Below are 55,384 nucleotides of genomic sequence, written 5' to 3'. Positions count from 1 at the left end.
CCCCCGTCGGCGACACCTGCGCGACCCGGAACCGACACGCCCGACTGCCATAATCCCGACGGCCCGCCGCAGAGCGCGGGCTTTTTTGCGACCTCCGCGCCACCCGACCGAGACACCACACCATGGCCGACGAACAAGCCGCAACGGGCGAAGCGCCCGTCTTCCAGATCCAGCGCGTCTACCTCAAGGATCTGTCGCTCGAACAGCCCAACTCGCCGCAGATCCTGGTCGAGCAGGGCCAGCCCAACGTCGACATCAACCTGCAGGTCGAGGTCGCCCCGATCGCCGAAGGCATGTTCGAGGTGGCCGTGACCGCCACCGTGACCACCACGCTGGGCGAGCGCACGCTGTTCCTGTGCGAGGCCAAGGAAGCCGGCATCTTCGAGATCCGCAACATCGATCCCGAGCAGATGCAGCCCATCCTGGGCATCGCCTGCCCCGGCATCGTCTATCCCTATCTGCGTGCCGTCGTCGCCGACGTCATCAGCCGCGCCGGCTTCCCGCCGGTGCACCTGGCCGAAGTCAACTTCCAGGCCATGTACGAGGCCCAGCAGGGCCAGGTCGCCGGCAACGCCTGATGCCGCGCGGGAGGCGGTGGCAGGCCCTGTGCGCCTGACCCGCCTCCTTCCGACTCCCCCTTACGCATCCCCGCACCATGCAGATCACCGTGCTCGGTGCCGGCGCCTGGGGCACGGCGCTGGCCGCCCAGGCCGCCCGTCACCATCCGACGCTGCTGTGGGGCCGTGACGCGGACCAGATCGCCGCGATGGCCCGGGAGCGCCGCAACCAGCGCTACCTGCCCGACGTCGCGCTGCCCGAGTCGCTCGCCTACGTCGCCGACCTCGATGCCGCCCTGGCCCATGCCGGCGCCCACGGGCTGGTGATCCTGGCCACGCCGATGGCCGGCCTCCGCGGCATGCTCGCGCGCATCCCCGCCGACCACCCGACGCTGTGGCTCAGCAAGGGCTTCGAGGCCGGCACCGGCCGGCTCGGCCACGAGATCGCCCGCGAGGTCGCGCCCAGCCTGCGCTGCGGCGTGCTGTCAGGCCCGAGCTTCGCGCTCGAGGTCGCCCGCCAGCAGCCGACCGCGCTGGTCGCGGCGACCTCGGACACCGCGCTGCGCGAGGCTGCCGTGGCGGCACTGCACGGCGGCAGCCTGCGCGTCTACGGCTCCGACGACCCGGTCGGCGTCGAGGTCGGCGGCGCGGTCAAGAACGTGCTGGCGATCGCCACCGGCATCGCCGACGGCATGGCGCTGGGCCTGAACGCCCGCGCCGCGCTGATCACGCGCGGCCTGGCCGAGATGACGCGGCTGGGTCTGGCGCTGGGCGCGCGGGCCGAGACCTTCATGGGCCTGTCCGGTCTGGGCGACCTGGTGTTGACCGCGACCGGCGACCTGTCGCGCAACCGCCGGGTCGGCCTGCTGCTGGCGCAGGACCAGACGCTGGACCAGATCCTGGCCGAACTGGGCCACGTCGCCGAAGGCGTCTACAGCGCCCACACGGTGCTCGAACGCGCGCGGCAATGTGGCGTCGAGATGCCGATCACCGCAGCGGTCGTCGCGGTGCTGCAGGGCCGCATGGCACCGCGCGCGGCGGTCGGCCTGCTGATGCAGCGCGAAGCCCGCAACGAGTGATGCCTGGCACCGCCGCGGCTCAGGCCGCGCCGGCGTAGCCGTGCTGCCGCCAGGCCTCGAACACCGTCACCGCGACGGCGTTGCTGAGGTTCAGGCTGCGCTGGCCGGGTCGCATCGGCAGGCGCACGCGCTGCGACGGCTCGAATCGCTCGCGGATGTCCTCGGGCAGGCCGGCGGTCTCGCTGCCGAACACGAACCACCCGCCGGCCGGCCAGGCGATCTCGCCGAAGGGCCGGCTGCCGCGCGTGGTGAAGGCATACATGGCCGCCGGGTCGGGTGACGCGGCCTTCAGGAACGCGTCCCAGTCGGCATGGCGGCGCACCGGTGCGTGCTCGTGATAGTCCAGCCCGGCGCGCTTGAGCAGCTTGTCGTCCATCGAGAAACCGAGCGGTTCGACCAGGTGCAGCGAGCAGCCGGTGTTGGCCGCCAGCCGGATCACGTTGCCGGTGTTTGGCGGGATCTCGGGATGGACCAGGACGATGTGGAACATGGGCGGCAGACCGGAGCGGGGCAGGAAACGGCGCGCAGTATGCCGAGGCCACAGAACCAGTTGCGCCTGACTCGGCTTGCGCGTCAATCGGCCGGCGTGCGCGCCAGCGCCCAGACCGTCACGCGCCGCGCGCCGGCCCGCTTGAGCACGCGGGCGCACTCGGCCAGCGTTGCGCCGGTGGTCATCACGTCGTCGACCAGCACGACCTGCGCACCCGCCAGGGTCGCCCGGGCCGACCCCGGGACCGTGTAGGCGCCGCGCACCTGGTGTCGTCGCGCTTCACCCGTGAGGGAGACCTGGTGCGCACCGCCGACGAGGCGCTCGATCAGGTCGTCCCGCACCGTCAGCCCAAGCGCGGGCCCCAGCCGGCGGGCCAGCTCCCAGGCCTGGTTGTAACCACGCTCGCGCCAGCGTTCTGAGGTCAGCGGCACCGGCAGCAGGAGCGTCGACGGGTCGGTGTGCGCGGGGTCGGCATCAGGCCGTCGATCCAGCATCAGCCGGGCCAGGGGCCGCGCCAGCTCGGGCGCTCCGTGGAACTTGAAGGCCGCCACCAGCCGGTCCCAAGGCGGGCCATAGTCGAGCGCGGCCCAGGCGGCGTCGAAGGCAGGCGGGTCGCGGCGGCAGTCGGCACAGATCGCCTCGGGCATGTGCTGGCCTGTTTCGAGCGCGGCCAGGCTGCGATTTTCGAGATGGACCGCCAGCAGCGCCGGCAGGCCGATCGCGCAACGGCTGCAGCGCCAGCGCGGCGCGGCATGGCGGGTCAGGCAGTCGGCGCAGAAGACCTCGGCGGACCATGCGTCACAGATCCGGCATTGGCTGCGCGCGACGGACGCGAGGGCCGTGCGGCAGGCGACCCAGCCGCGCCGCAGCGGCGCCAGCGTACCGGCAGCGACGACCGGATCGGCCGGGATGCTCGACGGGATCGGTCCTGTCGGGATGCGCGAGGGGGGCATGTGCGGCTCACTATACTGCCGCGCCACCATGGACCAGCCCCCCAAGACGGCTCACGCCACCCCGTCCGGAACCGGCCTTCCCGAGGGCCGCACGCTGCTCGATCCGGCCGCCATCCGGCGTCTGCGCGAACGGCGTCGGGCCGCGGCGCCACAGCCCTGGCTGCACGGCGAGATCGCGCGCCGCATGGCCGAGCGGCTGAGCCTGGTCCGCCAGCAGCCGGCACAGGTGCTGGACTGGTGGCCCGAGCGGGCCGAGGACACCGATGCGCTCGCCGACGCCTGTCCGCAGGCCCGCCTGTGGCAGGTCGAGGCGGCCGATCCGGCCGGGACAATCCGCCCGGCACCGGCGGCCGGCAAGCCCTGGTGGCGCAGCCTGATCGGCAAGGTCACCGCACCGGAGACGCCGGCCGCCCCGCAGGTCGACCTGCTCTGGTCGAACATGATGCTGCACTGGGCCGATCCGCTGCCCGCGCTGCTGGCGCAGTGGCACCGGGCGATCCGGGTCGACGGCTTCCTGATGTTCTCCTGCCTCGGCCCCGACACGCTGCGCGAGTTGCGCCCGATCTACCGCGACGCCGGCTGGGGCGAACCGGCCAGCCCCTTCATCGACATGCACGACCTGGGCGACGCGCTGGTGCAGGCCGGCTTCGCCGATCCGGTGATGGACATGGAGACCCTGACGCTGAGCTGGGCCGATGCGCCGTCGCTGCTGGCCGAGCTGCGCAGCCTCGGCCGCAACACCCATCCCCGGCGCCATGCAGGCCTGCGCACGCCCCGCTGGTTGCACAGCCTGCACAAGCAGTTGCACGAGAAACTGGCCGGCGCTGACGGTCGCCTGACGCTGACGTTCGAAATTGTCTACGGCCACGCATTCCGCCCCGTTCCCCGGGCGAAGGTGGGCGGCGAGACCACGATTGCGCTGGAATCGATGCGGGAAATGACGCGTCGACGCAACCCGCTGACCGGTGCATGACGCCGCTCAGCCCTTCGAGTTGTGAACATTCTTTGCGAGCCGATGTGCCCCTCGTAGAATTCACGGGTTGAGCTGCAAGGCGACGCAATGATCCCGGTCAAGTGCCCGATGCACTTGACTTGATCCTCACCAAGGCCCGCGCACCGTCGCGGGCCGCTTCGTGTCAGAGGTGGCACGGCGCACGGTGATGCGTGCCCCAGGCGCACCAAGGGTCCTGCCATGTCATCCGGAGCAATCTGGATGACGTGCTTGCCAGGCCCGGGGCACAGTGACCCCGCACCGCACCGGCCGTCGGGGCGGCGTGGATGGTCAGGCAACTCTCAAGCGCAGTGTGCCGAGCCCGGCGACGTCCGGGCGGGCACCGGGTGATGAACGGAAAGTGAAGACGATGAAGACCATGAATGCTCTGCGACGGCACCTGGCCCCTGTCGGCCTGGCTGCGTTTGCCGCGCTGGCCGCGCCGGCTGCCTGGGCGGTGAACGACCTGCCCGGAGGCCCCTCCGTCCGTCAGATGGACCTGCCGGTCGGCGCGAGCAAGATGTCCGAGAACCTGCACCAGCTGCACTGGATCATGATGATCATCTGCACGGTGATCTTCCTCGGCGTCTTCGGCGTGATGTTCTATTCGATCATCAAGCACCGGAAGTCCAAGGGCCACAAGCCGGCCAACTTCCACGAGAGCATCACCGTCGAGATCGCCTGGACGATCGTGCCCTTCATCATCGTGATCGCGATGGGCGCCATGGCCACCAAGACGGTGGTCGCGCAGAAGGACACCACCAATGCCGACCTGACCGTCAAGGTCACCGGCTACCAGTGGAAATGGGGCTACGACTACCTGAAGGGCGAAGGCGAAGGCATCGGCTTCCTGTCCACGCTCGACACCAGCCACCGCGTCATGTCGGACTCGGGCAAGCCCGCCGACATCGATGACTACCTGCTCAAGGTCGACAACCCGCTGGTCGTGCCGGTTGGCAAGAAGGTCCGCCTCATCACCACGGCGGACGACGTGATCCACTCGTTCACCGTGCCGCAGTTCGGCATCAAGCAGGACGCCATCCCCGGCTTCGTGCGTGACACCTGGTTCCGCGCCGAAGTCGTTGGCGACTTCCACGGCCAGTGCGTGGAGCTGTGCGGCAAGGAACACGCCTACATGCCCATCCACGTGAAGGTGCTCTCGCAAGAGGACTACAGCGCGTGGGTCGCCGGCGAGAAGAAGAAGCTGGCTGCCAAGGCCGACGATCCGGCCAAGGTCTGGTCCCTGCCTGACCTGGTCGCCCGCGGCGAGAAGGTCTACGCCGCCAACTGCCAGGCCTGCCACCAGGCCAACGGCAAGGGTGCCGGTCCGATCAAGGCCGTCGACGGTGCGCCGGTCGTGCTGGACGCCGACAAGACCAAGCAGATCGCCGTCCTCCTGAATGGCCAGAACAACGGTGCCATGCCGTCGTGGAAGGCCCTGTCCGACACCGAGATCGCCGCCGTGATCACCTACACGAAGAACAACTGGTCGAACAAGACCGGTCAGATCGTGCAGCCGGCCGACGTCCTCGCGGCTCGCAAGTAATCCAGGCTCAACCGAGAGGTATTCGACCCATGAGCGCAGTTCTCCACCCCGGTGGCCACGCCCACGACGACGGTCACGGACACGACGATCACCACGCGCCACATGGCTGGCGTCGCTGGGTCTTCGCGACCAACCACAAGGACATCGGTACGCTGTACCTGCTGTTCGCCTTCGCCATGCTGATGATCGGCGGCGTCCTTGCCCTGCTGATCCGCCTTGAGCTGTTCCAGCCCGGCCTGCAGTACGTGAACCCCGAGCTGTTCAACTCGTTCACGACCATGCACGGCCTGATCATGGTGTTCGGCGCGATCATGCCGGCCTTCGTCGGCTTCGCGAACTGGATGCTGCCGCTCCAGATCGGCGCGTCCGACATGGCCTTCGCCCGGATGAACAACTTCAGCTTCTGGCTGATGATCCCGGCGGCCATCATGCTCGTGGCGAGCTTCTTCATGCCCGGTGGTGCACCCGCCGCCGGCTGGACGCTCTACGCGCCGCTGACGCTGCAGATGGGTCCCTCGATGGACGCCGGCATCTTCGCGATGCACATCCTCGGCGCCTCGTCGATCATGGGCTCGATCAACATCATCGTGACCATCCTCAACATGCGCGCCCCCGGCATGACGCTGATGAAGATGCCGATGTTCGCGTGGACCTGGCTGATCACGGCCTACCTGCTGATCGCGGTGATGCCCGTGCTCGCCGGCGCGATCACGATGACGCTGACCGACCGACACTTCGGCACGACCTTCTTCAACCCCGCCGGCGGCGGTGATCCGATCCTGTACCAGCACGTGTTCTGGTTCTTCGGTCACCCCGAGGTCTACATCATGATCCTGCCGGCCTTCGGCATCATCAGCCAGATCGTCCCGGCCTTCGCACGCAAGAAGCTGTTCGGCTACGCCTCGATGGTCTACGCGACCGCATCGATCGCGATCCTGTCGTTCATCGTGTGGGCCCACCACATGTACACGACCGGCATGCCGCTGACCGGCCAGCTGTTCTTCATGTACGCGACGATGCTGATCTCGGTGCCGACCGGCGTGAAGGTCTTCAACTGGGTCGCCACGATGTGGAAGGGCTCGATGACCTTCGAGACCCCGATGCTGTGGGCCGTCGGCTTCATCTTCGTGTTCTCGATGGGCGGCTTCACCGGCCTGATCCTGTCGATGGCCCCGATCGACATCCAGTTGCAGGACACCTACTACGTCGTGGCCCACTTCCACTACGTGCTGGTGGCCGGTTCGCTGTTCGCGATGTTCGCCGGCGTGTACTACTGGGGTCCGAAGTGGACCGGCGTCATGTACTCCGAGACGCGCGGCAAGATCCACTTCTGGGCGTCGATGGTGTTCTTCAACGTCACCTTCTTCCCGATGCACTTCCTCGGCCTGGCCGGCATGCCGCGCCGCTACGCCGACTACCCGCTGCAGTTCGCCGACTTCAATGCACTGGCGTCGATCGGCGGCCTGGGCTTCGGTCTGTGCCAGGTCTACTTCTTCGTGTTCGTCGTGATCCCGATGATGCGTGGCCAGGGCCCGAAGGCATCCCAGAAGCCCTGGGAAGCGGCTGAAGGCCTGGAGTGGGAAGTGCCTTCGCCGGCGCCCTTCCACACCTTCGAGAACCCGCCCAAGCTGGACGCCACCGCCACCAAGGTGATCGGCTGATCCTTGCGCCATGTGCGCCCATCGGAACCTGAAGCAGTCCCCACATGTCCAAGCCCCCTGACGAGAAGCGCCGCCAGAACCTCAAGCTCGGCTTGATCCTGGCGAGCGTTGCGGTCGTCTTCTTCCTTGGCTTCTTTGCCAAGGTGACGATGCTGGGCAAGTGATCCGATGACGCGCGACACCCGCACCCTCGCAGCCGCCGGCACGCCCACCGGCGTGCGCCGCGACAACATCCGCATGATGGGCAAGCTCGCGGTGATCGCCGGCCTGATGTTCGGCTTCGGCTATGCGCTGGTGCCCATGTACCGCGCGATCTGCGAGGCCATGGGCATCAACGTGCTGACGCTCAACGAAGCCCGCGTGACAGGCCGCGCGACCCAGGCCGAGGCGTTGCGCAACACCCAGGTCGACCGCACCCGCACGATCACCGTCGAGTTCGACGCGAACGCACGGGGCCCGTGGGACTTCAAGCCGGCGCAGCGCTCGGTGCAGGTCCATCCGGGCGAGGTCACGACCGTCATGTACGAGTTCCGCAACGTGCAGAACCGGACCATGGCGGCCCAGGCCATCCCGAGCTACGCGCCAATGAACGCGACGCCGCACTTCAACAAGCTGGAGTGCTTCTGCTTCAACGAGTACACGCTGAAGCCGGGCGAAGCCAAGAGCTGGCCGGTGGTCTTCGTGATCGATCCGAAGCTGCCGAAGGACGTCACCACCATCACCCTGTCCTACACCTTCTTCGAGGTGGGATCCAAGGTGAAGGGCGCCAACGGCAGCAGTGCCGCAGCCAACCCGCAAGTTGTCCCGACACCGGGCTCATGATGGCCAACGAACCTCAAGACGCCGCTGCACCGGGAGCCGACCTGAAGGCGGCCGCGCAGCGCAAGCTGTCGTTTCGCCAGACGGCCACGGCCGTCGCCTGGTCCTTCCTCGGCATCCGCCGCGGCCGCGACTACCAGAACGACGTGAACCGGCTCAACCCGGTGCACGTGATCATCACCGGCGTGATCGCTGCCCTGCTCTTCGTGCTGGGCCTGGTCATGCTGGTGAAGTGGATCGTCGCCAGCGGCGCGGCCACCTGATACCCGAGATCCGAACGAACCCGCGGGTTCGCCTCACCAGACAACCACAGACATCAGCCAGATTCAGGAGCTAGACATGTCGGCAGCGAGCAAGGGCGCCACGCCCTACTACTACGTCCCGGCGCCCTCGCGGCACCCGGTCATGATGGCCATCGGCCTGTTCTTCGTGATCCTCGGCGCCGGCCAGTGGATCAACGGCCATGGCTGGGGCGCCTATTCCCTGCTGGCGGGCCTGGCCTGGGTCGCGGTGGTGCTGCGCCAGTGGTTCGGTGAAGCCGCTGGCGAGAGCGAAGGCGGCCTCTACAGCGACCGCATCGACATCTCCTATCGCTGGAGCATGGCCTGGTTCATCTTCTCGGAAGTGATGTTCTTCGGCGCCTTCTTCGGCGCGCTCTACTGGCTGCGCGTGCAGTCGGTGCCGAGCCTGGGCAGCCTCGAGAACTCGCTGCTGTGGCCCGACTTCAAGGCCCTCTGGCCCAGCGTCGCCGCTGGCGTGACCGCATCCCCGGCCGGTACCGTCGATGCCTTCCTGACCATGGGTCCGTGGCCGATCCCGACCATCAACACCGCGCTGCTGCTGACCTCGGGCGTGACGCTGACGATCGCCCACCATGCGCTGATCGCCGACCAGCGTGCCAAGTGCATCCGCTGGATGTGGGTCACCGTGCTGCTGGGCATCGTCTTCCTGGGCTTCCAGGGCTACGAGTATTCGCATGCCTACAGCGACCTGAACCTGAAGCTGTCGTCGGGCGTCTTCGGCTCGACCTTCTTCCTGCTGACCGGCTTCCACGGCTTCCACGTGTTCGTGGGCATGCTGATGCTGCTGTTCATCACGCTGCGCCTGCAGAAGGGCCACTTCAGCGCCAAGCGCCATTTCGGCTTCGAAGGCGCGGCCTGGTACTGGCATTTCGTCGACGTCGTCTGGCTTGGCCTGTACATCGTCGTCTACTGGCTGTGAGGCCTGCGGCGGTGCCCGTCACCGCCATCTCGCTGCACACGTGAAAAGAGCGCCTCGCGGGCGCTCTTTTCATTGGTGAAGGTCGAGGTGGGCAAGGCCGGATCAGATCGGCTTGAGCGGCACACCGGTGGGATGGATCCAGCCCATGAGCCAGCTCAGCAGCACGAACAGGAAGACGGCCACCGACGCGGCGATGCGCAAGGTCAGCGCCCGGGCCATGCGGCCCCGCTCGTCCTGACCCGCGTCCTCGCGGGGCCGCTTGAGCATGAAGACACCGGCCGAGGCCAGCGCTCCGAGAATGACGACGAAGGCCAGTCCGATGATGAGTTTCATGGCGACCGATTATTCCACCCGACTTCCCGAGCCACCGTCTCCGCGTCGACGCCTGCAGGGCGGGATCGTGCTTGTCGCGGCCCTGGTGGTCTGCGCACTGACGGCAAGGCTGGGCATCTGGCAACTCGACCGGGCCGACCAGAAGATCCGCCTGCAGCAACAGATCGAGTCTCGTCATGCGCAGCCGGCACTGGACGGCGCGGGCTGGCCACGGGCCCAGGCGGGCGATCCGTCCTTGCATGACCGCCGGGTCACGCTGCACGGCCATTGGCGCCACGACGGCACGGTCTTCCTCGAGAACCGCCAGATGCAGGGCCGGCCGGGCTTCTACGTCGCCACGCCGCTGCAACTCGGCCCGAACGACGCGGTGATGGTGCTGCGCGGCTGGATCCCGCGTGACGCCCAGGACCGCACCCGCCTGGCGCCGCTGCCCCGGCCCGAGGGCGAGGTGACGCTGCAAGGCCGCATCGCCCCGCCGCCGTCCAAGCTCTACGACTTCGGCGACGCCGGCCGCGGCCTCATCCGCCAGAATCTCGACCTCGCCGCCCACGCCTCGGCGCTGGGCCTGCCGCTGCGGCCGGCCTCGATCCTGCAGACCGACCCGGTTGCAGCCGACGAGGCGCCGCTGCTGCGCGACTGGCCGCTGCCGGCCGTCGACGTCCAGAAGCATCTCGGCTACGCCGCCCAATGGTTCGCCCTCAGCGCTCTTTGCGCAGGACTCTATGTCTGGTTCCAACTCATCCGTCCCCGCCTCCAGCAGCGTCGCCGCGCCCCGGCCTGACGAGGACGAGCCGCTCGGCCTGACGGTCCACAGCCTGCCGGTCCAGCCGCTCGATCCCGATCAGCGCACCCGGACCGGCCGGCTGCGCATGATGCTGATCCTGCTGATGTGCGCCTCGCCGGTGATCGCGTCCTACTTCACGTTCTACGTGATCCGCCCGCAGTCGCACACCAACTACAGCACGCTCATCGTCCCGACCCGCGCACTGCCGGCGCCGGCGCAGCTAAGCCTTCAGACCTTGGAAGGTCAGCCTGTCGACGCCCGTGCGCTGCGCGGCCAGTGGCTGCTCGTGGCGGTCTCCGACGGCCTCTGCGACGCCACCTGCGAGAAGCTGCTGTACGCCCAGCGCCAACTGCGCGAGGGCCTGGGCCGGGACCGCGACCGCGTCGACCGCGTCTGGCTGGTGACCGGCACGACGCCGCCGCGCGAGGCACTGATGCCCGCGATGGCCAACGCGACCGTGCTGCGCGCCATCGAAGGTCAGCTCGCGAGCTGGCTGGCGCCGGACCCCGGCCACCGGCTCGGCGACCACCTCTACCTCGTCGACCCGCATGGCCAATGGATGATGCGGGTACCGGCCGAGTTCGATCCGGCCAAGGTGCGCCGTGACCTTGACCGCCTGCTGCGTGCCGCCGCCTCGTGGGACCGGCCGGGCCGCGAGGCCCTCTGATCCCCTCCGAGCCGACGACCTCCTCGCCTGCCCCGACACGATGGACATGAACGCCGAACTGATCGATCTCAGCCCCGTGCTGTTGCTGGCCGCGATCGGCCTGGCGCTGGCCGCCGGCCCGATCCTGTGGCTGCTGCGCCGCCAACGTCACGCCAGCACGCCGCAGCGCCTGCGGGCGCTGACGCTGCTGGCCCTGTTCCTGACCTTCGACCTGATCGTCTTTGGCGCCTACACACGACTGTCGGACTCAGGCCTCGGTTGTCCGGACTGGCCCGGCTGCTACGGCAGCGTCAGCCCGATCGGCGCGAGCCCCGAAATTCACGCCGCGCAGACCGCCATGCCGACCGGACCGGTGACCCACGGCAAGGCCTGGGTCGAGATGATCCACCGCTACCTGGCCACCGGCGTGGGCATGCTGCTGGTCGTGCTGTGCGCCTGGAGCTGGCGCGCGGCTCGCCGGGCCACCGGTTCGGCGCTCGCCAGCGTGCCGGTCTCGCCGGGCTGGTCAACGCTGAGCCTGATCTGGGTCTGCCTGCAGGGTGCCTTCGGTGCGCTGACCGTGACGATGAAGCTGAACCCCGGCATCGTCACGCTGCACCTGCTGGGCGGCATCGGCCTGCTGGCGCTGCTGGCGGTGCAGGCGCAGCGCTACACCGCCGCGCTGGCCACACCGGCATCGGCGGCCAACATGCCGGGTGACGGCCTCTGGCCCAGCCCGGTCCGCCTGACCGCTGGCCTGCGCCGAGCCGTGCTCGCGGTGCTGCTGCTGGTGATCGTGCAGGTCACGCTGGGTGGCTGGGTCAGCACCAACTACGCCGTGCTGGCCTGCACCGACTTCCCGACCTGCCAGGGCAGCTGGTGGCCCGAGATGGACTTCACCCATGCCTACACCTGGCGACCTGCGCTGGGCCTGACCGCTGACGGCCACAACCTGACGCTGGCCACGCTGACGGCCATCCACGTGACACATCGGCTCGCCGCGTTCGCGGTGCTGGCCGCGATGCTGGCACTGGCCTTCGCGCTGCGTCGCCATGCCGATGCGCCGGCACGGCCCTATGGCGCCTGGCTGATCGGCCTGTCGGCCTGGCAGCTGGCCAGCGGCCTGTCCAACGTCGTGCTCGGCTGGCCGCTGCTGGCCGCCCTCGCCCACACCGCCGGCGCTGCCGCGCTGGTCGCCGTGCTGGCCGCCCTGCTGGCGGCCTCGGTCGCACCCGCTGCGGCACGTCGTTCCACCTTCGATGCCGACGGCACCACGCCGTCCCGGCCGGCCGCGCGTCACGACGCCCGGCCAGCCGCCACACCCGAGTCCGCATGAACGCCACCTCGAGCGCCGCCGCACCGTCCCTCTCGCCCTGGCGCCAGTACCTCGCGCTGACCAAGCCGCGGGTCGTCCAGCTGATCGTCTTCTGCGCCGCCATCGGCATGTTGCTGGCCGTTCCCGGCCTGCCGGACCTCGAACAGGCACGCCTGGCGCTGTGGGGCACCGTCGGCATCTGGCTGGTCGCCAGCGCGGCGGCGGCCTTCAACTGCCTGATCGAGCAACACATCGACGCGCGCATGAAGCGCACGGCCTGGCGTCCGACCGCGCGCGGCGAACTCAGCCGCAAGCAGGCGCTGGTTTTCTCGGCCGTGCTGGGCGGCGCGGGCATGCTGGTGCTGCACGAATGGGTCAACCCGCTGACGGCCTGGCTGACCTTCGGCACCTTTGTCGGCTACGCGGTCATCTACACCGTCGTGCTCAAGCCGCTGACGCCACAGAACATCGTCATCGGCGGCGCCTCCGGCGCGATGCCGCCGGTGCTGGGCTGGGCCGCCTTGACCGGCGAGGTCGGACCTGAGTCGGCCATCCTCTGCCTGATCATCTTCCTGTGGACGCCACCGCACTTCTGGGCCCTGGCGCTCTACCGCGTGGAGGACTACGCCCGCGCCGGCCTGCCGATGCTGCCCGTCACGCACGGCAACGAGTTCACGCGGCTGCAGATCCTGCTCTACACCTTCGTGCTGCTGGCCGCGACGCTGCTGCCCTTCGTCCAGGGCATGAGCAGCTGGCTCTACCTGGCGAGCGCGCTGGTGCTGGGCGCGCGCTTCATCCAGTACGCCTTCCGGCTGTGGCGCGCCTACAGCGAGGCGCTGGCGCGCGAGACCTTCCGCTTCTCGATCTGGCACCTGTCGCTGCTGTTCGCGGCGCTGCTGGTCGACCACTACCTGCTGCCCTGGCAGCGCTGACATGACGACGCCCGCGCGACCGGTGCTGCGCCGGCCCGACCGGCGCCGGCTGCTGGCGTCCGCGGCCAGCGCCGCCTTGCCGCTGTGGCTGGCCGGGTGCGACGCGCCGCCGCGGCCACCCTTCAAGTCGGTCGACATCACCGGCGCGGACTACGCCAACCGCCTCGAACTGCCCGACCTGGACGGCCGCATCCGCACGCTGGCCGACTTCAAGGGCCGCCTGCCGGTGGTCTTCTTCGGCTACACGCAGTGCCCGGATGTCTGCCCGACCACGCTGGCGATGCTGGCCGAGGCCCGCACGCTGCTGGGCCGCGACGGCGACAAGCTGGTCGGCATCCTGGTGACCATCGACCCCGAGCGCGACACGCCCGAGCTGCTGCGGCCCTATGTCGCCAGCTTTGCCAGCGACTGGATCGCGCTGCGCGGCGACGCGGCGCAGACACTCGCCACCGCACGCACCTTCAAGGTCTTCTACCGCAAGGCGCCCGGCCCCGAGGCGGGTCGCTACACGATGGACCACACCGCCGCGTCCTACGTCTTCGACCCGCGCGGGCGCATCCGCCTCTACGTGCGCAACGGCACGACGGCCGCCGACCTGGTCGCCGACCTCCGCCAGCTGCTGGCGGAGCAGGCCTGAGCCGGCCACCACCGCTGCTGCGGCATCGGCGGTCCGGTCAGCGGGCCGGTCCCGACAGGCTTTCCCAGCGCTCCAGCAGCGCCATCAGCTCGTCGTCGATCTCGGCATGCCGCGCATGGACGCCAGCCACCCGCTGCGGCGTCTCGCTGTAGAGCGCCGTACCGGCGAGCTGCTCGGACAGCGCCTTCTGCTCCGACTCCAGCGCCGCGATGCGGACCGGCAGCTCGTCGAGCTCACGCTGCTCCTTGTAGCTGAGCTTGCGCCGCGCAGGCGCAGGCGCGGCGACAGGCCCGGCAACAGGCGCCGGGGCGGCCAGGGCCTTCGGCGCGGCCGCCTTGGCGGCGTCCTTCGCCGCCAGCGCCGCCGCGCGGCGAGACTGCTGCAGCCAGTCCTCCACACCGCCCTCGTACTCGCGCCAGGCGCCGTCGCCCTCGCTGACCAGCGTGCTGGTCACGACGGCATCCAGGAAGGTCCGGTCGTGGCTGACGAGGAAGACCGTGCCGGGGTAGTCCGTCAACAGGTCCTCGAGCAGCTCCAGCGTCTCGATGTCGAGGTCGTTGGTCGGTTCGTCCAGCACCAGCACGTTGGCCGGCCGGGCGAACAGGCGCGCCAGCAGCAGCCGGTTGCGCTCGCCGCCGGACAGGCTCTTGACCGGCGAGTTGGCCCGTGCCGGGGCGAACAGGAAGTCGCCGAGGTAGCCCATCACATGCTTGCGCGTGCCGCCGATCTCGACCCACTCGCTGCCCGGGCTGATGGTGTCGGCCAGGGTGGCTTCGGGGTTCAGCACCTCGCGCATCTGGTCGAAGTAGGCGACCTGGATCTGGGTGCCCAGCCGGACCGTGCCGGCGTCCGGCGCGAGCTGGCCGAGGATGAGCTTGAGCAGCGTCGTCTTGCCCGCGCCGTTCGGTCCGATCAGGCCGACCTTGTCGCCGCGAAGCACGGTGTAGTCGAAGCCGCGCACGATGGTGCGCTCGCCAAAGGCCTTCGAGACCCCTTCGAGCTCGGCCACGATCTTGCCGCTGCGCATGCCGGCATCGAGCTCCAGCTTGGCCTTGCCGACCACGTCACGGCGTGCGGCGCGCTGCTCGCGCAGCCGCTCCAGCCGGGCGATGCGCCCGACGCTGCGGGTCCGGCGGGCTTCGACGCCCTTGCGGATCCAGACCTCCTCCTGCGCCAGCAGCTTGTCGAAGCGGGCCTGCGCCAAGGCCTCGTCCTGCAGCTCGCGCGCCTTGGTCGCCTCGTAGGCCGAGAAGCGCCCCGGGTAGCTGCGCAGCACGCCGCGGTCGAGTTCGACGATGCGGGTCGAGACGGCATCCAGGAAGGCGCGGTCGTGGGTGATCACCACCAGCGCACCGCGGAAGCTGGTCAGCAATTCCTGCAGCCACAGGATCGCGTCGAGATCGAGGTGGTTGGTCGGCTCGTCGAGCAGCAGCACGTCGGGCGCCGCGGCCAGCGCACGCGCCAGCGCGACGCGCTTGCGCAGGCCGCCCGACAGCGCGTCGACCTGGCGGTCCGGATCCAGCTGCAGGCGGTGCAGCGTCTCGTCGACGCGCTGCTCCCAGGTCCAGCCGTCGACCGCCTCGATGCGGCTCTGCAGGGCATCGAGGTCCTCGCCCGGCGCCGGGTTCTCGTAGCGGGCGCGCAGGTCGCGGGCCTCGGCGACGCCGTCGCTGACGGCCTCGAAGACGGTCGCGCCGGCCTCGAAGGCGGGCTCCTGTGCGACGTAGACCCGTCGCAGCCCCTGCTGGACCTGCAGCAGGCCGTCATCGGGCAGCTCCATGCCGGCCAGGATCTTCAGCAGCGAGGACTTGCCGCTGCCGTTGCGGCCGATCAGGCCGATGCGCTCGCCGTTCTCGACCGACATCGCGGCATGGTCGAGCAGCGCCACGTGGCCATAGGCCAGACTGGCATCGAGCAGGGTCAGCAAAGCCATCGCGCGGGGTTCCGTTCATGGCCCGGCCCGCGATGGTCGCGTGGCGAGGCCCCAAAGAAAACGGCCGGACGAGCCGGCCGTTCAACATGCAGTCGGGACCTGCGCCTGGCGCCGATCCCGATCCGCCCGATCAGCGGTACTTGACGTCGGCGCGGCGGTTCTTGGCCCACGCCTCTTCGGTGCTGCCCGTAGCGACCGGACGCTCTTCGCCGTAGCTGACGGCCTCGAGCTGCGCGTCACGTGCGCCCAGCAGCTTCAGCGACTGGACGACGGCCTGGGCGCGCTTGTTGCCCAGCGCCAGGTTGTATTCGCTGCTGCCGCGCTCGTCGGCATTGCCTTCGATCACGACCTTCACGGCCGGGGCCGAGGCCAGGTACTTGCCGTGCAGTTCGACGACCGGACGGTCTTCGGCGCGGACCACGAACTGGTCGAAGTCGAAATAGATGCTGCGCTTCTTCGACAGGTCGCTGTTCGGATCCAGGTGAGCGGCCAGGGCGGCAGCGGCGTTGGTGTTCGTGGGAGCGGCGGCCGGGGCGGCAGGCGCGGCCGGAGCCGGGGCGGGCGCGGGGGCCGGAGCCGGGGCCGACACGGGGGCCGGGGCCGGAGCGGGCGCAGGGGCCGGCGGCGTGCTGGAGCAAGCGGCCAGCGTGATGGCGATGAGGGCGGCGGAGGTCAGACGGATCATTGTTGGTCCTGATGGCAGCTGTGAGTGGGGCCGCATGCGGAACACACGGACTCGCAGATTTTAACGTGACGAAATGGCAGTTTCGGACATGCCCTGTCAACCAGTTCACGTCAATGCGTGTCGAACCTGATCCGAACCGGAAGTACGCCGGACGCGCCAAAGCATCATGCCCAGCGCGAACAGCCAGGCCGGCCAGAGTCCGGTACGGCCGACCCAGGCCGCGTAGGGCGTGAGGCCGCTGCGCGACTCGACCTCACCGACCAGCACGCCGCGTTCGTGCGGCGGCAGGGCGTGTCGGACCTCGCCACGGTGGTCGATCACGACGGTGGCGCCGGTGTTGGTCGCCCGCAGCATCGGACGCTGGAGTTCGAGCGTGCGCATGCGCGAGATCTGCAGGTGCTGCGGCACCGCCACGCTGCGGCCGAACCAGGCAATGTTGCTGACGTTGGCCAGCACGCCAGGCACATCGGCCGGCGCACCGACAAAGCGCGCGGCCAGTTCCTCGCCGAACAGATCCTCGTAGCAGATGTTGGGTGCGACCGCGACGCCGCGGACCCGGAACGGCGGCGCGACCAGCGGTCCGCGGCTGAAGTCCCCGAGCGGGATGTGCATCGCGTCGACGAACCAGCGGAAGCCACGCGGCACGAACTCGCCGAAGGGCACCAGGTGATGCTTGTCGTAGCGGTAGACCGGCGTGCCGGTCGGCCCCAGACCGGCCACCGAGTTGGTGTAGCCATGCTCGAAGTCGCCCAGCGGCAGGCCGACCAGCACATGCTGGCCGCTGGCGCCGACCTGCTCGGTGAACTGGTGCCACAGGCCGTCGGGCAGCTGATCGGGCAGCAAGGGGATCGCCGTCTCCGGCGCGACGACCAGATCGGTGCGAGCGGCGAGGAGCGTGCGCAGATGCCAGTCCAGCGCCTCGGGCAGGCGCTCGGCATTGAACTTCTCGTCCTGGCTGACGTTGCCTTGCAGCAGGGTCACGCTCAATCGCTCCCCCGCCTGCGTGAAGTCCGGGCCGCGCAGCGCCGGCAACCAGCCGGCGCCCGCCAGCGTCAGCGTCGCCAGCGACAGCGCCAGCCAGCGGTCACGTCGACCGGACAGACGAGCCGACAGCTCCAGCGCGAACCAGGCCGACAGCGCCGCCGCCACCGCGCCGACGCCGTAGACGCCGATCCAGGGCGCCAGAACGGCCAGCAGCCCGTCGGTGTGCGCATAGCCGCTGGCACCCCAGGGAAAGCCGGTGAACCATTCGCCACGCGCCAGCTCGATGGCCAGCCACAGGGCGGCCAGCCAGGCCACGTCGACGCCGGTCCGGCCGCTGCGCAAGGCCCGCCACAGCGCCATCGCCGCCGCGACCAGCAGCGCCAGCGCCGCCGCCAGCGCCAGCACGGCCAGCACGGCCAGCGGCGCGGCCAGGCCGCCGTAGTCGTGCATGCTGACGTAGAGCCACCAGAAGCTGCCGGCCATCCAGCCGGTGCCGGCCAGCAGGCCCAGGCCGGCGGACCGGCCGATGCCCGCGCGTCCCGCCGCGATCAACAGCAGCAGGCCGGCCAGTGCCAGGAGCTGCAGGCCGGGCATGGCGCGCGGCGCCAGCGCCCATGCCATCAGACCGCCGCACAGCAGTGCGGCCGGCGCGGTCAGGCTCAGCGGCCAGGGCGCCACGAGGGCGGGTCGCAGGCTCATGTCGGAAGACTCGGGGATGGCGTGACAGGCAAGGACGCCCGCTCAGGCGTCGACGGTGCGCGTACTGGCCGCTGCACGGGTGACCTTGAACCAGCGCACCGCACCACCCCGCGTCAGCATGACGGTGAAGAGCAGGCCGGCGATCTCGACCGCCTCGCCCCGGCGCGGCACCTGGCCATGCTGATGAGCGACCAGGCCGCCGATGGTCTCGAAGCCCTCGGCCGGCAGCTCGACCGCGAAGGTCTCGGCCACCGCCTGGATGTGGGCATCACCGGCAACGCGCTGGCTGCCATCGGCCAGCGTGTAGATGCCGGCCTCGGCGTCCTTCTCGTCGAACTCGTCCTCGATCTCGCCGACGATCTCCTCGAGCACGTCCTCGATGGTGATCAGCCCGGCGACGCGGCCGAACTCGTCGACCACCAGCGCGAGGTGGTTGCGGTTGGAGCGGAAGTCGCGCAGCAGCTCGTTGAGGCCCTTGGACTCGGGCACGAACACGGCCGGGCGCAGCAGCGTGCGAAGGTTCAGCTCGGGCGCGCGCTGCAGCTTGAGCAGGTCCTTGGCCAGCAGGATGCCGATGATGTTCTCGCGCTCGCCGTCGTAGACCGGGAAGCGCGAGTGCGCGCAGTCGATGACATTGGCCAGCAGCTCGTCGTAGGGAGCGGCGATGTCGAGCAGGTCCATCCGGGGCGCGGCGACCATCGCGTCGCCAGCGGTCAGCGCCGCCATCCGGATCACCCCTTCGAGCATGGCGCGCGATTCGGGGTCGATCAGCTCGCGCTTCTCGGCGTCGGCCAGGGTCTCGATCAACTCGTCGGTGGAGTCCGGGCCGGGCGAGATGAACTCGAGGACGCGCTCGAACAGCGAGCGCCGGTCTTGGGGGCTGGAACGCCCCGATTCGCGTGCGGAACGCGAACCTGGCTGAGGTTCGGACACGGCCTGGTGCCGGAAGTTGGGACGCGCCAAGAATACCCGATGGTCGTTACATCCCAGGCGGTTCGAGCCCCTGTCACCGCGCCTTGACGACACCTGACCCTTGACAGACAGTGCATGATCCCCATGTCAGGGGGCTGCTCCGCGCCACCGCGCGCCGGCCCCGTCATTTCCTGCGAAAGTCGATCTCCATGTCCACCGGCCTCATCCCCGCCACCATCCTCACCGGCTTCCTCGGCTCGGGCAAGACGACGCTGCTCAAGCGCGTGCTCTCCGAGGCCCATGGTCAGAAGATCGCGGTGATCGAGAACGAGTTCGGCGAGGAGAACATCGACAACGACATCCTCGTGGCCGAGACCGAGGAACAGATCATCCAGATGAGCAACGGCTGCATCTGCTGCACCATCCGCGAGGACCTGCGCGCCACGCTCAACGACCTGGCACAGCGCCGCCGCAAGGGCGAGCTGCAGTTCGACCGGGTCGTGATCGAGACCACCGGCCTGGCCGACCCGGGCCCCGTGGCACAGACCTTCTTCATGGACGACGAGATCGCCGAGAGCTACCTGCTCGATTCGGTCCTGACCCTGGTCGATGCCAAGCATGCCGGGCAGCAGCTCGATGACCGCCAGGAAGCGCGCCGTCAGGTCGGGTTCGCCGACCAGATCTTCATCAGCAAGACCGACATCGCCGATCCGGCCGCGGTCGACGCGCTGGTGCATCGCCTCAAGCACATGAACCCGCGCGCACCCCAGAGCCGCGTCCACTTCGGCGAGGTGTCGATTGCCGAGGTCTTCGACCTGCGCGGCTTCAACCTCAACGCCAAGCTCGAGATCGATCCCGAGTTCCTGAGCGGCGACGGCCATGGACCCGCGCACGATCATGACCACCACGACCACGCGCACGGCGAGCACTGCGACCACCCGCACCATCACCACCACGACGACGACGTGAAGTCCTTCGTGTTCCGTTCGAACCGAGCCTTCAGCCCGGCCAAGCTCGAGGACTTCCTCGGCTCGATCGTGCAGATCTACGGTCCGAAGATGCTGCGCTACAAGGGTGTGCTGCTGATGCAGGGCACCGACCGCAAGGTCATCTTCCAGGGCGTGCACCAGCTGATGGGCAGCGACCTGGGCCCGAAGTGGGCCGCCGATGAGGAACGCGGCAGCAAGATGGTGTTCATCGGCATCGACCTGCCCCGCGAGGTGTTCCAGCAAGGGCTGGAACACTGCCTGGTGTGATCGGCACCACGCTGCCATGACACGCGCCTCGATCCCCCGGTGCGCGTCAGGGCTGCGTGGCTACAATCCGCGCGCCCGAAGGGGCCAGGAGCATCGCAGCGACTCAGCCGAGTCCAGGTCGGTGCCGGCGCCTGAGACCGGCCGGCAACTCGTCCGCGACGAGCTGGCCGGCGTCTCGACACAAGCAACAGAAACACATCCGGCTCGGCCCGAGATGTCCGCAGTTCGACCGCCCTGGTGGTCGCAGCGCCCTCCAACCTGCCAACCTCCTCGAGTCGTCCCATGCCCGTGAACGAAGCCACCCGTGCGGCCCAGAAAGCCGACCCGAAACTCGCCAATGCCTGGAAGACCAAGTCCGGCCGCGACATGAGCGATGCCGAGCTGCTCGCCATGCCCGACAGCGAGTACATGAACGAGAAGCAGCTCGAGTTCTTCCGCGTCCGACTGGAAGCCCAGAAGAACGACCTGCTGAGCAACGCGGGAGAGACCACCGAGCACCTGCGCGAGGACACCTCCATCGTCCCCGACCCGGCCGACCGCGCCACGATCGAGGAAGAGCACGCCCTCGAGCTGCGCACCCGGGACCGCGAGCGCAAGCTGCTCAAGAAGATCTCGCAGGCCCTGTCGCGGATCGAATCTGGTGACTACGGTTACTGCGATGAAACAGGTGAACCCATCGGTCTCGGCCGGCTGCTGGCGCGACCCACCGCTACACTTTCTCTCGAAGCGCAACAGCGCCGGGAGCTGAAGCAGAAACTGTTCGGCGATTGACCCGGCGCACCCGCCGCAGCCACCCTCCGATCAGCCTCTTGCGCGCGGCCTCGCACAGCCCTCATGTCTGAACCCAAGGAACCCCAGAAGAGCGGCTTCCTCCGCAAGGTGGTGCGGTTCGCGCTCAACCCGACCACCGACTGGGCAGACCTGAACGGCAACCCTCAAGAGCACAAGGAAGACGATCAGGCCAAGACCGAGCTCAAGGCCATGATCGAGCGCAAGCGCCGCAACGACTTCGTGCGCAAGCGCGAGTTCGACATGCTCCGCAAGATCCGGCGCGAAGGCCTCACCGGCGAAGGCATCGCCGGCCTGGAAGGCCTGTCGCACCTGGACGATTCCGAGGTGCGCACGCAGGACAGCGGTGCGCGCGCGGACGGCGACGTCAAGGACAAGATCGACGCGATCGAACGCATGATGGTCGGCGAGTCCGGCAGCAGCCGGCGCGGCGCGGCGGTGATGCGTTCGACCACGCCGTCGATGTCCGACTCCTTCTTCGCGGCCACCACCGCCCCTCAGGTCATGATGCCGGCGCACGTCGCCGATGCCTTCAAGCCGACCACGCCGATGCAAATGCTCGAGGGCTCGCTGCAGCTGCACCTGCCCAATCCGGAAGCCGATGTCACCGGCGACCCGAACGCGCCGGCCCAGATGATGAGCAAGGGCATCTCGGCGTTGTCGCCGCTGATGGGCCTGGGCGAAGGCTCCAACGCCTTCGCGGTCGAGGTCACCGAACTGGCCCACGACCCGGAGCTGGACGAGGCGGTGATTGCCTTCGCCAACGCCGACTTCGAGCAGTGCGAGCGCACGCTGCAGGGCCTGATCTCGCCCGGCCAGCAGCGCTCGCAGCATGCCGAGACCTGGTTCGCGCTGTTCGACCTCTACCGTGCCACCGGCCTGCAGGCCAAGTTCGACGCCCTGGCGATGGACTATGTGCAGCGTTTCGGCTGGTCGCCGCCGCAGTGGTTCTCGCTGCCGCGGATGGTGGCCGAGGCCGCCGCCGGCGACGCGCCGCGCACCGCCCGCAAGCCCTCGCAGATCGACGGCTCGATCGGCTGGGTCGCTCCCGAGAGCGTCGACGTGCCGGCCGTCCAGGCGCTGCGCAACCAGCTGTTGCACATGCCGCTGCCCTGGGTGCTGGACTGGCGCCAGGTGCGCCGCATCGATGCCCAGGCCAGCGCCGCGCTGACCAAGCTGTTGACCGACTGGTCGAACGAGCCGATCGAGATGCGCTGGATCGGCGGCGAGAAGTTCTTCAGCCTGCTGGCCGAGCTCGCGCCGCCCAACAGCCGCAACGCCGACCCGGCCCACTGGCTGCTGCGACTCGAAGCCCTGCGCCTGGCCAACCGCGCGCCCGACTTCGACCAGGCCGCGATCGACTACTGCCTGACCTACGAGGTCTCGCCGCCGTCGTGGTCGACCGCGCGCTGCTCGCTGCGCGTCTCCGGCGGCAGCGGCGTGACCGTCTCCCCGCCGACCCAGCCGGCCGAAGGCGGCATGGCCTTCCCCGAGTCCGAACCGGTCGAGGACAGCGTGCCGATGGTCGCCACCGTCGAGCTCAACGGCCAGCTGGTCGGCGACATCGGGGCGCTGCTCAAGGGCCTGGAGAGCAAGGCCGGCGCGGCCTCGATGATCCAGGTCTCCTGCGCCCGCCTGATCCGCATCGACTTCATCGCCGCCGGTGACCTGCTCAACTGGGTGCTGGCGCGCCGCACCGAGAACCGCAGCGTCAGCTTCATCGACGCGCACCGGCTGGTCGCGCTGTTCTGCGGCGCCATGGGCATCACCGAACACGCCCGCGTGACGGTGCGCAACATCTGAGCACACGGCCCCCGGCTCGGCCCGCGGCCGGCCGGCCCGGGCTTGAGCGTCCGGCCTGAGCCGCCAGCTTCTCGTTCTCCTCTGTCTTCCCCCGCTGCGCGCCGGCCCCGCTGGCGCCCCTCCTCATGGAATCCTTCCACGGCACCACCATCCTCAGCGTGCGACGCGGCCAGCAGGTCGCGATGGGCGGCGACGGCCAGGTCACGCTCGGCCACATCGTCGTCAAGTCCAGCGCCCGCAAGGTCCGCAAGCTCTACCGCGACCAGGTGCTGGCGGGCTTCGCCGGCGCCACCGCCGACGCCTTCACGCTGTTCGAGCGCTTCGAGGCCAAGCTCGAGAAGCATCAGGGCCACCTGGTGCGCGCCGCCGTCGAGCTGACGCGCGACTGGCGCACCGACCGCGTGCTGCGCAAGCTCGAAGCCATGCTCGCCGTGGCCGACCGGACCGCCTCGCTGATCATCACCGGCAACGGCGACGTGCTGGAGCCCGAGCACGGCATCGTCGCGATCGGATCGGGTGGCGCCTACGCCCAGGCGGCCGCCCGCGCGCTGCACGAGCACACCCAGCAGAGCCCGGCCGAGATCGTCAAGCGCTCGCTGGAGATCGCCGGCGACCTGTGCATTTACACCAACCAGTCGCACGTCATCGAGACGCTGGACTGAGCCCGAACCGACCGAGCCCGCCATGGCCCTGACCCCGCAAGAGATCGTCGCCGAACTCGACCGCCACATCGTCGGCCAGCACGGCGCCAAGCGCGCCGTCGCCATCGCGCTGCGCAACCGCTGGCGTCGCCAGCAGGTCGACGGCGCGCTGCGTGCCGAGATCACGCCCAAGAACATCCTGATGATCGGCCCGACCGGCGTCGGCAAGACCGAGATCGCGCGCCGGCTGGCCCGCCTCGCCGATGCGCCCTTCATCAAGGTCGAGGCGACCAAGTTCACCGAGGTCGGCTACGTCGGCAAGGACGTCGACAGCATCGTGCGCGACCTCATCGAGAGCGCCATCAAGCAAGAGCGCGAGCGCCAGGTCGTCGCGCTGCGCGGCCGTGCCGAGGACGCCGCCGAGGACCGCATCCTCGACGCCCTGGTGCCGCCGCCGCGCAGCGCCGCGCGCGCACCCGACAGCCTGTTCGGCTTCGCCGCCGAGCCCGCCCCTGCGCCCACGCCGACGCCCGACAGCACCGCCCGCCAGGTCATGCGCAAGCGCCTGCGCGAAGGGGTGCTGGACGACAAGGAGATCGAGATCGACCTGGCCGACGCCAAGCCCACGCTGGACGTGATGGCACCCGCCGGCATGGACGGCATGGCCGACCAGCTCAAGGGCCTGTTCGCGCAGATGGGCCAGGGCCGGCGCACGACCCGCAAGGTGAAGATCGCCGAGGCCCGCCAGCTGCTGGTCGACGAGGAAGCCGGCAAGCTCGTCAACGAGGACGAGATCCGCACCCGCGCCGTCGCCAACGCGGAGCAGAACGGCATCGTCTTCCTCGACGAGATCGACAAGGTTGCCAGCCGCAACCACGACGGTGGCGGCAGCGGCGCCGAGGTCAGCCGCCAGGGCGTGCAGCGCGACCTGCTGCCGCTGGTCGAGGGCACGGCGGTGCAGACCAAGCACGGCCTGGTCCACACCGACCACATCCTGTTCATCGCCTCGGGCGCCTTCCACCTGTCCAAGCCCAGCGACCTGATCCCCGAGCTGCAGGGCCGCTTCCCGATCCGCGTCGAGCTGCAGGCCCTGTCGGTCGAGGACTTCGAGGCCATCCTGACCCGCACCGACGCCAGCCTGATCAAGCAGTACCAGGCCCTGCTGGCGACCGAGGGCGTGACGCTGGAGGTGGCCCCCGACGCCATCCGCCGCCTCGCCCAGATCGCCTGCGACGTCAACGAGCGCACCGAGAACATCGGCGCGCGCCGCCTGTCGACCGTGCTCGAACGCCTGCTCGACGAGATCAGCTTCGACGCCCCGGCCCGCGCCGGACAGACCGTCACCATCGACGCGGCCACGGTCGACGCCCGCCTGGCGGACCTGGCGGCGAACGAGGACCTGTCGCGCTACGTGCTGTGAGGCTCCAGCGCTGACCTGCGGCGCCACCTTCGGCGCGATGCAGGGCGATCCGGGCGACGGGACCTAGACTGGCCCGCCCGGCGTCCGTCTTCCGGACGCCTCCACGCCACGACCGGAGACCCTGAGATGCCCAACACCATCCGCCTGCACCGCGTCCTCAAGGCCCCGCCCGAGCGGGTCTACCGTGCGTTCCTGGATGCGGATGCGCTGGTCAAGTGGCTGCCGCCGCATGGCTTCACGGCCCAGGTGCATCACCTCGATGCGCGGGTCGGCGGGTCCTACCGGATGTCCTTCACCAACTTCTCGAACGGTCAGAGCCAATCCTTCGGCGGCGAGTACCTGGAGCTGGTGCCGCACGAGCGCATCCGTCACACCGACGTGTTCGACGACCCCAACCTGCCCGGCACGCTGACCGTCACGCTGAGCTTCCGGAAGGTCTTCTGCGGCACCGAACTGGACGTGCTGCAGGAAGGCATCCCGGACGTGATCCCGGTCGAGGCCTGCCACCTGGGCTGGCAGGAATCGCTGACGCTGCTGGCCCAGCTGGTCGAGGCCGAGATCCCGGGCTGACGCGCCGATGCCCGCCACGCCCTCGGACCGCACGCTGCTCGTCGCACTCGCCGTCATCGCCGGCCTGCTGGCCTGGTCCGGCGCCTCACCCTTTGACCGCGCCACCCGGTGGATGGAGGTCGCACCGGTGCTCATCGCCGTGCCGGTGCTGGTGGCGACCCGGGCGCGACATCCGCTGACCACGCTGCTCTATGTCGGCATCTTCGTCCACGCGGGCGTGCTGATGCTGGGCGGGGCCCACAGCTATGCGCGCGTGCCGCTGGGCTTCCAGATCGCCGACTGGCTGGGCCTGCAGCGCAACCCCTACGACAAGATCGGCCACTTCATGCAGGGCCTTGTGCCGGCGCTGGCCGCGCGCGAGATCCTGATCCGAGGTCGCCATGTGCAGGGCGGCCGCATGCTGTCCTTCCTCGTGGTGTGCATCGTGCTGGCCATCAGCGCGAGCTACGAACTCATCGAATGGGGCGCGGCGCTGGCCCTGGGCCAGGGTGCGGACGAGTTCCTCGGCACGCAGGGCGATCCGTGGGACACCCAGTCGGACATGTTCTTTGCGCTGATCGGCTCGGTCTGCGCGCTGGCCCTGCTGTCGCGCCTGCACGACCGGCAGCTCGCCGGCCTGCCGAACCGCTGAGATGGCCGTCGTAGCCGCCGACGCGCATCAACGGATCGAACTCGCCGCGCTGAACAACGCCTGCTGGTGCCAGGCGGTCTGCGCTGCCCATGGCGCGGGCGGCGTGATCGGCCGTGACGCCTGGCTCACGCCACACCCACCGCCCCCGTTCCATTCCAGGCTGGTGACGATCGCGGCCGACCTCGGCCGCGACGCGCTGGACGCCCGGCTCGCCGAGCTGTCATCAACCGCCCGTTCGCCGGACTGGACGATCAAGGACAGCCACGCCGCCTTCGACCTCGGCCCGGCCGGCTGGGACGAGCTGTTCAGCGCGGACTGGACCTGGCGCGAGCCACGGCCCGACTGCGCGGTGCTGGCGGCGCCGGTCGTGCGCCTGATGGCACCGCGCGACCGACTGCGCTGGGAAGCCGGCTGGCACGGACTGGACTCGGAAAGGAACGCTCCGCCCGAACTGCCCTGGCGCCAGTTCCCGGACGCCGTCTGGGACGATCCCGCCCATGCCTTCCTCGGCCGCCTGGATCGGCACGGACGCATCGTCGCGGGTGCCATCGCCAACCGCTCGCCGGGCGTGGTCGGCCTGTCCAACCTGTTCGTGTGTTCGGGCGATCCGGCGCAGGCGTGGGTCGAGCTGGCGGATGCCGCGGCTGCGGCCTTTCCCGGCCGCCCGTTGGTGGGCTACGAACGGGGCGAGGACCTGCACCTGGCGCGGGCCGCCGGTTTCGAGGAACTGGCCCCGCTGCGGGTCTGGCGACGGCGGCAAGCTGATAACCTGCCCGCCCCAACCTCCCCACCCCAAGCTCTTCCACCATGACAAGCTACGTCGAAGGCGCCCTGGTCCAGGACGAGAGGATCGTCCACATGGGCCGCATCAGCCTGTGGTCGCTGGCCCACCTGCTCGCCCTGGGCGTGCTGCTGCTGCCGGCCTTCGGGCTCGGGCTGATCTTCCTGGTCAAGGCCTGGGTCCGCTACCGCACGACCGAGCTGGCCGTCACGACCCGCCGCGTGATCGTCAAGTCGGGCCTGATCCGGCGCAGCACCGTCGAGATCAACATCAACAAGGTCGAGAGCATCCAGGTCGACCAGGACATCCTCGGCCGGATGTTCAACCACGGCACGCTGATCATTGCCGGCGCCGGCAACCCGCAGGCGCCGATCGCCGGCATCTCCGACCCGATGGCCTTCCGGCGCGCCTTCATCGAGGCCCAGGAACAGATCCAGCCCTGAGCGCATCTCCTGCCTTCGCGGTCAAACCGAAGGGGATGAACCGCAGCCGGTGCCGTGTGGCTAGCCCCGATGCGGCTGTCATGGGGCTCTGCTGCAATGCCGGCATGACTCCTCTTCGTCACGTGTTCGGCCTGTTGGGCGCCTCTGCCGCCCTGCTCCTCGGCGGCTGCGCCTCGACGCAGGTCGCATCGACCGGTGAACTCCTGCGCGGACCGCTGTGCCAGCGCGGTGCGCCCCCGCTGTCGGCGCAGATCTACTGGGCGCCGCAATGGCGCGTCGACCAGAAGGAGCCGATGCGGCGCGAGGCCGCCGCGCTGCGTGGCATCCAGGACTTCGTCGCCCGCACCGACTGCCTGGCCGTGCGCGGCATCCACCGCCTGTCGGCCACCCAGCCGCTGTCCAACGATGCCGAGCTGCAGCGCCTGCCCGGTTCCGGGCCGGATGCACCGGACCTGCTGCTGCTGGTGGTCGTGCGCGAGCTGGGCCCGCGCATCGAGATCGGCCTGCCGTGGGTGCTCGAAGGTGGCACCGAGGCCAGCATCGATGTCCGGGTGGTGGACACCCGCACATCGACCCGCCTGGCCCATGCACAGACCCTCTGGCGCAATGGCGGCCGCTGGGTCATCAAGGGCGTCGACACGCTGGACCAGGACATGAGCGCAGCGCTGACCGCCACGCTGATGCCCGCACCCTCGGCGCCCTGAGCCCGGCCCACGCGCCCCGCGAGATCGGCGATGAACCTCGACCCGGATCCGTCTCCGATCGACGCCTACATCGCCGCCCAGCCCGAGGCGGTCCGGCCGCTGCTGGAGCAGGTCCGCGCGGCCGTGCGGCGGGCTGCGCCGGAGGCCCGTGAAGTCATCAGCTACCGCATCCCGGCCTTCCGCCAGCAGGGCGTGCTGGTCTATTTCGCCGGCTTCAAGCACCACATCGGCTTCTACCCGCCGGTGCGTGGCGATGCCGCGCTGGAACGGGAGGCCGCGCCCTACGCGGGCGAGAAGGGCAACCTGCGCTTCCCGCTCGACCAGCCGCTGCCGCTGGACCTGATCGAGCGCATCACGCGGCTGCGGCTGGCGCAGGACAAGGCGCTGGCCGCGCAACGCCCGTCACACCGCACCCGCAAGGACAGCGCCACGTGACAGGATCGGGCGCATGGACAAGCAAGCCGGCGACTTCGTGCGCATCGCCACCTGTGCCACGCCGACCGAGGCGCACCTGATGCAGGGCATGCTGGCCTCGGTCGGCCTGAGCGCCCGCGTGGCCGACGCCAATTTCATCCAGGCCGACCCGTGGATGACGCAGGCCGTCGGCGGCGTGCGGGTGCTGGTGCCGGCCGACGAGGTCGATGCGGCGCGGCGCGCGCTGGCCGACTACGACGGCGGGGCGCTGGCCTTGCCCGACGAGGACCCGGACGACACGCCGACCGCATCGGTCCAGCGGCCCGATGCCAGCCGCCTGCTGCCAGCCGGTGCCTGGCGCTGGGGCTTCGTGCTGCTGGCCCTCGCCGTGGCCGCCGGGCACCTGGCACGCAGCTGGTTCGCGCACCGGCCGCCCTGAAGCGTCCGGCCAGCGCCGTCGTTCAGATCGGCACCGCCAGGCTGCGTTCGCGGGCCAGGCGCAGCAGGCCCTCGAAGACCAGCGTGTCGACCACCTCGATCTCGCGGTCGTGCAGGATCTGCGCGAGCTTCACCGCCGCGCCGCCGCTCATCAGGATGCGCGGGGCGACGCCGCAGCGCAGCGTCAGCTGGCGGTGCATGCGCTCGACCGCGCCGGCGATGGCGCTGGCGCCACCGCTCATCAGCGCGTCGCTGGTGTTGGTCGGGAAGTCCTGCACCTCGCCGGTCGGCACGCGCAGGCCGGCGGTGCCGGATTCCAGCGCCTTCAGCATCAGGCCGAAGCCCGGCAGGATCAGGCCGCCGAGGAAACAGCCCGACGGGTCCAGCGCATCGACCGTGACCGCCGTGCCGACCATCACGACGACGGCCGGCGGCACCGGCTGGCCCTCGGGCGTGGCCGCCTGCAGGCGGGCGCGGGCCCCGACCATCGCGACCCAGCGGTCGCTGCCCAGCCGGCTGGGGTGCTCGTAGCGGTTGATGATGCCGCCGCCGGTCGCCTGCGGGACGACCCACTGCGGCGTCAGGTCCCACAGCTCGAGCTGTTCCTCGACCCGTCGCCGCACCGCGTCACCGGCGACGACGCAGCCCAGCATCGCGACCGGCGCGGGCAGGTCGGCCCAGTCGCTGTCGGCCAGCTGGTCGATGGTCTCGAGGAAGACGGCGCCATGCGCCAGCAGCGTCGCGCCCGGTGCGGCGGCGTCGTACAGGCCCCACTTGAGGCGGGTGTTGCCGATGTCGAGGGCGAGAAAACTCATGAAAGGCCGCAGCGGTGGGATCGGTCCGGGCCGGTCAGGACGACCACCCGGGCGGGGCCGCGATCGTAACGGGCGGTCGGTGAGTGCCTGCTGCGGGGCTGTCCCGCTGACGGACAGGCGACGCGCGTGCTAGCCCGGATCAACCGGCCAGCAGGCGCTCGACCTGCGAGATCAGCTGGCGCGCCTCGGCCAGGTGCTGCGGCCGCGCCAGCCGGGCCTGGACCTCGGGCAGCAGCGCCATCAGGTCGCGCCGGTTGCGGGTGCGCCGCACGCGCAGCAGCGTGACCGCGCCGCTGACCGGCGCCTGCGACAGCAGCGCCTGCTGGATCAGGCTGCGCGCACGCGCCAGGCTGCCGTCGTCATCGGCCAGATCGGCCAGCTGGGTGTTCGACAGCGGCGGCGCGAGGCCGATGGTGTCGAGCAGGTCGGGGCGGGAGCTGTCGGGCTGGACCTGCGAGGCCGGGTGCGACCAGCCGGCCGGCTCCTCGGCCACCTGCGGCATCGGCGCACATTCCACGATTAGGCCCAGGGCCAGCAACTCGTCCAGGTAGCCCCGCGACACGCCTTGCTGGCGGGCCAGCCGGAGCACCTCGTCGACATCGCGCCGACCATCGACCAGCAGCAGCATCGAGCGATGACGCTGCGACAGGCTGCGCTGACTCGCCACGAGCTCGGCATGACCGGCTGCCGTCTTGCACGGAATCCCCAAGGTGTCCCCTCGCGCTGATGGCCGCTCGGCCCGGGCTGGCGCAGGCGGCGGCCGGATTCTGCGCCGTTTTGACACCCCCGAACGGATGAGGTTCATGCCCCGAGCGTCGACGATGCCCGGACGCCACGCACAGTTCAGGTTCATCAGAATCGGACAAGGGCTGGACAAAAAAGCGGCGTCGCGATCGTTGATCCGACCACAGGCCTTGCGACCTGCCGCCGGGACGATCGGACGCCGTTGTCCAAAATGTCCCACCTAGCGAGACCACCGTGAGGCAGTCTCCACCGGGATATTGCACGTCGCGTGCCAGGTGCGCGGGCCCTGCCAGGCGTGACGGGCATCACGCCAGATGGCCCGGCCCGGGCGCGGCGCACCGAAGCGCATCCTCGGCAACGACCGGAAGCCGACACGGCGCACCAGGAACGTGCGGCGAACCCGCGTTCATCCCCGGGCGATCACCATGACGTTTACGTAAACGTCAATCTAGAATCGGTTTCCACCCGCACCGTCCGCCGCCCGGACCACCCCACGGAGACCCGCATGACCCAGCTCAGCGCCGACTACCAGGCCCTCGCGACCTACCGCCCGACCCAGAAGGTGCGTTTCGTGACCGCCGCCAGCCTGTTCGACGGGCACGACGCCGCGATCAACATCATGCGGCGCATCCTGCAGGGCATGGGCGCCGAGGTGATCCACCTGGGCCACAACCGTTCGGTCGACGAGGTCGTGACCGCCGCGCTGCAGGAAGACGCCCAGGGCATCGCGGTCAGTTCCTACCAGGGCGGCCATGTCGAGTACTTCAAGTACATGGTCGAGCTGCTGCGGGCCCGCGGCGGCGGCCACATCCAGGTCTTCGGCGGCGGCGGCGGCGTGATCGTGCCGGCCGAGATCCGCGACCTGGCCGCGCACGGCGTGCGCATCTTCAGCCCGGAGGACGGCCAGCGCATGGGCCTGCAGGGCATGATCGGCGAGATGGTCATGCGCTGCGACGTCGACCTGTCGCCGCACGCGCCGACGGACGTCGCCGCGCTGCAGGGCCACACCGAGTCGGCCTGGCGTGCGCTGGCGCAGCTGGTCACCGCGCTCGAGAACGGCAAGGCCGACGCGGCCCTGCAGGAGGCCGTGCGCGGCGCCGCGAAGGCGAACGCCGCGCCGGTCATCGGCATCACCGGCACCGGCGGCGCGGGCAAGTCCAGCCTGACCGACGAGCTGATCCGGCGCATCCGCCTGGACCAGGACGACCGCCTGCGCATCGCCGTCATCAGCATCGACCCGTCGCGGCGCAAGAGCGGCGGCGCGCTACTGGGTGACCGCATCCGCATGAATGCGACCGGGCCCTGGCGCCAGGGGGCACGTGTCTACATGCGCAGTCTGGCGACCCGCGACACCGGCAGCGAGATCAGCGCGGCGCTGCCCGACGTGCTGGCAGCCTGCCAGGCGGCCGGCTTCGACCTGATCGTGGTCGAGACCTCCGGCATCGGCCAGGGCGACGCGGCGATCGTGCCGCTGGTCGACGTGCCGGTCTACGTCATGACGCCCGAGTTCGGCGCGGCCAGCCAGCTCGAGAAGATCGACATGCTCGACTTCGCCGAGTTCGTCGCCATCAACAAGTTCGACCGCAAGGGCGCGGCCGATGCGCTGCGCGACGTCGCCAAGCAGGTGCAGCGCAACCGCGAGGCCTTCGGCCTGCGGCCCGAGCAGATGCCGGTCTTCGGCACCATGGCCAGCCGCTTCAACGACGACGGCGTGACGGCGCTCTACCAGGCCCTCAAGGCCCGCCTGATCGAGCGCGGCATGGCGCTGGCCGACGGCAGCCTGCCGCTGGTGGACACCCGCCACAGCACGCAGCAGACGCCGGTGGTGCCCGGCGCGCGGGTGCGCTACCTGGCCGAGATCTCCGACACGGTGCGCGGCTACAAGGCCCGCGCCCACGCCCAGGCCCGGCTGGCGCGCGAGGTCCAGCAGCTGCGCGCGAGCGCCCGCATGCTGTTCGAGGCCATCCCCGAGAAGCACCGCGCCCGCGACGCCGTCACCGACCTGGCGACCCAGCGCGAGGCCCGGCTCGACGCCGACGCCCGCAAGCTGCTGGCACAGTGGCCGCAGATGCAGGCCGCCTATGCCGGCGACGAGTACGTCGTGAAGATCCGCGACAAGGAGATCCGCACCCAGCTGACCCACACGACGCTGAGCGGCAACAAGGTCCGCAAGGTCGTGCTGCCGACCTACGAGGACCACGGCGAGATCCTGAAGTGGCTGATGCTGGAGAACGTGCCCGGCAGCTACCCCTACACCGCCGGCGTGTTCGCCTTCAAGCGCGAGGGCGAGGACCCGACCCGCATGTTCGCCGGCGAGGGCGACGCCTTCCGCACCAACCGGCGCTTCAAGCTGGTCAGCGAGGGCATGCCGGCCAAGCGCCTGTCGACCGCCTTCGACTCGGTCACGCTCTACGGCAACGACCCGGACCCGCGTCCGGACATCTACGGCAAGGTCGGCAACTCGGGCGTCAGCATCGCCACGCTGGACGACCTGAAGGTGCTCTACGACGGCTTCGACCTGTGCTCGCCGACGACCAGCGTCAGCATGACGATCAACGGCCCGGCGCCGACGATCCTGGCGATGTTCATGAACACCGCGATCGACCAGCAGCTGGCGAAGTTCAAGGCCGACAACGGCCGCGAGCCCACCGACACCGAGGCCGCCAAGATCCGCGCCTGGGTGCTGGCCAACGTGCGCGGCACGGTCCAGGCCGACATCCTCAAGGAAGACCAGGGCCAGAACACCTGCATCTTCTCGACCGAGTTCAGCCTCAAGGTGATGGGCGACATCGCCCAGTACTTCGTGCACCACGACGTGCGCAACTTCTACTCGGTGTCGATCAGCGGCTATCACATCGCCGAGGCCGGCGCGAACCCGATCAGCCAGCTCGCCTTCACGCTCAGCAACGGCTTCACCTTCGTGGAGGCCTACCTGGCGCGCGGCATGCACATCGACGATTTCGCGCCCAACCTGAGCTTCTTCTTCTCCAACGGCATGGACCCGGAATACACCGTGCTGGGCCGGGTCGCGCGGCGCATCTGGGCCGTCGCGATGAAGGAGAAGTACGGCGCCAACGAACGCAGCCAGAAGCTCAAGTACCACATCCAGACCAGCGGCCGCAGCCTGCATGCGCAGGAGATCCAGTTCAACGACATCCGCACGACGCTGCAGGCGCTGATCGCGATCTACGACAACTGCAACTCGCTGCACACCAACGCCTTCGACGAGGCCATCACCACACCGACTGAGGAGAGCGTGCGCCGGGCCATGGCCATCCAGCTCATCATCAACCGCGAGTGGGGCCTGTCCAAGAACGAGAACCCGAACCAGGGCGCCTTCGTGATCGACGAGCTGACCGAGCTGGTCGAGGAAGCCGTGCTGGCCGAGTTCGAGAAGATCGCCGAGCGTGGCGGCGTCCTGGGCGCGATGGAGACGGGCTACCAGCGCAGCAAGATCCAGGAAGAGTCCATGCACTACGAGATGCTCAAGCACACCGGCGAGTACCCCATCATCGGCGTCAACACCTTCCGCAACCCGCATGGCGAGCCGGTGCCCGAGCACATCGAGCTGGCCCGCTCGACCGACGAAGAGAAGCAGTCGCAGCTGCAGCGCCTGGCCGACTTCCATGCCCGCCACGCCACCGAGTCGCCGGCCCTGCTGGCCCGGCTGCAGCGGGCGGTGATCGAGAACCAGAACGTCTTCGAGGTGCTGATGGACGCGGTGCGCTGCTGCTCGCTGGGCCAGATCACGCACGCGCTGTTCGAGGTCGGCGGACAGTACCGGCGCAGCATGTGAGGCCCGGCGCCGGGGCGCCTGCTCACTCAAACCGGTAGGCGACCCACAGCGATACGGCATTTCGGGGCGGGGGGCTTTCCTGCATCTTCGGCGGGATGACCGATCCCCACCCCCAAACGACCGTCCGCGTGGCGGCACATGCGGCCCAGGCTGCCAACGCCGCGTTCCTGGCCCTGCTGCTGACGGCCTGTGGCGGCGGCACGCAGCCGAGCGCCGCCCCCGGCGACGGCAACCAGCCCGCCGATGCGGGCGCACCCCAGGTCACGGCCCTGCAGATCGGCGCGCCGGTCGACGGCCAGGTCACGCTGCGGGCCGTCGCCACGGACGATGTCGGCGTCAGCGGCATCTGCTTCCGATCTGACGCGACGGCACCGGATGCCGGCGACGCCTGCTTCCAGGACGCCACCGAGACCGTGGTGACCGTGCCCTCCACGCACCAGACCTGGCGCGCCTACGCCCGCGACGCGGCCGGCCATGTCAGCGCCCCGTTCGAGCGCTTGCTGGACCTGCAGGCACCGGTCGTGACGGCCTTGGCGCCGCTCGCCTTGGCCGGTGGTCAGGTGAAGGTGCGCATCACCGCATCGGACTCGCACGACGTCAGCGCGGTCTGTCTGCGCACCGACACCGACGTGCCGCTCGCCACCGATGCCTGTTTCACGGCCGGCGACACGGTTGGCGTGGCGGCAGCGGTCGGCTCGGCCAGCTACCGCGCCTATGCCCGCGATGCCTCGGGCAACGTCAGCGCCGCATTCGCCGGCAGCCTCGATGCGTATGCCGCGCTGGACACGGGCCTGCCCGTCGTCACGGGCATCACGTCGACGCGTCAGCCCGATGGCCGGTACGCCCTGACCGCCACGGCACGAGACGAGCACGGCGTGTCGGGCGTGTGCTTCCGGACGGACGCGGCGATTCCGGCGGCCACGGATGCCTGCTTCCAGGCCGATCCGTTCGTGGCGCCGGCACCGGCGACCTTCCAGACCTACAAGGTCTATGCGCGTGACAACGCCGGCCAGGTCAGCAGCGCGTTCGATCACACGCTGGATGTCGTGCCGCCGGTGGTGCAGGCGGCGATCACGACCGACATCGGGCCCACCCTGGTGACCGTGCGGATCGACGCGCAGGATGCCCATGGCGTGAGCGCCGTCTGCCTGCGTCTGGCCAGCGAGTCGGCACCCGCCGCGTCGGACGCCTGCTTCGTCACCGGGCCGATGGTCACCGTGGGCAAGCCGATCGATTTCAAGCGCTACCTGGCCTATGCCCGCGACGCGGCCGGCAACGTCGGTGCGGCGCTGGCCTACACGCTGGACATGGCGACGCCTTCGGTGCTGTCGGTGACCGCCAGCGCACCGTCCAACGGCAGGGTCACGCTGACGGCCAAGGCGGTCGACAGCGTCGGCGTGACGGGCTTCTGCCTGCGCAGCGACGAGACCGTGCCGACAGCGGGCGATGCCTGCTTCACGGCGGTCACGGCCAGCCAGACCGCCAGCTCGACCTTCCAGCAGGCCATGCCGACGACCCCGACCACCTACAAGGTCTACGCCCGCGATGGCGAAGGCCATGTGAGCGTGGGCAGCCCGCTCTCGCTGGGACAGTGCACCGGCTCGTCCGGGCCATTGCCCAAGGTCTGCTTCCTGACCAGCCTGGGCGATTTCCTGATCGAACTGGACAACGTCCATGCGCCGGTCTCCTCGGCCAACGTGCTGCGCTACGTCAACGCCGGCTTCTACGACGAGACCCAGTTCCACCGCATCATGAGCGGCTTCATGGTCCAGGGTGGCGGCTACACGGCGGCCGGGCAGGTGAAAACACCGGCCTTCGACCCGATCGCGCTGGAGAAGACCACCACCACTGGCCTGTCGAACACGATCGGCACGGTGGCGATGGCCCGCACCAGTGCGGCCAACAGCGCGACCAGCCAGTTCTTCATCAACGTGGTCAACAACGCGTCGACGCTGGACGGCAGCACGGGCTCGGACGGCTATGCGGTGTTCGGCCGCGTCATCGGCGGCATGGACACCACGGTGCAGATGCTGCGCAAGGTGCCGGTGCAGCTCAACGGCTCGGAGCTGAGCAAGCCGACGGATCCGCCAAGAATCCTGCGTGCCACCCCGCTGAATTGACCCGCCGGACGGGCCTCGAATGGCCCGTCGGCCGTTTTGTGGCCTAATCGAGGGTTCGCGGGTCTGCTGCACTCGCTCTTTTCACCTCTTCAGACCCCGGAGCCAGTCATGGGCAACAAGATCATCACCGAAGCCGACCGCAAGGCCACCCCCCGTCCCGCCGCCCCCGTGGGCGTCGCCTTCACCGCGCCGCATGGCCAGAAGGTGAGCCTGGAGCGTGGTTCGCACACCCGCTCGAAGAAGAACCCGGGCAAGCGCGCGAAGAAGGGTGGCTAAGCCCGGACACGAACCGTCCTGAGGACGGTTCGTACCTGGCGCAGCGGTTCCGCTCTGCGGAACCGTGGGTGCGGTGGTAGTCAACCCGCCCGACCTCCATGACGGCCACACGGCCGTCTTGTCGTTTCTGAAGCGCCCTTTCCGGGGCCTCCCGCCCGATCCGCCCATGATCCGAATCACCGAACTGCGCCTGCCGCTGGACCATGCCGAGCCGGACCTGCGCGCCGCCGTCGTCGCGCGGCTCGGGCTGGCGCAGGATGAGGACCTGGCCGACCTCAGCGTCTTCAAGCGGGCCTACGACGCCCGCAAGAAGACCGCCATCGTGCTGATCTACACGGTCGACTGCACCTTGGCCGACGGTCTGGACGAGGCGGCGACGCTGGCCCGCTTCGCGGGCGATCCGCACGTCAAGCCCAGCCCGGACACCGGCTACCACTTCCTCGGCCACGCGCCGACCGACTTCGGCTCGGGCGACGGCCCGCTGCGCCCGCTGGTGATCGGCTTCGGCCCCTGCGGCCTGTTCGCCGCGCTGATCCTGGCGCAGATGGGCCTGCGCCCGATCGTGCTGGAGCGGGGCAAGGTCGTGCGCGAACGCACCCAGGACACCTGGGGCCTGTGGCGCCGCCAGCAGCTCGAACCCGAGTCGAACGTGCAGTTCGGCGAAGGCGGCGCCGGCACCTTCAGCGACGGCAAGCTCTGGAGCCAGATCAGCGACCCGCGCCACCTGACGCGCAAGGTGCTGACCGAGTTCGTCAAGGCCGGCGCGCCCGACGAGATCCTCTTCGTCAGCAAGCCCCACATCGGCACCTTCCGCCTGGTCAGCATGATCGAGAAGATGCGCGCCGAGATCGAGTCGCTGGGCGGCGAGATCCGCTTCCGCCAGCGCGTCACCGACCTGCAGGTCGAGACCGATGCGAAGGGCGTGCGCCATGTGCGCGGCGTGACGCTCGAATCGGGCGAGCAGATCCGCGCCGACCACGTCGTGCTGGCGCTGGGCCACAGCGCGCGCGACACCTTCGCGATGCTGCACGGCCGCGGCGTCGCGATGGAGGCCAAGCCCTTCTCGGTCGGCTTCCGCATCGAGCATCCTCAAGGCGTGATCGACCGCGCGCGCTTCGGCCCGAACGCTGGCAACCCCATCCTCGGCGCCGCCGACTACAAGCTGGTGCACCACGCCGGCAACGGCCGCTCGGTCTACAGCTTCTGCATGTGTCCGGGTGGCACGGTGGTGGCGGCGACCTCCGAGCCGATGCGCGTCGTCACCAACGGCATGAGCCAGTATTCGCGCAACGAGCGCAACGCCAACGCTGGCATCGTCGTGGGCATCAACCCGCAGGACTACCGCCAGGACGGCCGCCACGACGGCCCCGTCAGCCCGCTGGACGGCATGGCCTTCCAGCGCTTCTGGGAGTCGCGGGCCTACGAGCTGGGCGGCGGCGGCTACATCGCGCCGGGCCAGCTGGTCGGTGACTTCATCGGCAACGCCCGCAAGGGCCGGCGCGGCCAGGACTTCGGCGACGTCATGCCGTCCTACCAGCCGGGCGTGAACCTGACCGACCTGAGCGAGCCCGGCCGCGAGAGCCTGCCGACCGATGTGCTGGCCGCGATCCGCGAGGCCCTGCCGGCCTTCGAGCGCCAGATCCGCGGCTTCTCGATGCACGACGCGGTGCTGACCGGCGTCGAGACCCGCACCTCGTCGCCGCTGCGCATCAACCGCGGCCGGGACCACCAGAGCCTCAACACCCGCGGCCTCTACCCGGCCGGCGAAGGCGCGGGCTATGCCGGCGGGATCATGTCGGCCGGCGTCGACGGCATCGAGGTGGCCGAGTCGGTCGCCCGCACCATCCTCGGCCTACCTGCCCTGCCGGAACGCGGCTGACACGCTCAGGCCCGCAAGGCCTGCTGGATCTCGGCGAAGGTCGACGCGATCTCGGTCGCGTCGATCGAGCGGCCAAGCTGGCGCTCGATCTGCGCCTGCGAGATCACCCCGCGCACCCGTGCCGGGCCGTCCAGGCCGGCCTTCTGGACCACCAGGAGGTGGCGCCGGCCGACCAGCTTGAGGGTCTCGATCAGGTCGGCGACGCAGCTGTGGCCCAGCGCCTCGAAGTCGATCGCATCGAGTGCCGCCAGCTCCGTCATCACGTCGGAGACGACCAGGTCGTCATGTCGCACGCCGCGCCGGGCGATGACCTGCATCGGCCGGTCGCCGTCGAGATCGGTGGAGGTGATCAGCCCGAGGACGCAGGGCATCTGCTCGACCACGAAGAGCAGGCGCACGCCCTGCTGGATCATGGCCTGGCGAGCCTCGCGCAGCGACAGCGTCGGTGCGATGGTGGCGGCCTTCACGCGCGCCAGGTCGGTCATCACCGACAGCGCGGGAGACTGGGTCGTGACCACCGCCGCCAGCGGCGGCTGGGCCTGCGAGATGCAGGTGCCTTCGGGAAAGCGGAAGGTGCGCAGCGTCGAGATGCTCATGGCGATCAGGGTCCTTTCAGATCGGATGAATCGGCAGGAGGGGCGGCGAACGACGTCGTCGGCCCCGGTCGCCAAGGTAGCGGCGACCCCCTGTGTCGATCCACACCGATCCGGTGTCAGGACGCAAGAATCCGCCGGGCCTTCAACCCCGCCGCGCGCGCACGGCCTGCGCCAGCTGGTGCAGCACCGGCTGGGTCTGGGCCCAGCTGATGCACGCGTCGGTGATCGACACGCCGTGCGAGAGCGGCTGGCCGGTGACCAGGTCCTGGCGACCCTCCTGCAGGTGGCTCTCGATCATCACGCCGGTGATGCGGCGCTCGCCGGCGGTGATCTGGGCGGCGATGTCGGCCGCGACGTCGATCTGGCGGCGGTGCTGCTTGCTGCTGTTGGCATGCGAGCAGTCGACCATGACCTGCTCGCGCAGGCCGGCCGCGCGCAGCGTGTCGCAGGCGGCGGCGACGTGCTCGGCAGCGTAGTTCGGCGTCTTGCCGCCACGCAGGATGACGTGGCAGTCGGCGTTGCCGCGGGTCTCGAAGATCGCGGCCTGGCCCATCTTGGTCATGCCCATGAAGGCATGCGGCGCGCTGGCCGACAGGATGGCGTCGCTGGCGACCTTGAGGTTGCCGTCGGTGCCGTTCTTGAAGCCGACCGGACAGGACAGGCCCGAGGCGAGCTGGCGGTGGGTCTGGCTCTCGGTCGTGCGCGCGCCGATCGCGCCCCAGCTGATCAGGTCGGCGATGTACTGCGGGCTCAGCAGGTCGAGGAACTCGGTGCCGGTGGGCAGGCCCAGCCCGGCGATCTCCAGCAGCAGGCGGCGGGCCCGCTCCAGGCCCTCGTTGATGGCGAAGCTGCCGTCCAGGTGCGGGTCGTTGATGTAGCCCTTCCAGCCCACCGTCGTGCGCGGCTTCTCGAAGTAGACCCGCATGACGATGGCCAGCGCGTCGCTCAGCAGCGGCACCTCGTGCTGCAGGAAGCGCGCGTAGGCGATGGCCTGGTCATGGTCGTGGATCGAGCACGGCCCGACGACGACGATCAGCCGGTCGTCGCGGCCATGCAGCACGTCGGCCAGCCCGGCGCGGCTCTTCTCGACCAGCGCCAGCGTGGCCTCGGGCACCGGCAGGCGCTCCTGCAGCAGCGCCGGGTTGATCAGCGGGCGGACCGCGCGGATGCGCACGTCGTCGATGCGGGTGGTGTCCAGCGTGGCTTCACGCGTGCCGGCTTCGCGGTCGTGGCGGGGGTCGTCGAGGTGGGACATGGCGGGGTCGGGTGAAGGCGGGCCGGGATTATCCCGGCCGCCGCGCCGCCATGAGCTCGGGCACCATGGGCGCCGATGAACCGAGCGCCACCCCCTTTCGACCTGCCTCGCCTGGTGATGAGACGCGCCTTCGCGGCCGGGCTGGTCGCGCTGCTGCTGGCGGCGGTCCTGGGGCTGATGCGGGTCAACGACAACATCGAGGAAGAGGTCGACGCCGCCATGTCGCTGGCCAGCGTGATGGCGCGCCTGGGCACGCTCGACCAGGTCGACGACCGCAGCGCGCTGGCCGCGCTGCGGGAAACGCTGCAGCAGGAGAGCCTGCGCCACCTGACGCTGCACATCATCGACAGCCGCGGCCGCGTCGTCCTGCAGCCGCTGCCGCCGCCACCCGATCCGGTCGCGCTGGGCTGGCTCTACGCGCTGCACCGCCAGACCCTGTCGTCGCCGGACGGCCGGCGCGCGTCCTGGCCCGTGCGGCGGCCTGATGGCAGGGGCTGGATCGTCTCGCTGGCAGCCTCGCACGAGAGCGAACGCATCGAGGCGATCAACAACCTGGCCGGCGCGCTGGCGCTGCTGCTGGGCTGCATCGGCGCGCTGCTCCTGGCCATGGCCTGGAACGTGCGCCGCGCCTTCGCGCCCATGGCCGATCTGCTGGCCGCGATCGACCGGGTCGGCCAGCATGACCACGACGCCGTGCGCCAGCTGCCGCGCATGCCCATCCGCGAGCTGGAATCGGTCGCGACCGCGCTGCGGGCCCTGGTGCAGGCGCTGGACCGTGCCGAGTCCGAGCGCCGGCTGCTGAGCCAGCAGGTGCTGACGCTGCAGGAGGACGAGCGCCACCACCTGGCCCGCGAGCTGCACGACGAGTTCGGCCAGCGCCTGACCGCGCTGCGGCTGGATGCCGTCTGGCTGGACCGGCGACTGGCCGACCAGCCCGATCAGGCCGAGCTGCAGGCGGTCGTCGCGGGCATGGCCGAACGGTGCGCCGAGGTGCAGCGCGACATCCGCGACCTGCTGGTGCGGCTGCGCCCGCTGGGGCCCGGCGACGACGGCGGCGAGGCCGGCAGCGAGTCGGGAGACAGCGGCCGGCTGCCGCTGGCCCGGCTGGTGCAGCTGCTCGAAGGCCTGGTCTCGGGCTGGCAGGCCGGCGCCCCGCCCGGGCCCGAGCCGACCGTCTGGCGGCTGGTGCTGCGCCAGCGCGGCCACCCCGGCATGGTCGGCGACCTGGCGTTGCCGCTGGACCCGGACGTCGCAGCCTCGACCCGCCTGCCGCGCGAGCTGGTGCTGGCGCTCTACCGCATCAGCCAGGAGGCGCTGACCAACGCCGCCCGCCATGCCCAGGCCGGCGAGGTCGAGCTGGCCCTGACGCTGCGGCTGGACCGCCGTCCGCCGGTGATCGAGTGGTCGGTGCGCGACGACGGCGTCGGCCTGGCCGATCCGGCCGGCGCGCGCCCGCGCGGCAATGGCCTGGGCGGCATGCAGGAACGCGTCTGGGCGCTGGGCGGCCAGTGGTCGATCGGCCACGCGACACAAGACCCCGACGGCCGACCGCGTGGCCTGGCGCTGTCGGCCACGCTGAGCTGGCGTGATCCCGCATGAATGCCACCACCCCCGTCCCGACGCCCGCCCGCCTCGCGCTGGTCGATGACCACGCCATCGTGCGGGCCGGCTATGCCCGCCTGATCGAGCTGGAGGACGACCTGGTCGTCTGCGCCGAGTTCGGCGATCCGGATCAGGCCCTGACCGCGCTGGCTGGCGCACTGCGCGGCCGCGTCGACGTGCTGGTGCTGGACCTGTCCATGCCCGGCCGCAGCGGCCTGGACCTGCTGCGCAGCATCGTGCGCGCCGGCCTGCCGCTGCAGGTGCTGGTGGTGTCGATGCACGACAGCGCGGCCCTGGTCACGCAGTGCCTGCAGGCCGGCGCGCGTGGCTTCGTCTCCAAGAGCGCCGACCCTCAGGCGCTGATCGACGCGCTGCGCCGGGTGGTGCGCGGCGAGCCGGTGCTGCCGCCGGGCCACGACCCGGCCTCGCCGAGACCGCCGCACCACGACCTCACCGCGCGCGAGCTGGAGGTGCTGCGCCTGCTGCTGACCGGCATGCCCTTCGAGGCGATCGCCCAGCAGCTGGGCGTCAGCGAGAAGACCGTCTCCAACCACCAGACCCAGATCCGCCAGAAGCTGGGCGTGGCCAACGCGATCGAGCTGGTGCACTGTGCGCGTCAGCACGGGCTCATGCCCTGAGCCTGTCGGCGCGGCGGACCGCGCCACGACGGGACCGCGTGGCGTGCCGGTCTCGGGGGTTTCCTGCTCCCGGGAAGTTTTCCCTAGGTCAACTCGGGCGCGCTGGCTACGGTGCAGGCGGTGGTGACCATGGTGGTCACCGACCTCGAACCCTCCAGAGCCGCCGACCATGAAGCTGACCCGTCACCCCCTCTGCCCGATCGCCCTGGCCGCCCTGCTGTCGACTGCCGCCCTGACGGCCTCGGCGCAGGGCGTGGCCTATGTCTCCAGCGAGAAGGACCATGCGCTGGCCGTGATCGACCTGGCCACCCAGACCGTCACCGGCAGCGTGCCGACCTGCAAGCGCCCGCGCCACATGCGCGCTACGCCCGACGGCAAGCAGCTGGTCGTCGCCTGCGGCGACTCCGGAGAGGCCGACGTGATCGACCTGGCCACGCGCAAGTCGGTCGGACGCATCGACCTGGGCGACGACCCGGAGATCTTCGACCTCTCGCCCGACGGCAAGACGCTCTACGTCAGCAACGAGGAGGACGCCGAGATCGGCGTGATCGACGTCGCCAGCGGCAAGCGCAGCAAGGCCGTGAAGGTCGGCCAGGAGCCCGAGGGCGTGATCGTCAGCCCCGACGGCAAGCGGGTCTACGCGACCTCCGAAGTCGCCAGCATGGTCCACGTGATCGATGCGGCGACCGGCAAGGTCACCCACAACATCAAGGTCGGCAAGCGCCCGCGCCGCTTCGCGATCACGCCCGACGGCGCGCAGCTGTGGGTCAGCAACGAGCTGGGCGCCAGCGTCAGCGTGATCGCCACGGCCGACCTCAAGGTGATCGACACGATCAAGTTCAGCGTCAAGGGCGCCCGCGCCAGCGACATCACCCCGGTGGACCTGAAGATCAGCGCCGACGGCCAGCGGGCCTATGTCGGTCTGGGCAACGCCAACCACGTCGCCTTCGTCGATGTCGCCAGCCGCAAGACCACCGACCTGGTGCTGGCCGGCAAGCGCGCCTGGGGCCTGGGTCTGAACAAGGCGCAGGACCGCCTGTTCGTCGCCAACGGCCTGTCCGACGACCTGACCGTGATCGACACCGGCGCGGCCAAGGCGCTCAAGACCGTGCGGGTCGGCCGCGTGCCGCACAGCGTGGTCGTGGTCGACTGACCGACCGGGCCGGCCGGTTCACGGGAACACCGCCAGGAACAGGAAGACCGCGAACAGCACCAGGTGCACGGCGCCCTGCAGCACCGTCGCCCGGCCGCGTCCCAGCGTCAGGGTGCCGACCATGAAGGTCAGCACCAGCAGGACGATGGCGCTCGGATCCAGGCCCAGCACCAGCGGGTGCGGGTGGAACAGCGACAGCACGGCCACCGCCGGGATGGTCAGCCCGATGCTGGCGAGCGCCGAGCCGATCGCCAGGTTCAGGCTGGTCTGCAGCCGGTTGTGGGCGGCCGCGCGCACCGCCGCCCAGGTCTCGGGCAACAGCACCAGCAGGGCCACCAGCACGCCGACCAGCGCCTGCGGTGCGCCCAGCGCGGCCACGCCGGCCTCCAGGCTGGGCGCGAGGGTCTTGGCCAGGCCGACCACGCCGACCAGGCAGGCCATCAGCAGCGCCAGCGCCAACCAGGCGACGGTGACCGACGGCGGCTCGGCATGGGCGCTGGCGTCGGCCAGGTCGTCCTCGTCGGCCGGCAGGAAGTAGTCGCGGTGGCGCACCGTCTGCACGAACACGAAGACGCCGTAGAGCGTCAGCGAGACCACCCCGGCGAAGGCCAGTTGCGCGCCAGAGAAGGTCGGCCCCGGCGAACTGGTCGTGAAGACCGGCAGCACCAGCGTCAGCGTGCACAGCGCGGCCAGCACCGCCAGCGACGGGCTGGTGCCCTCGACGCGGAAGGCCAGCACGCCGTGGCGGATCCCGCCCACCAGCAGGCACAGGCCGACCACGCCGTTGCAGACGATCATGACCGCGGCGAACACGGTGTCGCGGGCCAGCGCGCTGGCGCTGGCGCCGCCGGCCAGCATCAGCGAGACGATCAGCGCCACCTCGATCACCGTCACCGCCAGCGCCAGCACCAGCGTGCCGAAGGGCTCGCCGACCCGGTGCGCGACCACCTCGGCATGGTGGACGGCCGACAGCACCGCCGCGATCAGCCCGGCCGAGGCCAGCAGCACGCCCCACCAGGCTTCGGCCCCCGCGAACTGGAGCCCCAGCAGCAGGACCAGCGCCACGGCGGGCAGCAGCAGGCTCCAGGCCGGCAGCGCGTGCGGCAGGCGGGAGGCGGGTGAGGTCCGTTCGGTCGAGGGCATGTGCAAAAGGATACGGGACGGATACGGGACGCGCCCGCCGCGCGACGGGGTCGCTGCGCCGCAACATGAGGCGCCGCCCTGAACGTTTTCGTCACCGGTACGTGGTGCCCGGACGGCGCTGGAGCGGCCCGCACGCGCCGGCATCGGGCATCATGTTGGCCGTCGTCAGGCCGCCGTATCCGGGCCGGCGTATGGTCCCGTTCCACGGTTCCTGATTTCCGTTCCGTTCACTCCCCCCGATTCCCTGCAGGAGACACACATGAGCAAGCGCGACGTCGTCGTTCTGGGCGCAGCCCGTTCCGCCATCGGCACTTTCGCCGGTTCGCTCGCCGACATGGAGCCGGCCGACCTGGCCGGCGCGGTCATGAAGGCCACGGTCGAGCGTTCGGGCGTCGACCCCAAGGCCATCAACTACGTGACGGTCGGCAACTGCATCCCGACCGAAAGCCGCTACGCCTACGTCGCCCGCGTGGCCTCGATCCAGGCCGGCCTGCCGATGGACTCGGTCGCCATGGCCGTCAACCGGCTGTGCTCGTCGGGCCTGCAGGGCATCGTGACGACCGCCCAGAACATCCTGCTGTCGGACTGCGACTACGGCGTCGGCGGCGGCGTCGAGGTGATGAGCCGCGGCGCCTACCTGTCGCCGCAGATGCGCTCGGGCGCACGCATGGGCGACGCCAAGATGATCGATGCGATGGTCGCCGTGCTGACCGACCCGTTCGGCGTCGGCCACATGGGCATCACCGCCGAGAACCTGGTGACCAAGTGGGGCATCAGCCGTGAAGAGCAGGACGCCGTGGCCGTCGAGTCGCACCGCCGCGCCGCGCTGGCCATCGCCGAAGGCCGCTTCAAGAGCCAGATCGTCCCGATCGTCAAGCAGACCCGCAAGGGCGAGGTCACCTTCGACACCGACGAGCACGTCAAGGCCGGCACCACGATGGAATCGCTGGCCAAGATGAAGCCGGCGTTCAAGAAGGACGGCACGGTCACCGCCGGCAACGCCTCGGGCATCAACGACGGCGCCGCCTTCCTGGTGCTGGGCGACGCCGCCCGGGCCTCGGCCGACGGCCACAAGCCGCTGGCCCGTCTGGTGTCGTATGCCGTCGCCGGCGTTCCCAACGACGTGATGGGCGAAGGCCCGATCCCGGCCACCAAGATCGCCCTGAAGAAGGCGGGCCTGACGCTGGACCAGATCGACGTGATCGAGTCCAACGAAGCCTTCGCCGCCCAGGCCATCGCCGTGGCGCGCGGCCTGGAATTCAACCTGGCCAAGGTCAACCCCAACGGCGGCGCGATCGCCCTGGGCCACCCGGTCGGTTGCTCGGGCGCCTTCCTGGCGGTCAAGGCCATCTACGAGCTGCATCGCACCCAGCAGCGCTACGCGCTGGTGACGATGTGCATCGGCGGCGGCCAGGGCATCGCGGCGATCTTCGAGCGCCTGTGATGCACGGCGGGCAGCGGCTGCGGTCGCTGCCTCGCCTGAAACGACAAAAGGGCCCGCGGGCCCTTTTTTCATGCGCGTTCGGCGGCAGCTCAGTCGGCCGACTTCGCGAGCAGGTCGAAATGCTCGACCACCGGCGGCTGTGCGAAGAACGGGCCGACGATGGCGCGCCACTGCGCGAAGGCCGGCGACTCGCGGAAGCCCACCGTGTGGTCCTCCAGCGTGGCCCACCAGATCGTCAGCAGGTAGCGCTCGGGCGACTCGATGCCCTTGTGGACCTTGAAGCCGCAGAAGCCCTGGGCATGCGAGATGACGGTGGCGAGGCCGTGCTGGATGGCGGCGTCGAACTCGGCCTGGCGGCCGGGCTGGATGCGGATGTCGGCGACTTCGAGAATCATGGCGGGCTCCGGGTCAGGTGGTGGACAAGAGGACAAGGTGACAAGGCCGCGGATCGTAGCGGCGCCGGTCCGCCGGGGCTGTCACCCCGGACCCCCCACCTAGAATCGCCCGATGGCCATCCGCTCCACCATCCACAAGGCCGAACTGGCCATCGCCGACATCGACCGCGGCTACTACGCCGACCACGCGCTGACGATCGCACGGCATCCGTCGGAGACCGAGGAGCGCCTGATGATCCGCATCCTCGCCTTCATGCTGAACGCCGACGAGCGCCTGGCGCTGGCCGGCGACATCTCGACCGACGACGAGCCCGCGATCTGGGCCCGCGACGACACCGGCGTCATCCTGCACTGGATCGAGGTCGGCCTGCCCGACGAACGGGTGATCCGCAAGGCCTGCGGCCGCGCCGACCGCGTCACCGTGCTGGCCTACGGCGCGCGCAAGGCCGAGGCCTGGTGGGCCGACAACAGGAACACCCTGGCGCGGCACCGCAACCTGACGGTCGACTTCCTGCCCGAGCCGGCCTGCGATGCGCTGACCGCGCTGGCCGACCGGTCGATGCGCCTGTCGGCCACGATCCAGGACGGCCACGTCCTGATCAGCACCGCCAAGGGCAGCGCCGAGCTGGCGCTGGACCACTGGCAGGCGCCGCCGGCCTGACCGGGCCGGGCGGCGCGGGTCACCACGCCGGCCGCGGCGCTGCGAGAATCGCGGGTTCGCCCCGACGACCCCCGACCCAGGAGCCGGGCCATCCGCCCGCGCCAGCGCCATGACCACCGAGACCTCCGACGCCCTGACCGATCCGCTGGCCCGCGAGATCCGCCGCCGCCGTACCTTCGCGATCATTTCGCACCCCGACGCCGGCAAGACCACGCTGACCGAGAAGCTGCTGCTGTTCTCCGGCGCGATCCAGATCGCCGGCTCGGTCAAGGCCCGCAAGGCCAGCCGCCACGCCACGTCCGACTGGATGGAGATCGAGAAGCAGCGCGGCATCTCGGTGGCCTCGTCGGTGATGCAGATGGAATACGGCGACTGCGTCATCAACCTGCTGGACACCCCCGGCCACCAGGACTTCTCCGAAGACACCTACCGCGTGCTGACCGCCGTGGACGCCGCGCTGATGGTGATCGACGCGGCCAACGGCGTCGAGCCGCAGACCCGCCGCCTGCTGCAGGTCTGCCGGGCCCGCAACACGCCCATCCTCACCTTCATCAACAAGATGGACCGCGAGGTCAAGGACCCGCTGGCGCTGATGGACGAGATCGAGCAGGAGCTGGGCATGACCGTCGTGCCCTTCACCTGGCCGGTCGGCATGGGCAAGGTCTTCCGTGGCGTGATGGACCTGCGGGCCGACCAGATGCGCCTGTTCGCACCCGGCGAGGACCGCGTCGGCGGCGACGAGGAAACGCTGCACGGCCTGCAGGACCCGGCCCATGCCGAACGCTTCGGCGCGCCCTTCGAGCAGGCCCTGGGCGAGATGGAACTGGTGCGCGACGCCGCGCCGGCGTTCGACCATGCCGAGTTCCTGTCGGGCCGCCAGACGCCGATGTTCTTCGGCTCGGCGATCAACAACTTCGGCGTGCGCGAGGTGCTGGACGCGCTGGTCGAGCTGGCCCCGCCGCCCGGCGCCCGCACCGCGATCGAGCGCACCGTCGAGCCCGACGAGGCGAAGTTCAGCGGCGTGGTCTTCAAGGTCCAGGCCAACATGGACCCGGCCCACCGCGACCGCATCGCCTTCGTGCGCGTGTCCTCCGGCAAGTTCACCCGCGGCATGCGCCTGAAGGTCGTGCGCAACGGCAAGGAGATGCGCCCGCAGACGGTGGTGAGCTTCCTCTCGCAGCGTCGCGAGCTGGTCGACGAGGCGGTCGCCGGCGACATCATCGGCATCCCCAACCACGGCGTGCTGCAGCTGGGTGACACGCTGACCGAGGGCGAGGCGCTGCACTACACCGGCCTGCCCTTCTTCGCGCCGGAGAGCTTCCGCACCGTCGAGATCAAGGACCCGCTGCGCAGCAAGCAGCTGCGCCAGGGCCTGCAACAGCTCGGCGAGGAGGGCGCGATCCAGGTCTTCAACCCGGTCTCGGGCGGCTCGCTGATGCTGGGTGCGATCGGCCAGCTGCAGTTCGAGGTGGTGCTGCACCGGCTCAAGAGCGAATACGGCGTCGACGCCCGGCTGGACCCCTGCCGCTTCACGCTGGCGCGCTGGATCACCTGCGCGGACGAGGCCAAGCTCAAGCGCTTCATCGAGTCCGAGCCGCTGCGCATCGCCTACGACGTGGTCGGCGCACCGGCCTTCCTGGTGCAGTACAGCTCGGACCTGCGGGTGACGCAGGAACGGGTGCCCGACATCCAGTTCCACGCCATGCGCGAGCACTCCGGCCGGGTCTTCGGCGCGGCGCCCTCGCTCTGACCGGCCGGGACCCGCGCCGCGCCTCAGGCCGGCCGAGCGCCGGCCCGCCCCAAGCCGGCCGGCGTCCCCCTGGGGGACCGGCCGGCGTACCTGCCGGACGAGGGGCCTCAATCTCTCGGGGTGACCGGATAGGTGCCCGGCACCAGGATGGAACGGTCGACGTTGACAAGCCGGGTGTGGCCGCAGAAGGCCATCGTCACGTCGAGTTCCTTGTGCAGGATCTGCAGCGCCTTGCTGACGCCTGCCTCGCCCATCGCGCCCAGGCCATAGACCATGGCCCGGCCGATCATCGTGCCGCGCGCGCCCAGGGCCCAGGCCTTGAGCACGTCCTGGCCGCTGCGGATGCCGCCGTCCATCCAGACCTCGATGCGCGAGCCGACCGCCTCGACGATGGCCGGCAGCGCATCGATGCTGGCGGGTGCGCCATCGAGCTGGCGGCCGCCGTGGTTGCTGACCACGATCGCGTCGGCACCGGCCTGCGCGGCCAGCACGGCGTCCTCGACCTCCATGATCCCCTTGAGGATCAGCTTGCCGCCCCAGCGCTCCTTGACCCAGGCCACGTCCGCCCAGGACAGGCGCGGGTCGAACTGCTCGTTGGTCCAGGCCGACAGCGAGCGCATGTCGCTGACGCCCTTGACGTGGCCAACCAGGTTGCGGAAGGTGTGGCGGCGCGTGCCGGCCATGCCCAGGCACCAACGCGGCTTGGTCATCAAGTTGACGATGTTGCGCAACGTCGGCCGCGGCGGTGCGGTCAGGCCGTTCTTCAGGTCCTTGTGGCGCTGGCCGATCACCTGCAGGTCCAGCGTCAGCACCAGCGCGCTGCACTTCGCCGCCTTGCAGCGGTCGATCATGCGGGCCATCGCATCGCGGTCGCGCATCATGTAGAGCTGGAACCAGAACGGCGCGGTGGTGTTCTCGGCGATGTCCTCGATCGAGCAGATGCTCATGGTCGACAGCGTGAACGGGATGCCGAACTTCTCGGCCGCGCGGGCGGCGTGGATCTCGCCATCGGCATGCTGCATGCCGGTCAGGCCGACCGGCGCGATCGCCACCGGCATCTTCGCGGCCTGGCCGATCATCTCGACGGCCGTGCTGCGGTTCTCCATGTTCACCGCCACGCGCTGGCGCAGCTTGATGCGGCCGAAGGCGCTCTCGTTGTCGCGGTAGGTGCCTTCGGTCCACGAGCCGGAATCGGCGTAGTCGTAGAACATGCGCGGCACGCGCTTCTCGGCCAGCACGCGCAGGTCTTCGATGTTGGTGATCACGGGCATGCGGGGTCTCCTCGGGGGCGTTCGTGGAATCGTTCGGGTCGTGAACGTGAGCGCCGCGATGCTAGCGAGCGCCCCGCCCGGCGCACCTGAAAGAAATTCAGGCCGGACCGGAAAGCGCGGCACGGCCCTCGGCGACGGCCGTGTCGCAGACGGTGGCCAGCCAGTCGGCGAAGGCCGCCGCCGCCAGGTCGCCGGGGCGGACCCGCACCTGGTACTGCTGGGCCGGCTGGGCCGGCAGGTCGAACAGCGCCCGCAGATCACCGCTGCGCAGCCAGCCGCGCGCCAGCGAGGGCCGCACCAGCGCGACGCCCTGCCTGGCCAGCGCCGCCTCCAGCGTCAGGCCCAGGTCGACCAGGCGCGGGCCGTCGGACGGCTCGGGCCAGTCCAGCCCGGCCGCCCGGAACCAGGGCTGCCACGGCTCGACCGGCGTGCGCAGCAGCGGCCAGCCGGCCAGGTCGGCGGGCAGGCGCGGCCGGCCGTGGCGCGCGATCAGCGCCGGACAGGCGGCCGGCAGCACCGCCTCGTCCATCAGGAGCGCCATGCCGGGCGAGCCCGGCGGGCCGTGGCGAACCTCGACGTCGGACTCGACCGAGCCGCTGTCCTGCAGGAAGGGGATCGACAGCACGACCTCGATCTCGACCTCCGGATGCCCGGCCGTGTAGCCCGGCAGCGCCGGCACCAGCACATGCCGCGCGAAGGTCGGCGGTGCGCTGACCCGCAGCGTGCGCAGGCGCTGGCGGGCGCGCTGGTGCAGCGGCACGGCGGCCAGCAGGCCGAGCGCGGCGCGGACCTGGCCGAGGTATTCCTTGCCCAGCGCGGTCAAGGTGAGCGAGCGCCCACCACGCGCGAGCAGCGCCGCGCCGAGCAGGTCCTCCAGCGTCGCGATGCGCTTGCTGACGGCGCTGGCGGTGATGGCCAGTTCGTCGGCCGCGCGCTCGAAGCTGCCCAGCCGAGCGGCCGCGTCGAAGGCCCGCAGCGCGTCGATCGACGGGAATCGCAGGTCGGCCAGCGGCGGAAGGGCAGGTTCGTTCATGCTGCGCACTCTAGTGGAGCCCCGGCCCGCCACCGTCCGGTGGACGCTCGCCTTGCCACGTTTTTAGGCAAACCCCTATAATCGCGAGCTTTTCGCTCGGTCCGTGGACTGCTGCTGGACATCCATCCAGCACGGCTTGCGAGCCCCGGCAAGTTCCAACGACGAAGACCGGCAGCCTCCTCATCCACGCATGCAGGGGGACACGCCGTAAACGCCTTCGACAGGCCTGCGACAGCCCAGTGCTGCACGCAGGCTTTGTTGCTGGACGTCGGGCGGTCGATCGCAGCGGGAAGAACCACCACGTAACTTCAAACGGGAACAAGTTACCCATGCCAACCATCAATCAGCTCGTGCGCCACGGCCGTGAGGTCGAGCCCACGAAATCCAAGTCGCCTGCGATGCAGAACTGCCCGCAGCGACGCGGCGTCTGTACCCGCGTGTACACCACGACCCCGAAGAAGCCGAACTCGGCGCTGCGCAAGGTCGCCAAGGTGCGCCTGACCAACGGTTTCGAGGTCATCTCGTACATCGGCGGTGAAGGCCACAACCTGCAGGAACACAGCGTCGTGCTCGTGCGCGGCGGCCGTGTGAAGGACCTGCCGGGTGTGCGCTACCACATCGTGCGCGGTTCGCTCGACCTGCAAGGCGTCAAGGATCGCAAGCAGTCGCGCTCCAAGTACGGCGCGAAGCGTCCGAAGAAGTGATCACCAGCCCGTCACGAGACATCGTCAAGATGACCCGATGACGGAACCAGCGGCAGCCGACCCCTGTGGGGCGTGTCTGTCGAGTAAGCAGATGTCCAGGCTTGTGAGTGACATCTCGGTCGCAGCGACCGCGCCAACGGCGCACCGCAGCAACCCGCTGAAGCCTCGAAAGGAATTGAAATGCCACGTCGTCGCGAAGTACCGAAGCGCGAGATCCTCCCGGACCCGAAGTTCGGTTCGGTGGACCTGTCCAAGTTCATGAACGTGATCATGGAATCGGGCAAGAAGGCCGTCGCCGAACGCATCATCTACGGTGCGCTCGAGCAGGTGGAGAAGAAGTCGGGCAAGGAACCGATGGAGATCTTCCTGACCGCGCTCAACAACGTGAAGCCCATGGTCGAAGTGAAGTCCCGCCGTGTCGGTGGCGCGAACTACCAAGTTCCCGTGGAAGTTCGCCCCATCCGCCGGATGGCACTGGCCATGCGCTGGCTGAAGGAATCGGCCCGCAAGCGCAGCGAGAAGTCGATGGCCCAGCGCCTCGCCAACGAGCTGCTCGAGGCCTGCGAAGGTCGCGGCGGCGCGATGAAGAAGCGCGACGAAGTGCACCGCATGGCCGAAGCCAACAAGGCGTTCTCGCACTTCCGTTTCTGATCCGGTCGACCCGACCTTGAACCCCCCGGCTGCCCTACCCGGTCCGATCGACCGGCATGGGCAGCCTTCGTATTTGGAGTGACACCATGGCTCGCCAGACCCCCATCGAGCGGTACCGCAACATCGGTATCTCGGCTCACATCGACGCCGGCAAGACCACCACCACCGAGCGCATCCTGTTCTACACGGGTGTGAACCACAAGATCGGTGAAGTTCACGATGGCGCCGCCACGATGGACTGGATGGAACAGGAGCAGGAACGCGGCATCACGATCACGTCGGCCGCGACGACCTGCTTCTGGAAGGGCATGGACCTGTCCTACCCCGAGCACCGCTTCAACATCATCGACACCCCCGGACACGTCGACTTCACGATCGAGGTCGAGCGCTCGATGCGCGTGCTCGACGGCGCGTGCATGGTCTATTGCGCCGTGGGTGGCGTGCAGCCCCAGTCGGAAACCGTCTGGCGCCAGGCCAACAAGTACAAGGTGCCCCGCCTCGCGTTCGTCAACAAGATGGACCGCACCGGCGCGAACTTCTTCAAGGTCGTCGACCAGATGAAGACGCGCCTGAAGGCGAACCCCGTGCCCATCGTGATCCCCATCGGCGCCGAAGAGAACTTCAAGGGCGTCGTGGACCTGATCAAGATGAAGGCCATCATCTGGGACGAGGCCTCCCAGGGCATGAAGTTCGACTACCAGGAAATCCCGGCCGAGCTGGTCGCTGAAGCGCAGAAGTGGCGTGAAAGCATGATCGAGGCCGCCGCCGAGTCGAGCGAAGAGCTGATGAACAAGTACCTCGAAAGCGGCGAGCTGACCGAGGAAGAGATCAAGCTGGCGATCCGTCAACGCACCATCGCCACCGAGATCCAGCCGATGCTGTGCGGCACCGCGTTCAAGAACAAGGGCGTGCAGCGCATGCTCGACGCCGTGATCGACTTCCTGCCTTCGCCGGTGGACATCCCCCCGGTCAAGGGCACGGACGACGACGAGCAGGAAACCAGCCGCAAGGCCGACGACAGCGAGAAGTTCGCCGCGCTGGCCTTCAAGCTGATGACCGACCCGTTCGTCGGCCAGCTGACCTTCGTGCGCGTCTACTCGGGCGTGCTGGCTTCGGGCGCTTCCGTCTACAACCCGATCAAGGGCAAGAAGGAACGCATTGGCCGCATCCTGCAGATGCACGCCAACCAGCGTGAAGAGATCAAGGAAATCCTGGCCGGCGACATCGCCGCCTGCGTGGGCCTGAAGGACGTCACCACGGGCGAGACCCTGTGCGATCCGGACGCCATCATCACGCTGGAAAAGATGGTCTTCCCGGAGCCGGTGATCTCGCAGGCCGTCGAGCCGAAGACCAAGGCCGACCAGGAAAAGATGGGCATCGCGCTGGGTCGCCTGGCTGCGGAAGATCCGTCGTTCCGCGTGCGCACCGACGAGGAGTCCGGCCAGACCATCATCTCGGGCATGGGCGAGCTGCACCTGGAAATCATCGTCGACCGCATGAAGCGCGAGTTCGGCGTGGAAGCCAACGTCGGCAAGCCGCAGGTCGCGTACCGCGAGACCATCCGCTCGAAGGTCACCGACGTCGAAGGCAAGTTCGTTCGCCAGTCGGGCGGCAAGGGCCAGTACGGCCACGTCGTGCTGACCGTCGAGCCGCAGGAAGCTGGCAAGGGCTTCGAGTTCGTCGACGCGATCAAGGGCGGCGTGGTGCCGCGCGAGTTCATCCCCGCCGTCGAGAAGGGCCTGATCGACACGCTGCCGAACGGCGTGCTGGCCGGCTTCCCGATGGTCGACGTCAAGGTGACGCTGACCTTCGGTTCGTACCACGACGTGGACTCGAACGAAAACGCCTTCAAGATGGCTGCTTCGATCGGCTTCAAGGACGGCTGCCGCAAGGCCAGCCCGGTCATCCTCGAGCCGATGATGGCCGTGGAAGTCGAGACGCCGGAAGATTACGCCGGCACCGTGATGGGTGACCTGTCCAGCCGTCGCGGCATGGTCCAGGGCATGGACGACATCCCGGGCGGTGGCAAGGTCATCAAGGCCGAGGTCCCGCTGTCGGAAATGTTCGGCTACTCGACCTCGCTGCGCTCGGCCACCCAGGGCCGCGCCACGTACACGATGGAGTTCAAGCACTACTCTGAAGCTCCTCGCAACGTGGCCGACGCGATCATCACCGCGCGCGCCAAGTAAGCAGTTCCCTGCGGCCGCCCTCACCGGCGGCCGCACTTCGTGCGGTCTCCGCAGCGCCTGCCCCCGCATGCCCGTGCGCGGGGGACACCCAGCACCGCGAGAGACCTAAAACCGCCCACGGGCATTGTTCTTTGATCAGGAATCTGACATGTCTAAAGAAAAGTTTGAACGGACCAAGCCGCACGTCAACGTCGGCACGATC

The 55,384-nt window shown here is 69.8% G+C and carries 54 protein-coding genes; 39 read left to right on the top strand and 15 right to left on the bottom strand.

What is annotated here, in order from left to right; translation table 11 throughout:
- Window positions 1–122: 122 nt before the first annotated feature.
- Both secB and Q8X39_RS17935 read left to right on the top strand, forming a co-directional pair.
- Window positions 123–578, top strand: coding sequence for a protein-export chaperone SecB (gene secB / locus Q8X39_RS17940; protein WP_305751063.1), 456 nt, complete (start codon window positions 123–125; stop codon window positions 576–578).
- A 77-nt stretch (window positions 579–655) separates the two neighbouring features.
- On the top strand, window positions 656–1,636 hold the full coding sequence (locus Q8X39_RS17935) for an NAD(P)H-dependent glycerol-3-phosphate dehydrogenase (protein WP_305751062.1): 981 nt from the start codon (window positions 656–658) through the stop codon (window positions 1,634–1,636).
- A 19-nt stretch (window positions 1,637–1,655) separates the two neighbouring features.
- Here the strand turns inward: Q8X39_RS17935 and Q8X39_RS17930 are convergent, their stop codons facing one another.
- Entirely contained in the window at window positions 1,656–2,126 is a 471-nt protein-coding gene (locus Q8X39_RS17930; protein WP_305751061.1) for a tRNA (cytidine(34)-2'-O)-methyltransferase, read from the bottom strand.
- A gap of 83 nt (window positions 2,127–2,209) precedes the next feature.
- Entirely contained in the window at window positions 2,210–3,079 is an 870-nt protein-coding gene (locus Q8X39_RS17925; protein WP_305751060.1) for a ComF family protein, read from the bottom strand.
- Between the two features lie 28 nt (window positions 3,080–3,107).
- Between Q8X39_RS17925 and Q8X39_RS17920 the strand changes: the two genes are divergently transcribed.
- The 7 genes from Q8X39_RS17920 (at window position 3,108) to Q8X39_RS17890 (ending at window position 9,317) form a co-directional block, all read left to right on the top strand.
- The gene (locus Q8X39_RS17920; protein ID WP_305751059.1) at window positions 3,108–4,052 is read left to right on the top strand and encodes a methyltransferase domain-containing protein; all 945 of its coding nucleotides are present in this window, start codon (window positions 3,108–3,110) and stop codon (window positions 4,050–4,052) included.
- 397 nt (window positions 4,053–4,449) lie between these two features.
- Window positions 4,450–5,616, top strand: a complete 1,167-nt coding sequence (gene coxB, locus Q8X39_RS17915; protein ID WP_407068029.1) for a cytochrome c oxidase subunit II — start codon at window positions 4,450–4,452, stop codon at window positions 5,614–5,616.
- A gap of 29 nt (window positions 5,617–5,645) precedes the next feature.
- Window positions 5,646–7,277 (top strand): cytochrome c oxidase subunit I, encoded by a 1,632-nt coding sequence (ctaD, locus tag Q8X39_RS17910; RefSeq protein WP_305751057.1) that lies wholly within the window; start codon window positions 5,646–5,648, stop codon window positions 7,275–7,277.
- A 44-nt stretch (window positions 7,278–7,321) separates the two neighbouring features.
- A complete protein-coding gene (locus tag Q8X39_RS17905; protein WP_305751056.1) occupies window positions 7,322–7,441 on the top strand; it encodes a cytochrome oxidase small assembly protein in 120 nt (39 codons plus the stop codon).
- A 4-nt stretch (window positions 7,442–7,445) separates the two neighbouring features.
- On the top strand, window positions 7,446–8,099 hold the full coding sequence (locus tag Q8X39_RS17900) for a cytochrome c oxidase assembly protein (RefSeq protein ID WP_305751055.1): 654 nt from the start codon (window positions 7,446–7,448) through the stop codon (window positions 8,097–8,099).
- On the top strand, window positions 8,099–8,359 hold the full coding sequence (locus Q8X39_RS17895) for a DUF2970 domain-containing protein (protein WP_305751054.1): 261 nt from the start codon (window positions 8,099–8,101) through the stop codon (window positions 8,357–8,359). Before Q8X39_RS17900 ends, Q8X39_RS17895 begins: the two co-directional genes overlap by 1 nt.
- A 76-nt stretch (window positions 8,360–8,435) precedes the next feature.
- Window positions 8,436–9,317: a cytochrome c oxidase subunit 3 gene (locus tag Q8X39_RS17890; RefSeq protein ID WP_305751053.1), complete on the top strand. Its 882-nt coding sequence runs from the start codon at window positions 8,436–8,438 to the stop codon at window positions 9,315–9,317.
- Window positions 9,318–9,419: 102 nt separating this feature from the next.
- On the opposite strand, the gene Q8X39_RS17885 is transcribed toward Q8X39_RS17890, so the two are convergent.
- Window positions 9,420–9,650, bottom strand: coding sequence for a DUF2909 domain-containing protein (locus Q8X39_RS17885; RefSeq protein WP_305751052.1), 231 nt, complete (start codon window positions 9,648–9,650; stop codon window positions 9,420–9,422).
- Between the two features lie 67 nt (window positions 9,651–9,717).
- On the opposite strand from Q8X39_RS17885, the gene Q8X39_RS17880 reads away from it, so the two are divergent.
- From Q8X39_RS17880 to Q8X39_RS17860, 5 genes are read left to right on the top strand one after another with little or no spacing between them, the layout of a single operon-like run.
- A complete protein-coding gene (locus Q8X39_RS17880) occupies window positions 9,718–10,431 on the top strand; it encodes an SURF1 family protein (protein WP_305751051.1) in 714 nt (237 codons plus the stop codon).
- On the top strand, window positions 10,373–11,101 hold the full coding sequence (locus Q8X39_RS17875) for an SCO family protein (protein ID WP_305751050.1): 729 nt from the start codon (window positions 10,373–10,375) through the stop codon (window positions 11,099–11,101). The genes Q8X39_RS17880 and Q8X39_RS17875 overlap by 59 nt, the downstream gene beginning before the upstream one ends.
- A 40-nt stretch (window positions 11,102–11,141) precedes the next feature.
- A complete protein-coding gene (locus tag Q8X39_RS17870) occupies window positions 11,142–12,416 on the top strand; it encodes a COX15/CtaA family protein (RefSeq protein ID WP_407068028.1) in 1,275 nt (424 codons plus the stop codon).
- Window positions 12,413–13,327, top strand: coding sequence for a heme o synthase (cyoE, locus tag Q8X39_RS17865; protein ID WP_305751048.1), 915 nt, complete (start codon window positions 12,413–12,415; stop codon window positions 13,325–13,327). The genes Q8X39_RS17870 and cyoE overlap by 4 nt, the downstream gene beginning before the upstream one ends.
- A 1-nt stretch (window position 13,328) precedes the next feature.
- Window positions 13,329–13,964, top strand: coding sequence for an SCO family protein (locus Q8X39_RS17860; RefSeq protein ID WP_305751047.1), 636 nt, complete (start codon window positions 13,329–13,331; stop codon window positions 13,962–13,964).
- 37 nt (window positions 13,965–14,001) lie between these two features.
- On the opposite strand, the gene Q8X39_RS17855 is transcribed toward Q8X39_RS17860, so the two are convergent.
- The 4 genes from Q8X39_RS17855 to Q8X39_RS17835 all read right to left on the bottom strand — a co-directional run bounded on the left by Q8X39_RS17855 (window position 14,002) and on the right by Q8X39_RS17835 (window position 19,198).
- On the bottom strand, window positions 14,002–15,897 hold the full coding sequence (locus Q8X39_RS17855) for an ATP-binding cassette domain-containing protein (protein ID WP_369538123.1): 1,896 nt from the start codon (window positions 15,895–15,897) through the stop codon (window positions 14,002–14,004).
- A gap of 130 nt (window positions 15,898–16,027) precedes the next feature.
- The gene (gene pal / locus Q8X39_RS17845; RefSeq protein WP_305751046.1) at window positions 16,028–16,582 is read right to left on the bottom strand and encodes a peptidoglycan-associated lipoprotein Pal; all 555 of its coding nucleotides are present in this window, start codon (window positions 16,580–16,582) and stop codon (window positions 16,028–16,030) included.
- Window positions 16,583–16,687: 105 nt separating this feature from the next.
- A complete protein-coding gene (gene lnt, locus Q8X39_RS17840) occupies window positions 16,688–18,265 on the bottom strand; it encodes an apolipoprotein N-acyltransferase (protein WP_305751045.1) in 1,578 nt (525 codons plus the stop codon).
- Between the two features lie 42 nt (window positions 18,266–18,307).
- Window positions 18,308–19,198 carry an HlyC/CorC family transporter gene (locus Q8X39_RS17835; protein ID WP_305751044.1) on the bottom strand — a complete coding sequence of 297 codons (891 nt, stop codon included), beginning with the start codon at window positions 19,196–19,198 and terminating at the stop codon, window positions 18,308–18,310.
- Window positions 19,199–19,386: 188 nt separating this feature from the next.
- On the opposite strand from Q8X39_RS17835, the gene Q8X39_RS17830 reads away from it, so the two are divergent.
- The 12 genes from Q8X39_RS17830 to Q8X39_RS17775 all read left to right on the top strand — a co-directional run bounded on the left by Q8X39_RS17830 (window position 19,387) and on the right by Q8X39_RS17775 (window position 29,068).
- Window positions 19,387–20,433, top strand: coding sequence for a CobW family GTP-binding protein (locus tag Q8X39_RS17830; protein WP_305751043.1), 1,047 nt, complete (start codon window positions 19,387–19,389; stop codon window positions 20,431–20,433).
- Between the two features lie 282 nt (window positions 20,434–20,715).
- Window positions 20,716–21,204 (top strand): RNA polymerase-binding protein DksA, encoded by a 489-nt coding sequence (gene dksA, locus Q8X39_RS17825; protein ID WP_305751042.1) that lies wholly within the window; start codon window positions 20,716–20,718, stop codon window positions 21,202–21,204.
- 63 nt (window positions 21,205–21,267) lie between these two features.
- Window positions 21,268–23,025 (top strand): hypothetical protein, encoded by a 1,758-nt coding sequence (locus tag Q8X39_RS17820; protein ID WP_305751041.1) that lies wholly within the window; start codon window positions 21,268–21,270, stop codon window positions 23,023–23,025.
- A 125-nt stretch (window positions 23,026–23,150) separates the two neighbouring features.
- A complete protein-coding gene (gene hslV, locus Q8X39_RS17815) occupies window positions 23,151–23,687 on the top strand; it encodes an ATP-dependent protease subunit HslV (RefSeq protein WP_305751040.1) in 537 nt (178 codons plus the stop codon).
- Between the two features lie 22 nt (window positions 23,688–23,709).
- Complete coding sequence (gene hslU / locus Q8X39_RS17810; RefSeq protein WP_305751039.1) at window positions 23,710–25,086, top strand: ATP-dependent protease ATPase subunit HslU; 1,377 nt, start codon at window positions 23,710–23,712, stop codon at window positions 25,084–25,086.
- 126 nt (window positions 25,087–25,212) lie between these two features.
- Window positions 25,213–25,656: an SRPBCC family protein gene (locus Q8X39_RS17805; protein WP_305751038.1), complete on the top strand. Its 444-nt coding sequence runs from the start codon at window positions 25,213–25,215 to the stop codon at window positions 25,654–25,656.
- A 7-nt stretch (window positions 25,657–25,663) separates the two neighbouring features.
- Entirely contained in the window at window positions 25,664–26,287 is a 624-nt protein-coding gene (locus Q8X39_RS17800; RefSeq protein WP_305751037.1) for a DUF2238 domain-containing protein, read from the top strand.
- A 1-nt stretch (window position 26,288) separates the two neighbouring features.
- Window positions 26,289–27,098, top strand: coding sequence for a hypothetical protein (locus tag Q8X39_RS17795; protein ID WP_305751036.1), 810 nt, complete (start codon window positions 26,289–26,291; stop codon window positions 27,096–27,098).
- Window positions 27,095–27,511, top strand: a complete 417-nt coding sequence (locus Q8X39_RS17790) for a PH domain-containing protein (RefSeq protein WP_305751035.1) — start codon at window positions 27,095–27,097, stop codon at window positions 27,509–27,511. Before Q8X39_RS17795 ends, Q8X39_RS17790 begins: the two co-directional genes overlap by 4 nt.
- A 104-nt stretch (window positions 27,512–27,615) precedes the next feature.
- Window positions 27,616–28,215 carry a hypothetical protein gene (locus tag Q8X39_RS17785; RefSeq protein ID WP_305751034.1) on the top strand — a complete coding sequence of 200 codons (600 nt, stop codon included), beginning with the start codon at window positions 27,616–27,618 and terminating at the stop codon, window positions 28,213–28,215.
- 30 nt (window positions 28,216–28,245) lie between these two features.
- Window positions 28,246–28,650: an iron chaperone gene (locus tag Q8X39_RS17780; protein WP_305751033.1), complete on the top strand. Its 405-nt coding sequence runs from the start codon at window positions 28,246–28,248 to the stop codon at window positions 28,648–28,650.
- Window positions 28,651–28,663: 13 nt separating this feature from the next.
- A complete protein-coding gene (locus tag Q8X39_RS17775) occupies window positions 28,664–29,068 on the top strand; it encodes a putative signal transducing protein (RefSeq protein WP_305751032.1) in 405 nt (134 codons plus the stop codon).
- 22 nt (window positions 29,069–29,090) lie between these two features.
- Here Q8X39_RS17775 and Q8X39_RS17770 read toward each other — a convergent pair whose 3' ends face one another.
- Both Q8X39_RS17770 and Q8X39_RS17765 read right to left on the bottom strand, forming a co-directional pair.
- Window positions 29,091–29,882, bottom strand: coding sequence for a type III pantothenate kinase (locus tag Q8X39_RS17770; RefSeq protein WP_305751031.1), 792 nt, complete (start codon window positions 29,880–29,882; stop codon window positions 29,091–29,093).
- 139 nt (window positions 29,883–30,021) lie between these two features.
- On the bottom strand, window positions 30,022–30,549 hold the full coding sequence (locus tag Q8X39_RS17765) for a hypothetical protein (RefSeq protein ID WP_305751030.1): 528 nt from the start codon (window positions 30,547–30,549) through the stop codon (window positions 30,022–30,024).
- 582 nt (window positions 30,550–31,131) lie between these two features.
- Here Q8X39_RS17765 and icmF point away from each other — a divergent pair.
- The 4 genes from icmF (at window position 31,132) to Q8X39_RS17745 (ending at window position 38,697) form a co-directional block, all read left to right on the top strand.
- Entirely contained in the window at window positions 31,132–34,422 is a 3,291-nt protein-coding gene (icmF, locus tag Q8X39_RS17760; protein WP_305751029.1) for a fused isobutyryl-CoA mutase/GTPase IcmF, read from the top strand.
- Between the two features lie 95 nt (window positions 34,423–34,517).
- The gene (locus Q8X39_RS17755) at window positions 34,518–36,542 is read left to right on the top strand and encodes a peptidylprolyl isomerase (protein WP_305751028.1); all 2,025 of its coding nucleotides are present in this window, start codon (window positions 34,518–34,520) and stop codon (window positions 36,540–36,542) included.
- 108 nt (window positions 36,543–36,650) lie between these two features.
- Window positions 36,651–36,818 (top strand): hypothetical protein, encoded by a 168-nt coding sequence (locus Q8X39_RS17750; protein ID WP_305751027.1) that lies wholly within the window; start codon window positions 36,651–36,653, stop codon window positions 36,816–36,818.
- Between the two features lie 166 nt (window positions 36,819–36,984).
- Window positions 36,985–38,697 (top strand): NAD(P)/FAD-dependent oxidoreductase, encoded by a 1,713-nt coding sequence (locus Q8X39_RS17745; RefSeq protein WP_305751026.1) that lies wholly within the window; start codon window positions 36,985–36,987, stop codon window positions 38,695–38,697.
- A 5-nt stretch (window positions 38,698–38,702) separates the two neighbouring features.
- Here Q8X39_RS17745 and Q8X39_RS17740 read toward each other — a convergent pair whose 3' ends face one another.
- Both Q8X39_RS17740 and Q8X39_RS17735 read right to left on the bottom strand, forming a co-directional pair.
- The gene (locus Q8X39_RS17740; protein WP_305751025.1) at window positions 38,703–39,293 is read right to left on the bottom strand and encodes a CBS domain-containing protein; all 591 of its coding nucleotides are present in this window, start codon (window positions 39,291–39,293) and stop codon (window positions 38,703–38,705) included.
- Window positions 39,294–39,435: 142 nt separating this feature from the next.
- Window positions 39,436–40,548, bottom strand: a complete 1,113-nt coding sequence (locus Q8X39_RS17735; RefSeq protein WP_305751024.1) for a 3-deoxy-7-phosphoheptulonate synthase — start codon at window positions 40,546–40,548, stop codon at window positions 39,436–39,438.
- A 117-nt stretch (window positions 40,549–40,665) separates the two neighbouring features.
- Here Q8X39_RS17735 and Q8X39_RS17730 point away from each other — a divergent pair, with 117 nt between their 5' ends.
- The 3 genes from Q8X39_RS17730 (at window position 40,666) to Q8X39_RS17720 (ending at window position 43,941) form a co-directional block, all read left to right on the top strand.
- Window positions 40,666–42,147 carry a histidine kinase gene (locus Q8X39_RS17730; RefSeq protein ID WP_305751023.1) on the top strand — a complete coding sequence of 494 codons (1,482 nt, stop codon included), beginning with the start codon at window positions 40,666–40,668 and terminating at the stop codon, window positions 42,145–42,147.
- On the top strand, window positions 42,144–42,788 hold the full coding sequence (locus Q8X39_RS17725; RefSeq protein ID WP_305751022.1) for a response regulator transcription factor: 645 nt from the start codon (window positions 42,144–42,146) through the stop codon (window positions 42,786–42,788). The genes Q8X39_RS17730 and Q8X39_RS17725 overlap by 4 nt, the downstream gene beginning before the upstream one ends.
- Before the next feature lie 169 nt (window positions 42,789–42,957).
- Entirely contained in the window at window positions 42,958–43,941 is a 984-nt protein-coding gene (locus Q8X39_RS17720) for a PQQ-dependent catabolism-associated beta-propeller protein (protein WP_305751021.1), read from the top strand.
- Between the two features lie 18 nt (window positions 43,942–43,959).
- On the opposite strand, the gene Q8X39_RS17715 is transcribed toward Q8X39_RS17720, so the two are convergent.
- The gene (locus Q8X39_RS17715) at window positions 43,960–45,084 is read right to left on the bottom strand and encodes a calcium:cation antiporter (protein WP_305751020.1); all 1,125 of its coding nucleotides are present in this window, start codon (window positions 45,082–45,084) and stop codon (window positions 43,960–43,962) included.
- Window positions 45,085–45,343: 259 nt separating this feature from the next.
- Between Q8X39_RS17715 and Q8X39_RS17710 the strand changes: the two genes are divergently transcribed.
- A complete protein-coding gene (locus Q8X39_RS17710; RefSeq protein WP_305751019.1) occupies window positions 45,344–46,528 on the top strand; it encodes an acetyl-CoA C-acyltransferase family protein in 1,185 nt (394 codons plus the stop codon).
- 89 nt (window positions 46,529–46,617) lie between these two features.
- Here the strand turns inward: Q8X39_RS17710 and Q8X39_RS17705 are convergent, their stop codons facing one another.
- Window positions 46,618–46,923, bottom strand: a complete 306-nt coding sequence (locus Q8X39_RS17705) for an antibiotic biosynthesis monooxygenase family protein (RefSeq protein WP_305751018.1) — start codon at window positions 46,921–46,923, stop codon at window positions 46,618–46,620.
- A gap of 112 nt (window positions 46,924–47,035) precedes the next feature.
- Here Q8X39_RS17705 and Q8X39_RS17700 point away from each other — a divergent pair, with 112 nt between their 5' ends.
- Together Q8X39_RS17700 and Q8X39_RS17695 are read left to right on the top strand one after the other, a co-directional pair.
- Window positions 47,036–47,584: a YaeQ family protein gene (locus Q8X39_RS17700; protein WP_305751017.1), complete on the top strand. Its 549-nt coding sequence runs from the start codon at window positions 47,036–47,038 to the stop codon at window positions 47,582–47,584.
- Between the two features lie 109 nt (window positions 47,585–47,693).
- Complete coding sequence (locus tag Q8X39_RS17695; protein ID WP_305751016.1) at window positions 47,694–49,334, top strand: peptide chain release factor 3; 1,641 nt, start codon at window positions 47,694–47,696, stop codon at window positions 49,332–49,334.
- 107 nt (window positions 49,335–49,441) lie between these two features.
- Here Q8X39_RS17695 and Q8X39_RS17690 read toward each other — a convergent pair whose 3' ends face one another.
- Both Q8X39_RS17690 and Q8X39_RS17685 read right to left on the bottom strand, forming a co-directional pair.
- Window positions 49,442–50,605 (bottom strand): alpha-hydroxy acid oxidase, encoded by a 1,164-nt coding sequence (locus Q8X39_RS17690; protein WP_305751015.1) that lies wholly within the window; start codon window positions 50,603–50,605, stop codon window positions 49,442–49,444.
- Between the two features lie 97 nt (window positions 50,606–50,702).
- Window positions 50,703–51,638, bottom strand: a complete 936-nt coding sequence (locus tag Q8X39_RS17685) for a LysR substrate-binding domain-containing protein (protein WP_305751014.1) — start codon at window positions 51,636–51,638, stop codon at window positions 50,703–50,705.
- A 329-nt stretch (window positions 51,639–51,967) separates the two neighbouring features.
- On the opposite strand from Q8X39_RS17685, the gene rpsL reads away from it, so the two are divergent.
- The 3 genes from rpsL to fusA all read left to right on the top strand — a co-directional run bounded on the left by rpsL (window position 51,968) and on the right by fusA (window position 55,182).
- Complete coding sequence (rpsL, locus tag Q8X39_RS17680; protein WP_130482345.1) at window positions 51,968–52,342, top strand: 30S ribosomal protein S12; 375 nt, start codon at window positions 51,968–51,970, stop codon at window positions 52,340–52,342.
- 180 nt (window positions 52,343–52,522) lie between these two features.
- Window positions 52,523–52,993, top strand: a complete 471-nt coding sequence (gene rpsG, locus Q8X39_RS17675; protein WP_305751013.1) for a 30S ribosomal protein S7 — start codon at window positions 52,523–52,525, stop codon at window positions 52,991–52,993.
- Between the two features lie 86 nt (window positions 52,994–53,079).
- Window positions 53,080–55,182, top strand: coding sequence for an elongation factor G (gene fusA, locus Q8X39_RS17670; RefSeq protein ID WP_305751012.1), 2,103 nt, complete (start codon window positions 53,080–53,082; stop codon window positions 55,180–55,182).
- Window positions 55,183–55,384 lie beyond the last annotated feature (202 nt).

This window comes from Leptothrix discophora, from assembly GCF_030705305.1.
Classification (GTDB): Bacteria; Pseudomonadota; Gammaproteobacteria; order Burkholderiales; family Burkholderiaceae_C; genus Sphaerotilus; species Sphaerotilus discophorus.
Note: the sequence above shows the minus strand (reverse complement) of the source record. Positions and strands in the feature narration are given on the sequence as shown.

Excerpts from the sequence above, each read along its gene's own strand:
- secB (WP_305751063.1), top strand. The coding sequence starts at position 123 with ATGGCCGACGAACAAGCCGCAACGGGCGAAGCGCCCGTCTTCCAGATC.
- Q8X39_RS17935 (WP_305751062.1), top strand. The coding sequence starts at position 656 with ATGCAGATCACCGTGCTCGGTGCCGGCGCCTGGGGCACGGCGCTGGCC.
- Q8X39_RS17930 (WP_305751061.1), bottom strand. The coding sequence starts at position 2,126 with ATGTTCCACATCGTCCTGGTCCATCCCGAGATCCCGCCAAACACCGGC.
- Q8X39_RS17925 (WP_305751060.1), bottom strand. The coding sequence starts at position 3,079 with ATGCCCCCCTCGCGCATCCCGACAGGACCGATCCCGTCGAGCATCCCG.
- Q8X39_RS17920 (WP_305751059.1), top strand. The coding sequence starts at position 3,108 with ATGGACCAGCCCCCCAAGACGGCTCACGCCACCCCGTCCGGAACCGGC.
- coxB (WP_407068029.1), top strand. The coding sequence starts at position 4,450 with ATGAATGCTCTGCGACGGCACCTGGCCCCTGTCGGCCTGGCTGCGTTT.
- ctaD (WP_305751057.1), top strand. The coding sequence starts at position 5,646 with ATGAGCGCAGTTCTCCACCCCGGTGGCCACGCCCACGACGACGGTCAC.
- Q8X39_RS17905 (WP_305751056.1), top strand. The coding sequence starts at position 7,322 with ATGTCCAAGCCCCCTGACGAGAAGCGCCGCCAGAACCTCAAGCTCGGC.
- Q8X39_RS17900 (WP_305751055.1), top strand. The coding sequence starts at position 7,446 with ATGACGCGCGACACCCGCACCCTCGCAGCCGCCGGCACGCCCACCGGC.
- Q8X39_RS17895 (WP_305751054.1), top strand. The coding sequence starts at position 8,099 with ATGGCCAACGAACCTCAAGACGCCGCTGCACCGGGAGCCGACCTGAAG.
- Q8X39_RS17890 (WP_305751053.1), top strand. The coding sequence starts at position 8,436 with ATGTCGGCAGCGAGCAAGGGCGCCACGCCCTACTACTACGTCCCGGCG.
- Q8X39_RS17885 (WP_305751052.1), bottom strand. The coding sequence starts at position 9,650 with ATGAAACTCATCATCGGACTGGCCTTCGTCGTCATTCTCGGAGCGCTG.
- Q8X39_RS17875 (WP_305751050.1), top strand. The coding sequence starts at position 10,373 with ATGTCTGGTTCCAACTCATCCGTCCCCGCCTCCAGCAGCGTCGCCGCG.
- Q8X39_RS17870 (WP_407068028.1), top strand. The coding sequence starts at position 11,142 with ATGGACATGAACGCCGAACTGATCGATCTCAGCCCCGTGCTGTTGCTG.
- cyoE (WP_305751048.1), top strand. The coding sequence starts at position 12,413 with ATGAACGCCACCTCGAGCGCCGCCGCACCGTCCCTCTCGCCCTGGCGC.
- Q8X39_RS17860 (WP_305751047.1), top strand. The coding sequence starts at position 13,329 with ATGACGACGCCCGCGCGACCGGTGCTGCGCCGGCCCGACCGGCGCCGG.
- Q8X39_RS17855 (WP_369538123.1), bottom strand. The coding sequence starts at position 15,897 with ATGGCTTTGCTGACCCTGCTCGATGCCAGTCTGGCCTATGGCCACGTG.
- pal (WP_305751046.1), bottom strand. The coding sequence starts at position 16,582 with ATGATCCGTCTGACCTCCGCCGCCCTCATCGCCATCACGCTGGCCGCT.
- lnt (WP_305751045.1), bottom strand. The coding sequence starts at position 18,265 with ATGAGCCTGCGACCCGCCCTCGTGGCGCCCTGGCCGCTGAGCCTGACC.
- Q8X39_RS17830 (WP_305751043.1), top strand. The coding sequence starts at position 19,387 with ATGTCCACCGGCCTCATCCCCGCCACCATCCTCACCGGCTTCCTCGGC.
- dksA (WP_305751042.1), top strand. The coding sequence starts at position 20,716 with ATGCCCGTGAACGAAGCCACCCGTGCGGCCCAGAAAGCCGACCCGAAA.
- Q8X39_RS17820 (WP_305751041.1), top strand. The coding sequence starts at position 21,268 with ATGTCTGAACCCAAGGAACCCCAGAAGAGCGGCTTCCTCCGCAAGGTG.
- hslV (WP_305751040.1), top strand. The coding sequence starts at position 23,151 with ATGGAATCCTTCCACGGCACCACCATCCTCAGCGTGCGACGCGGCCAG.
- hslU (WP_305751039.1), top strand. The coding sequence starts at position 23,710 with ATGGCCCTGACCCCGCAAGAGATCGTCGCCGAACTCGACCGCCACATC.
- Q8X39_RS17805 (WP_305751038.1), top strand. The coding sequence starts at position 25,213 with ATGCCCAACACCATCCGCCTGCACCGCGTCCTCAAGGCCCCGCCCGAG.
- Q8X39_RS17800 (WP_305751037.1), top strand. The coding sequence starts at position 25,664 with ATGCCCGCCACGCCCTCGGACCGCACGCTGCTCGTCGCACTCGCCGTC.
- Q8X39_RS17795 (WP_305751036.1), top strand. The coding sequence starts at position 26,289 with ATGGCCGTCGTAGCCGCCGACGCGCATCAACGGATCGAACTCGCCGCG.
- Q8X39_RS17790 (WP_305751035.1), top strand. The coding sequence starts at position 27,095 with ATGACAAGCTACGTCGAAGGCGCCCTGGTCCAGGACGAGAGGATCGTC.
- Q8X39_RS17785 (WP_305751034.1), top strand. The coding sequence starts at position 27,616 with ATGACTCCTCTTCGTCACGTGTTCGGCCTGTTGGGCGCCTCTGCCGCC.
- Q8X39_RS17780 (WP_305751033.1), top strand. The coding sequence starts at position 28,246 with ATGAACCTCGACCCGGATCCGTCTCCGATCGACGCCTACATCGCCGCC.
- Q8X39_RS17775 (WP_305751032.1), top strand. The coding sequence starts at position 28,664 with ATGGACAAGCAAGCCGGCGACTTCGTGCGCATCGCCACCTGTGCCACG.
- Q8X39_RS17770 (WP_305751031.1), bottom strand. The coding sequence starts at position 29,882 with ATGAGTTTTCTCGCCCTCGACATCGGCAACACCCGCCTCAAGTGGGGC.
- icmF (WP_305751029.1), top strand. The coding sequence starts at position 31,132 with ATGACCCAGCTCAGCGCCGACTACCAGGCCCTCGCGACCTACCGCCCG.
- Q8X39_RS17755 (WP_305751028.1), top strand. The coding sequence starts at position 34,518 with ATGACCGATCCCCACCCCCAAACGACCGTCCGCGTGGCGGCACATGCG.
- Q8X39_RS17750 (WP_305751027.1), top strand. The coding sequence starts at position 36,651 with ATGGGCAACAAGATCATCACCGAAGCCGACCGCAAGGCCACCCCCCGT.
- Q8X39_RS17745 (WP_305751026.1), top strand. The coding sequence starts at position 36,985 with ATGATCCGAATCACCGAACTGCGCCTGCCGCTGGACCATGCCGAGCCG.
- Q8X39_RS17740 (WP_305751025.1), bottom strand. The coding sequence starts at position 39,293 with ATGAGCATCTCGACGCTGCGCACCTTCCGCTTTCCCGAAGGCACCTGC.
- Q8X39_RS17735 (WP_305751024.1), bottom strand. The coding sequence starts at position 40,548 with ATGTCCCACCTCGACGACCCCCGCCACGACCGCGAAGCCGGCACGCGT.
- Q8X39_RS17730 (WP_305751023.1), top strand. The coding sequence starts at position 40,666 with ATGAGACGCGCCTTCGCGGCCGGGCTGGTCGCGCTGCTGCTGGCGGCG.
- Q8X39_RS17725 (WP_305751022.1), top strand. The coding sequence starts at position 42,144 with ATGAATGCCACCACCCCCGTCCCGACGCCCGCCCGCCTCGCGCTGGTC.
- Q8X39_RS17720 (WP_305751021.1), top strand. The coding sequence starts at position 42,958 with ATGAAGCTGACCCGTCACCCCCTCTGCCCGATCGCCCTGGCCGCCCTG.
- Q8X39_RS17715 (WP_305751020.1), bottom strand. The coding sequence starts at position 45,084 with ATGCCCTCGACCGAACGGACCTCACCCGCCTCCCGCCTGCCGCACGCG.
- Q8X39_RS17710 (WP_305751019.1), top strand. The coding sequence starts at position 45,344 with ATGAGCAAGCGCGACGTCGTCGTTCTGGGCGCAGCCCGTTCCGCCATC.
- Q8X39_RS17705 (WP_305751018.1), bottom strand. The coding sequence starts at position 46,923 with ATGATTCTCGAAGTCGCCGACATCCGCATCCAGCCCGGCCGCCAGGCC.
- Q8X39_RS17700 (WP_305751017.1), top strand. The coding sequence starts at position 47,036 with ATGGCCATCCGCTCCACCATCCACAAGGCCGAACTGGCCATCGCCGAC.
- Q8X39_RS17695 (WP_305751016.1), top strand. The coding sequence starts at position 47,694 with ATGACCACCGAGACCTCCGACGCCCTGACCGATCCGCTGGCCCGCGAG.
- Q8X39_RS17690 (WP_305751015.1), bottom strand. The coding sequence starts at position 50,605 with ATGCCCGTGATCACCAACATCGAAGACCTGCGCGTGCTGGCCGAGAAG.
- Q8X39_RS17685 (WP_305751014.1), bottom strand. The coding sequence starts at position 51,638 with ATGAACGAACCTGCCCTTCCGCCGCTGGCCGACCTGCGATTCCCGTCG.
- rpsL (WP_130482345.1), top strand. The coding sequence starts at position 51,968 with ATGCCAACCATCAATCAGCTCGTGCGCCACGGCCGTGAGGTCGAGCCC.
- rpsG (WP_305751013.1), top strand. The coding sequence starts at position 52,523 with ATGCCACGTCGTCGCGAAGTACCGAAGCGCGAGATCCTCCCGGACCCG.
- fusA (WP_305751012.1), top strand. The coding sequence starts at position 53,080 with ATGGCTCGCCAGACCCCCATCGAGCGGTACCGCAACATCGGTATCTCG.